We start from the raw sequence: 57,671 nt of genomic DNA, 5'->3' as shown, positions 1-57,671 counted from the left end.
TCTACCACTACTCCATCAAAAATAAGAGAGCTGTTTTCAATATTAAGAATAGAAACATCAGAGCGTGATCTTTGAGAGATATCAACGTGTTTTCCGTCATTGTCGATTTCTGTTATACTGGTTTTTAAGATCCATTGTGTATTGTTTTTCAGGTCAAAGTGCACATTTCTCTCTTGTGCAATTTTTGCTCTGCCCTCTAAAGTGGAATGATCTGCATTTAATGTAAAGCTACCGGTGGCTATCTCCTTAAGTTTTTTATCATCAACCTCATTTTTATCTTTCCAAGAAGTTTTTTTCCAAATAATACCGTCATCTAATAGCATATCGGCATGGATCTCTGAATCTTTAAGATTAAGCGTACCAATTGGTAAAATAGGACTATTTTCAATGCTTTTTTCAACGAGCGCTCCAACGAGAATTCCACGGCCATTGTCGATATGAAGCTTTGTATTGGTTAAATTGATTTCACTGCTACGATATTTTTGTGGATCACTTGGGTGATCTGGATCATTATCAGTTTTATTTGCGAACTGAAATCCCGCGACTTTTGCTGTTGCAGAAATATTTGCGAGATCAATATGACCACCATTTACTACAGCTAATGCAATTTTTTTTGCTTCTATTTCATTTTCATTTTTGGCGCCATTACCTACTTTAATTGCACCATCCTCACTTGCAGCAAGACCAATATCAACATCTTGAATAATTGTATTACCATTTAATTCAATTATACTATCTTCGTAAGATTCTACACCAATAGTTATGTTTTCGGATTCACCACCGGTTATTGTGAGATTACCGCTGACAATTTTACCTTTGCTGCCTGCATAAAGACCTTCATCAAAATGGCTAATGGTTGTTGTGCCAGTTAAATTAATTTTACCAGATTCTGCTACCCATACACCTGACTGCATTTCGGAGGTGTTGAGATTGATCGCTTTTCCACCGATGATATTTAAATTTTCGCTGGTGATTTGTCCGCCAACGCTTGCTCCAAGACCATTAAAAGTATTGTTAATCGTTGTATTGCCATGCAATGTAATTTTGCTCTTCTCTCCATATGCAAATGCACCAGTTCCTGTACCATCTGTTGTGAGAGTAACATCTGTGGCTTCGATTTCTCCTTTGTTTTTTGCATACAATGCATAAGAATTTTTATTTTTCGTTGTTGCAAGCCCTCCTGTTATTATAATTTTTGAACCTGAACCGTCTGCATAGACACCGTTTTTCTGATGTGATGTGATTGTAGCATTGTTTAAAGTAATGGAACTTCCCTGTTTTGCTTGTATGCTATCGCTGGTGCTCTCAAATGATCCTCCAGAGACTGCTATTTGAGAGTTATCATCTGCAAATATGGCATTTGTTGCTTGCGTCACTTTTATATTCTCTAAAATAACTGTACTTTTATTTGCTTTTATTCCATAGTCTAATAACGCATCATTTTTATTACTGGATATTGTCACATTTTCTAGTTTATTTTTTTGGCTCTTACTATTCTCAAAGGTAGCACCAGCTACAGAAGCTTTAATGATTCCGCCAGTCATGCTAATTGCACCACTGTCTTTTGCACTTAATCCGATCGCGGTTTCCACGTTCATTTCTTTTCCATGCAACTCAATTAGGCTGTTGTTACCAAGGGAGAGTGCACCAGCTCCTTCATTACTCTTTGTTTTTAGAGTACTATCTGTGATAATAATATGTCCACCACTCATTGCACCAAGACCAAGACTAGCTTCAATTGTTGTGTTGTTTCCCAATTCAATAATGCTGCTGTTACCAAAGGAAAGTGCACCAGTTCCTTCATTACTTTTTGTTTTTAGGGTACTATCTGTGACAATAATATGCCCACCACTCATTGCAGATAATGCTGTGTTTTTTGCGGTTATTGTTCCTCCTTCCATCTTGATTTTGCTACTATTTGTTGCGTTAAGACCAATATTAGCACTTTCAATCTTTGTATTGTTTTTCAATTCAATGAGACTTTTATCACCAAAGGCAGCGGCACCGGCTCGTTCAGCACCTTCTGCTTTTAGGGTAACGCCTTCTACCTCGATGTGTCCTTTGTTTTTGACTAATAATGCTGTTTGTCCTGTTACATTTCCATTCGTTATTTTGATTATGGAGTTTTCACCTTCAGCATAGAGCCCATGTCCATATGTTGATGTAATTGTAACATTATTTTTTTTATCTTTATTTAAAATAATGCTACCACCATCTAAAGCATATATTGTGTCATTTTTTGCCTCAAATGATCCTCCATTGACCGTTATTGTAGAGTTATTACTTGCAAATACGGCATTCTTTACTTGCGTCACTTTTACATTTTCTAAATCAACTTTACTTTTATCTGCTGTTATTCCCAATTTTAGTAGCGTATTGTCTTTACCACTTGATATGGTCACATTTTCTAGTTTGTTTTCGGTGCTGTTACTGTTTCCAAAGTGAACGCCAATGCCGGAAACCGTAATCATTCCCCCTGTCATTTGAAGTATGGCGTCATCTTTTGCTTCAAGACCCAAAGGGATGTCTGAATCCGTTCCTTTTATGGTCGTTTTATTTCCCGTTAATTTAATTGCACTGCCTTTACCCTCAGCGCTTATAACGTAGTTTTTTTCGTTTGAGCTTGAGTTTGTGTCTTTATTTCCGGTTACCTTCAAATCAGTTCCGGTGATTTGCCCCTCTTCTAGGGCATGAAGAGTTTCATAAGTGGCATTTTTGACCTCTCTTTTTTCTCCAGAAACTTTAAGAGATTCAGCATGGACATTGAACTGGATATTAAACAGCATAATAGCTGCTGTTGCCATAGATGACAGAAGGGATTTTTTATACACAAGTACTCTCCTTTTGAAGCCCCCAATATTCATTTCCCCGCATTCTTCAAAAGAAGAATAGAAATAGATATTGCTTTTCGTTTAATAACGCATCATATTGATAATTTCCTTTTCCTTTTTTGTCAAAATGAATCTTGAATCTTATTAAAATTGTATTTTATTTATATTGAATATATTATGTATTTATAAATGAATAATTATTATCCATTATAAATTATTTGCAGTAATATTTATATTCTCTTCAGGAATTATTAGAGAGTATGCAACGGTATATATTCTCTGCATTGTGCATTGCTTCTGAACTATTTGCAGAAGCTTCTCAATGGGTTTTATTCTTATGCATAAAAGAATCCGTTGTTTAGATATGATGCCCACGTGATTGTTGCTTCATATTTTTCTGTCATGGGCATAAAATATATTAGCATTTCTTGAATTTTTAAGAAGGAGCCGGCTTCTTACCATGTTGGATTGATGTCTTCTTGGTTGATATATCTTATGCTAAAAAACGCAATTAATGCAATGTGTTAAGAAAGAAGTTTACAATAAATCATGCTTTGATATCAGAACACATTTTCATTAAAGCATCCTTATATTCATTATTTTGAGCTTATGTCACATTCTTGACATAAAAAACAAAAAAAACTGTTTCAGAAGCTTTATGGGCAAGAATAAAATACGTTATGTTAATGGTGATGTGTGTATGAGATATAAAATTGGATATCGGGTAATTACTGTGATTGCTTTTGCTCTCTCTGGTTGTTTTGATGTTGGGTTTGAGACAAAAAGAGGGGGAAGGCTTGATAATAGGTTAATGGATTGGTCCATAAAGGATAAGTCGCTTGTGAGAAATTATACTGCTGTCATCATGGCTGATCCACAACCATGGCGTTTAAATTCTGGTGATGCCAATGGACTATCCCACAGAGAGCCATGGTTAAAGATAAATGAGCAGGTTGCCAAAGTTATCAAAGCGCATAAGGTTGCTTTCCATATTGTGAATGGTGATTTGACGGAATTTGGTCAACAAAAAAACTATGATGATTATAAAAATGTTTATAAAAATCTTGGTTCTCCTGTTTATGAGGGGTTGGGGAATCACGATTATGCGAATAATGTTGGTCTTTGTGCCATGCCTGAGGTGTTCAATTTTTATAAGGATGCCTGTGCTATCAGTGCAGTTTCAAGAATGGTGGCGGAAATCAAAAAATATCGTAGTAAGCTATCTCATTTTAGTGTGGATGTTACTGAAAGTTTGCTTCCTGTTTCGGGTGGAAATATTCACAGCATTAAGGGGAGTTTAAGTTATTCTTGGGATCACGGCGATATTCATTATGTGCAACTGCACAATTATCCAAGTTATACGGTACATCTGAAGGGACCATCCGTGGAGGTGCAAATCAGTAAATCTTTGGATTGGCTGAAAAAAGATTTAGAGGCTGCTGATGCGAGAGGGAAAGTGACAATTATTAATTTTCACGATGCTCGTGCCGCTTCTATTGATGGTGAATCCTTTTTTATTCGTAAAAAGAATGCTCAAGATTTGTCGGTGTTTAAGTCCATCATCACTTCTCATAATGTCAAGGCGATATTCGTTGGACACACGCATTATCAGTCCTATTGCCGTGCGAAGGATGATAAGGTTTTTGGTAATATTCCTGTCTATACAGCTGGTGCACTCTTTAATGGAGATTATTACCTTATAGATGTGAAGGGGAAGAATATTCACGTTAAAGCTTATAATGGAGTGATAGGAAAACCTCTTTTGATCAAAGATCTCGGTATTATTGGACAAGATAAAGAATTTTCCGCAAGTTGCAGTCGATTATAATAAAGTTTTTCTCTTATTGCATAGAGGCAAGAGTATGTTCTCTGCATAAAGCTTGAGAAGTAAGTGTCCTTAATATCGTGCGATGGTACAGAAAAAAATGGCATCTTATTGTTTGTTTTTATTTTAAGGTGCCGTTTCTGTTATGCGTAAATTAATATACAATAATGTTCCTGTACTGTCTTATTTATCTTTCTTGTTGTTTGACAGTAGGTTTTGTCTGAAGTGGGAAGGTTATTAGACGGTGTTTGTGCTCTTTTGGTGATTACAGAAAAGGTTTTCTCATCTCAATGATGTGCTAAAAGTCTGCAAAACCTTTAGCTAATTTACACTAAAAGAAGTGAGAGCAATATATTCTTGTATTCTGTAAATAACGCGATTTTGGCATGGGAATTGATCATCACAAATTGCGATTTTAGAAGAGAATAAAAAAGACTCATGAAAGGGATTTGAAGCCTCTTTGAAGCTCATTTGGTTATTGTATAAAGCGAAGATTTTTTCTCTTAATTGACGAATAGAGCAATCATCTCATAATTATGACGAAATTGTCATTTTAAATATTTTCTTTCTTACTTTTCAATCTTTGTAACAGACAGTCATTGTGAGTCATAGCAAAGAAAAACTTTACCTTGTCCAAATTGGATCTGTAAGAGATATTTTTTTAAGACAATTATGCTGAAAATCATAAAAGTGAAGAAAATTTTGGTGTGTCACTTGGAATCATGATATTTATCATAACTGATTTTAGCTTTTCATTCTTCGTATGAAGGGGGATTGGTTCAACTTTCTTGATTGTACAGATGAGTGGAGCATCTTTGAGTTTTGCTCAATAGAATAAATTCATCTTGTAGATGAGTGAAAAAAGAGTTCATCGCTCCATTATCATGTGTTTATTGGAATAAACTTTAAATTCACCGAAGTTTATAAAGCCTAATTTTTTATAAATGCCCATGCCCTCGTGAGAGGCTTGCATACCAATAATATGACATTTCTTTTTTTTTAAATACTCAATAGCAATTTTTGTCATTATTGTCCCAATACCTCATTGTCCCAATACCTCTTTTTTGAAAATCTGGATTGGTAACAATATCATATACTCCGCCAACTCCATGGGCTTTTATGCAAAAACATATTGCTATAGGATTGTTATTGATATAGCCAACGAACATCTCCACATCAGGGTCTTTTTTATAACAACGACCTATGGTTTCATAAAATCTTACCGCTTTTTCATCAAAAGTCTCGAAGACTGATGCCATAACATTTCCGTAATCTCTAAACTCTTGACGTGATTCAACTTCCTTGATTTTGAAGTTATCCGGCAGAGAAGTAACATGTGAGTTTATATCTTGCGCTAAAGCTGCCATTCCTACCTCTGTTTCAACATGCTCTAACCCCATAGATAAGAGAACTTCATTGATGTTATAATGAGATGAATGAGGTCCAACCCACCAAGCTACAGGGAGTTTTTGTGCATTAAAGCAATCGATTATGGATTTTGCTTGATCTACAGGTATAGTTTCTTGTAAATTTTTAGCAGAGATAATGTTGAATGTGTCTGAGGAAAATGCTGAATTAACACAAGATACTCCATTTGAAAAATCAACAATTTTCATTTTGGGGGACAGTTTTGGTAAAAAACGTACCTTTGAGCAAAAATTATTCTTTAATGATAAGTAAATTTTTGATTTTTTTAGCATTTGTTTTCCTGATCATTTATTATTAATCTGTAATATGGGGGCTGTAAAAAGTCCGTTGGCTCAAAGGCAATCCCAAAGTCTTTCAAATAAGCTTCTATAATATACAAATCCACAAAAGATCTGCTGCCAATACTAAAAAAATGATCCTCTGGATAGCAAGAAATCATAAAAAATGCCTTGTGAAAAAGCGTGTCTGGAAAAACCGAAGTTATTGTTGCCAGACAATGTTATGGACCAACGGGAAATGTCTATTATCTCACTCTTTAAGCTTATTTTACATGTTTTAGTGACCGAACAAATAACGATAACTTTCCAGAAATATCCGCTTGAGCTCAAAATAATGATCCGATGATTGAGAAGCAAAATCCCATAGATTCTCACAAAAAATGACGAATCTTAAAACAACCTTTGAAAGGTCTTTGAAGATCCTTTGAGAACCCCTTAAAAATCATGTGAAACAAAATAAATTGGTACAAAACCTAGTGTCAAAATATACAAAACCTGTGTAGTTTGACAGTAGGTTTTATACTAAGTGGGAAAAGGTGGGATTAGGTAGGAATACGTGGTAATTTGTTGTTTTTATAGTTATTTTTTACCATTAAAGGCGCGTTTTGTAAAATTGTATTTTGACACCTAAAATTGCGAAAATTACCGAAAATCAGAAAAAAGTGCGTTTTCATGGTAAAAATGAGAGAAGGCTTTGAAAGGTCTTTGAAAACCCTGTGAAAAATTTTGAAAAGTCTGTGAAAGCCCAGAAAACCGCCTTTGAAGACCCTTTGAAAAAAATCAATCCAAAAGTTCAATTGATTCCAAAATCAGCCAAAAATGACCAAAAAAGCAAAAAAGATTTTCACCTATTGATGATTATCTCCTTTTAGAGGTAATATATACTTATTAATCAAATGGTTATATTATTTTTTTAATGTAAAAAGATTTTCATATCGATTTTTCATTTTAGAGAGGCATTAAGCCGTATTTTGTGTAGTTTCTAGATGTGCTCTTTCAGCTTCTATTTGACGCTTTAAATGCAATTTTAGGAGAGGCAAAGTAAGCTCTATTTCTTCCGTGTCGTTGATGTCTTGAACAAGCTCTTGCAGTTTTTTATAAAGTTCCGCCGCGAGTTCCGCTATATCTTCGGGGGGGAGTTTAATTTTTGCATCGCGATAGGTTGTATAAGCTATGCGACCAAGTTTTTTCATGAGACCAGCAGGAATGGTGGGTGTCTTAAAATCCGCTGTTTTCGCTTTTGCTACGTCTGTAAACATCTCACCTTCACCTGTAGCTAGCCATTCCACAGATACACCGCAAATATTTTTGTAAATTACCAACATTGATACAGGTGGTTCGCGCAAACCAGTTTCGTAGTTACTCATAGTACTTTCAGGTACTGCAAGATGATCAGCGAATTGTTTGCGTTCCAAAAAACCAAGGGCAAGCCGTACTTCACGCAATCGTTTTGCCAGTTCTGTTTTAGGTTCTTTTTTAGGGCGTCCCAAAAAAAATCACTCCTAATCCACATTTAGGTTGACTAATTCACAAAAGCGAATTATATCTATTATTACCGCCCGATATAGAGGGCAGATATTTTACAATTAACCCCACAAAAAACGGATGGTTTGAGCATCCGTTTGAAGCAGGAGCGAAAGTTATGACAACCACCCAAACATGCATTCAAGTATGGGATCGCCATAGTATTTTAGCTGAGCTACGCCGCCGTAATATGACCTTGGCGGAGCTCGCGAAAGCTTATCAACTCTCCTCATCCAGTGTTCAACACATTTGGACACGGTCTAACGAGAAAGCCGAACGCGCCATTGCCGATTTTATCGGTTTGCCTGTCGAACAGGTTTTTAGCGACCGCTACCCCAAAAGTCGCCGTCGCATTTTTAAAGCAGCAAAACATGCCAATACAGATTCGCGTGCGCATTCTGCTTTGCGCGGTAATGCTGCTTAAACTTCGTTACACGGCTTTGCGTTTTTGCGCATTTGCCATGTATTTAGATACCATAAGATAAAAAGGTTTATCAATGTCTAAAGATCAATACAAAATAGACAAGAAAAATTGCACAGAGTTGCCTTATCAAGCAGCCGATTGGATGGGTTGTTTTTTAAGGTTAGGTGGTCAAGTTTTCTTTATCGGGGGTGGTTATGGTTGCTGCTTGTAATTTATGGACTCTCGATGCCAAAAAAGAAATTTTTAATCCGTATTCGGAAGCTGAACGGTTGCACATTATGGTGACTTGTTCTTTTAAGGCGGTGAGTGGTGGATTTAGGCATTTGCCAATCCGGTATATTATTGACCCCCCGCATGGCTTATTTGATGCGGCGTTAGCACGACAGATTGTTATCCATATCTTGCATTATCAGTTTGAGGTGCCGCGGCGGCGTCTTGTTGCCATGCAAGAGCGTGAACGCACTGCTGTTGCTCGCTCTTTGCGTACAATTAATCTGCGTTTGGAAGAGCCTGTCTTTGCTAGAGCCTATCGAAGATGGGCAGGGCGTGCGATGGATTTGTTCTTACGAGAAATGGAAAAGGCGGGGGCGTGATGGCACAGTTTCAAAAGCTTGCTCTTGATGTGATTGTTGTACCGGAGCGTATACGCCCTGTAGATGATGAGCATGCCAAGGCACTTGCGCAATCGATGGCGCGGGAGGGGTTAATGAACCCGATTACAGTGCGCCATACCCCCAATGCTAAAGAGGGTAATTACACACTTATTGCTGGTGCGCATCGGCTGCGTGCTGCGGAGCTTTTGGGCTATAGTGACATTGATGCCGTTGTGGTGCAGGCTGATAAGGACAATGCTGCGCTTTTAGAAGTGGCAGAGAATTTGTTTCGCAATGAATTGTCTGTTATTGACCGTGCGCTTTTTGTCCAGACTTACCGTGAATTGTGGGAAAAGAAGTATGGGGAGATTAAGGTTGGTGGGGACAGAAAATCAAAGGGTAAAGTTTACCCTTTGATCGGTGGTAATCAATATACAAAGGACAAAGTGGCAAAGGTGCAAGTTGCACCTTTGCCAAAAGATGGTTCTTCAGAGCACCATGAAACTGGGTGTGAAGGAGAGAAAGTGGCAAAGGGTCAAGTTGACCCTTTGCCAAATGATGGTTCTGTAGAGCACCATGAAACTGGGGGTGAAGGGGAAAAAGTGGCAAAGGGTAAACATTACCCTTTGCCAAATGATGGTGACTTAAATGGCAAAATGCAAAGTTTGCACTTTGCCACACATGTTGCCGATAGGATTGGTTTATCGAAGGAATCGGTGAAACTCCTCAACCGTATTGCCCAGCATTTACAGCCGGAGTTGCGGTCTGTTTTGCGGGGGACAGCTTTGGCGGATAACCAAGCGCAGTTGTTGAAGTTGGCGAAGATGGAGCCGGTTGCGCAGCGGCGGGTGGCGATTGCTTTGCAACAGGTTGAGGGGGATTTACGGCGGGCTGTTGATTTGGTCAATGGGATTAATATAAGCCCTAAAGTTAATGAGCAAGAGCGGGTTTTTGCTCAATTGTTGAGTGTGTGGCAGAGAGCGGATGCACAGACACGGGCGCGGTTTTATGATTATTTGAACAAGCAATCGGGGGAGGGGCAGGCATGAAGACGCGTGGTTCTCATCAACTTGATTTTTTTCAACGTCCGGTTTTTCCTTGTCGTGAACCCGTTGCGCAGATTGATTTAGGGCGGTTTCGCTCACGCATTAAGCGTGCGATGGCGCGTGCTTTGAGAGAATGCCGGCATGAGCGCAGTGTGATTGCGGAGCGTATGGCGCATTATTTAGGGATTGGGTGTTTAAGTAAGGCCTGTTTGGATGCGTATGTTGCGGAAAGTAAGCAGGTTGATATTTCCCTGCCGCGGTTTAAGGCATTTGTGCGGGCGACAGAGGCATTTTGGCTCTGGGATGAGGTGGTGAGTGAAGATGGATTGTTATTGTTGCAAGGGGATGAGGCGCGGTTAGCAGAAATTGCAAGGTTGCAGCAGGAACAGCGTGAGATTGCGGCGCGGTTGAAAGCGATGCGTGCGGTTCCGGTTCGTATTAGACGGGGGCAGCCATGAAAGAGTGGTTTAGTATTGCTGAGTTGGCTGAAGCGGCTTTGCCGGGATTGCCAAAAACAAAGATCGGTCTCAACAATCTTGCGCTTAAGAAATGGCGATTGAATACACAATTGTTTCGCCAAACATTAGGCAAGACCAAGCCGGTTTGGGAGTATCACATCTCTTTATTGCCGGAGGGGGCGCGGGCAGCATTGTTGTTGCGGGCGGGTGGTGTTGATGTTTTGCAAAGGGTGGAGCTGACGAGACAAAAAGAAGCACTTTGGGTGCGTTATGAGGGGCTTTCAAAGGCGCATAAAAGGCGCTGTGAAGAGCGTTTGAAGGCACTTTGCTTTATGGAAGATTTGCTTCATGCCGGTATGGGTGTGCATGATGCAGCAAGTTTGTGTGCGGTGCAGTTTGGGGTGAGCCGGATGTCGCTTTTTAATTGGCGGCAGATGGTTGAAGGGTATGAGCGCCCTGATTGGTTGGCAGCGCTTGCGCCTTGTTATGGTGAGGAGAATGTTTCGCAATTTGCGCCGTGTCATGAGGGGGCGTGGGAGGTTTTATGTTCGGATTATTTGCGCGCTTCTCGCCCTGCTTTTTCGGCATGTTATCGGCGGATGGTTTCGGTTGCACGGGAGAAAGGTTGGGAGCCCATTCCTTCTGAGCGGGCTTTGCGGCGTCGTTTTAAGGCGCAAGTTTCCAAAGCGGTTGTGGTTTTAGCGCGTGAGGGAGAGGAGACGGCAAAAAAGCTTTATCCCGCCCAACGGCGTGATCGCTCGAGCCTGCATGCACTGCAAGCGGTGAATATGGACGGGCATAAGCTGGATGTTTTTGTGAATGTTCCTTGGACAGAAAAGCCTGTGCGGCTTTATCTGATTGCCATTCAAGATCTTTATTCGGGCAAGATTTTATCGTGGCGCTTATCGGATGCTGAGACTTGGGAAATCGTGCGTTTGGTGATTGGGGATATGGTGGAGGCTTATGGAATACCAGAGCGTATGACCTTGGATAATGGGCGTGCTTTTACCAGCAAGTGGATTTCTGGAGGTGTGCAAAACCGCTTTCGTTTTAAGATTAAGGCGGATGAACCGCAGGGGCTTTTGACGAGTTTGGGCATTCAATTGCAATGGACGACCCCTTATAGCGGACAATCAAAACCGATTGAGCGGGCATGGCGTGATTTGGCAGAAGCGATTTCCAAACATCCCTTTTGTGCGGGGGCTTATACGGGCAATAAACCGGATGCTAAGCCGGAAGATTATGGCAAGCGCGCGATAGGATTTGAAGCGTTTAAAGCCCATGTTGGGGCGCAGATTGTGGCACATAATGCGCAAGCGGGGCGCAAAGCGGTTAATTGTGCGGGGCGCAGTTTTGATGAGACCTTTACTGAGAGTTTGCAAGCAGAGGGAACGATAGTTCGGCAAGCAAGTGCAGCCCAGAGGGCTTTATGGCTTTTGACCTCAGAGGCATTGCGTACACAAAAGGGGACGGGCGAGATTCATTTTTATGGCAATCGTTATTGGGCGCGGGCGTTGAATAGCTATGCGGGAGAAAAGGTGATTGTGCGCTTTGACCCGGATAATTTGCACCAAGATTTGCGGGTTTATGATTTGAATAATCAGTTGCTTTGTATGGCACCTTGCCTTGCGGATGTGGGTTTTTACGACCAGCAGGCAGCGCGTTTGAATGGGCGTTTGCGTAAAGAATATGTGAAGGCAGTTAAAGCAGAAAAGCAGTTGGCAGCAAAGCTTGCGCCGGATCAATTGGCGGATGTTTATGCAAAAGTTGCAAGGAGGGGTGATGATGCAAAATCCAAGCGTTCTGTTTCCCCAAAGGTAAGCCGCTTGATGCCAAAGAATGCGGGGAATCTCGCTTTAAAGGCTCATGATGCGGTTTTAGGGGATGATGAGGCTTTAGATGCGCAAGAGTTTAGTCAACATTTGCACCAAGCTTTAAGACGCCTTAGCGCTTCAAGTGAGGTGCATGAAGTGATCAAGTTTCCTAGAAGATAGGAAAAGAGAGGGGGGAGGAGAAGTCTTAATCCATTTCAATATTTTAAATCAATACATGAAGTTTCTAGGTGTCTTTGCCTTGATTTGAGCGCGGAGCCTTGAAGTTAGCAAGTTCTCCGATGTGTGAGAAAGAGAGGGGGATTTGTCAGGTTAGCCGTTTTAGTATCGCGTACGGCTTTAAATGTTCATTGAAGACAAAAGACAAGGGGCAAGATTTTAGCCCTTCCCCTTGTCGATGTCTAAATCAATACGAAAGGGGAATATATATGAAGTACGCGATAAATGCAACCGTTGATAAAAATCCTTGGGAGCGACCAAAAAAACAGCCCGATGGGACAGCACAAAACCGCAATAGTGATGATATTGCTTTATGGGATGCGCTTGTGGATTCAGTGCGTGCTTTGGGACGGACGAATGGCTGGACTAAAGCAGAAGTAGCGCGGCGTATTGGTATGCCGGATGGCACCTTTTCGCAGTGGTATGCGGGCAGTTATGCGGGGCAATTGGGCAAGCAAAATGCGAAGGTTCAACAATGGGTTGAAACATTAAAAGAAACGGCAGGGCTTTTGGAGATAATCCCAGAAAAGCCTGCGTTTCAAAAGAACCGTATAGCGAGTGAAATCATTGACACGCTAACACTGGCACAAAGTACGGGGGATATGGTGATGATTACGCTTGATGCGGGTAGTGGCAAGACGGAAACCTGCCGCTATTACCGCTCTACCCGCCCGCATGTTTATCTGGTGACAGCAAGTCCGCATACGCGCAGTGTTCATGGTATTTTGAATGATATGGCAGCAGAATTGGACGTGGTGGAATATAATCCCACCCGCTTAACCCGTGCCATTGGCAAGAGATTAGAGCGTGTGGGGGGTGGAACATTGTTGATCGTTGATGAGGCGCAAAATTTAACGGATGAGGCGATTAATCAGTTGCGTCACTTTGTTGATATCAATGGTACGGGGCTTGCTTTGGTTGGCAATGATGAGATTTCGGGACGTCTCGTGCATCGTCAAAATGGACCTTCTTATGCACAAATTAAAAGCCGATTGGCGATGCATTTGAAACGTCGCAAACCCTATAGTGAAGATATTGCGGCGCGCATTCACGATTGGGGGATTGAAGATGCTGGTGCGATAAAGTTTTTGACCGGTATTGGTTTGAAAGCTGGGGCTTTACGGCAGATTGATAAAACTATGATGTTAGCGCGCATGGCAGCGCTTGGGGATGAGAGTGAGGTGACGCTTAAACATGTCAAAGCCGCATGGAAAAACCGCAACGTGGAGGAATTGGCATGATGACTCTAAGCCCTAAGGAATTATCCAATACGCTTGTTGGTCTTTATGATGATTATCAAAGTGGTTTGGATATTGCAGCAGAACTTAAATTGTGTGTGGATTTGGCATTATTGCTTGAATTGGAGTTGAGTGTTCACCGTTTGGGGGAGGCCGATGCGGTTTTGGAACAAGAAGTTTCAGAAGTTTTGTCTGAGTGTGACAGCACTGATGCGGATGAGAGCAATAGCGTGATTTATATGGATTTTGGAGGAGATAAATAATGGAACGGAACCCTTATATGGTGAGAGATTGCTTGATTGCTTTGCGCTCTGGCTTTTTGAAGTATGAGATGAGTGGACTTTTTTTGCATGGACAAGATGTTCGAGAATTGAATGATTATTTACGCCGCTTAGCGGGCTATAACCACATTTTAGGTCATGAGCTTATGCGGTGTCGTTGGCAATTGAAAGCGGGATGTGCGCCTTCTTCAGGGGATGTTGTGCCGTTTCGCCGGTTTCAAAAAACACAGGAGGAGGTTGATGATGAATCCACAAATTGAACTTGAAGGCACGCGTTATATGAAGGATGCAAAAGGGGCTTTGGTGCCAGTAAGCCTGATCCGCCCTGCGGATTTGTTAGAGGATGAAACGGTGCGCAAAATTATGGGTTTTGCGAAGGAGTTATCGGCAAGGATTGCGCGTTTTAATAGCCATACGATTGCGGATTTGAATGCTTTTGATAGCTTGCTTGCACAAGAATATGGTGTGGCGCGGCGTGGCAAAAAGGGTAATTGTACGTACACAAGCTTTGATGGTTTGCAACGCATTAAGGTGCAAGTGCAGGAGAGCTTTGATTTTGGACCACAATTGCAAATTGCCAAAAGCCTTCTTGATGAGTGCTTGAATGAGTGGTCTGCGGATGCGCGCCCTGAAATCCGTGCGATTATTACGCGTGCTTTTAATACGGATAAGGAAGGCAAGGTGAATCGGGGTGAAATCTTTATGCTGTTGCGCTTGGATATTGATGATCCACGCTGGAGGGAAGCTATGCGGGCGATCCGTGAAGCCATTCGTGTGACGACCTCTAAGGAATATGTGCGTTTTTATGAGCGCGATACATTAGAAAGCCCTTGGCGTGCGGTGACCCTTGATATGGCGAAGACGTGAGGGAAACCATGTCTTTAGCGGCTATTCATATGGGAAGACGCGCGTTAGGTCTTGATGATGAAACCTATCGGGCGATGCTTTATCGCCTGACAGGAAAATATTCGGCAAAAGATTTGAGTGTTTTAGAGAAACGTTTAGTCGTCGATGAGATGCGCGCGTGTGGTTTTGAGCCGAATGTGAAGTGTTTAGAGGGTAAATATGCTAAGAAGTTACAGGCGCTTTGGATTGCAGGGTGGAATCTTGGCATTATTCGTGATCGTTCAGATAAGGCGTTGCTAGCCTTTGTGAAGAGACAGACAGGGATTGATCATATTCGATTTTTACGCGATAGCGATGATGCGTGTAGAGCGATTGAGGCGTTGAAAAGCTGGTTGCAGCGTGAGGGTGGGGTTGACTGGAAAGGGAAAAAGATTCAAGATTCATGGCAAAAAATGCCAGGATATTTGATTTTGTATGCCCAATGGAAGCGTTTGCATTCTAGTGCTTTGTTTGATGGGGAAGCGTTTCACCAAAGTGTTATGGCGTTAAGTGGTAAAGCTTTGGGGGAGATGAGTGGGGGCGATTTTATGCACGTTATGAATGTTTGGGGGCGGAAAATCCGTAAAGGTGTTAAAAGCGAGGGGTAAGCATGCATGCATGAGGAAGTCTATAGCGATTTTCCTGCCTTATTGCGTGAAATAGCCGATGTTGCGGGCAGTGAGGCAGCATGGAATATGATGCGTGCTTTTGGCGGGCGAGAAGTTTATATCCCTGGGCGTCTTGAGAATGCGGATTGGTTGATTGAAATTGTTGGGTTTGAAGAGGCGGAGCAATTGATCAACCATTTTTGTTTTAATGGTTCGGGTGTGCGCCTTCTTATCCCCCTTGGTAGAGATGCTGAACGGCGGCAAAAAATGATGCAAGCGCTGCAAAAGGGCTGGTCGGTAGATGCAGCAGCAGCAGTTTCTGGTATGCATGTGCGTACAGCCTATCGCTTGAAGAAGAGAATTTCTTCAAAAGAGCCACAAGGTTTATTATTTCCAGAGTTTTATGAGTATTGAGAGTTTTGACTGACAGTGTCAGGCTTATATTGGGGGAGTGAGACCCGATAAACTGCGGATGAATTTTATTCATTGAGCGGTTTGTTATGATTTCAATAGATGCTTCTTTTCTTCATCGCCTTGCCCCTAAACTGGCGCATCATGCGCGCCAAGATTATATTATTGTTGAGATGGCACGCGCATTGCCTGAAGCTTTGTCTTATGGTGCGATCACGACACGTTTGCGTGTTGCGCATTTTTTAAGCCAATGTGCCCATGAGAGTGATGGCTTTTTTACCCTGCGTGAATATGCTTCAGGGCGCGCTTATGAAGGACGCCATGATTTAGGCAATGTCAACTCTGGGGATGGTGTGCGCTTTAAGGGGCGTGGTTTGATCCAATTAACGGGGCGGAATAATTATCGCCGTTTTACGAAGTTTTGGTGCTTAGTCGATGAACAAGCGGTTGATTGTGAAGCTTTTCCAGAAGTGCTGGAACAGTTTCCAGCAGCGCTTTGGTCAGCTGTTTGGTTTTGGCAAGTGAAAGGCTTGAACAGGTTTGCTGATCAAGATGATGTCGTGAAGATTACCAAAGCGATTAATGGCGGGAAAAATGGACTTGTTCAGCGTTTAACTTATTTAAACCGCGCCAAAAAGCTTTTAGGACTTTCATGCGAGGTGAAGATATGAAGCCATCGTATCGGGGGTCTCGGCGTTATTTATGGTGGTCTTTTTGGTTTGCTTGGGGCGTTATTTTTTTGCTCATTTTGGGAGGTTTGTTTGGAGCACCCCGTATTGTTGATATGGCAGCGATTTCTATTCCTTCGATGGTTGCGATTATTGTTGGCAATTTGGGGGTGCATCGCGGTTTTGGTTCCTTGGATTTTTCCAATAGAAAGCGTTTTAATAAGCGGCACACCAGCTCCTATGATGGCGGGGAGATAGTGGGGTGGGGGAATAAACGCAATGTTTAGCCCACTTTCAAAACTGTCTTTTGGGGTGCTTTTTTTGGTCAGCGTGATGTTAGCGGCTTTTGGCTTTATGAAAGCGCAAGTTTTAAAGGCGGAAAGAGCGCGTGATGTGTATTGGCGCTTAGAAATTGCCAAGGTTTCCCTACAAGCAGAGCTTGAGCAGCAACAGCAAAGAGAGGCCGCACAAAGAGCAGAGCTGCAAGCACAAAGGGTGATTTCTACTTTAAGACAAAGGCTTACAAAAATGGAGGAGGTCAATGCAGTATTGCCAACTACTGGCTGTGGTATTGAGCTTGAGCGTGTGCGCTTGCTCAACACCCAAGCCAAAGAGTAGTTTTGCGTATCATTTTTTATCGGTTGAATTGCCGCCTGTTGTTCGCATGGCGTGTAGCCGCCCAGCTTTATTGCCAGAGCGTGCTTTGAATGCGCGCGAAGTGGTGCATTATTGGGGGCGTGATCGCGCTTCTTTATTGATCTGTGAACAGCGCAGAGGAGCTGCGGTTAAAGCAATTCTAGGTAAGAGGGAAGGGGGATAAGGTGAATTTAGATATCAGTGTGGCAAATGGTTGGTTATCGTTGCTGTTATCGATTATTGCGATTTGTGGGGTTTTGAAAGCCTATTTTTCTTCTGGTGCACGGGAAATGTTAAAAGAGGTCGTTGTGCTCAAAGAACGTGTGCAAAGATTAGAAACAGAGATGGACTTTCTGCCTGATCGCGATGCCATGCAAAGATTGGAAGTGAATATAGAACGCTTAAATGGTCGTCTCAACACGCTTTCGGCGCAATTACAACCGGTGGCAGCGATTGGTGAGCGCTTGCAAGAATTTTTACTGGAGAATGCCAAGAAATGAAAGCAGATATGGATAAAATTATCCGTGAAGAAGCGCGGTTGATTATTTTAAAAGGGCTCTTTTGTGAGCGTAGCGAAACGTTATCCAGTGCGATGATTGAGCGGTTGTTATACAGTTATGGCATCCGGCGTGATCGCGATTTTGTGCATAATGAACTGGCTTTTATGGAAGACCAAGGTGCTGTTACATTAAAATGTGTGGGATCTGTTTTGCTTGCGGCTTTAACAGAACGGGGGGCACGTCATTTAGATCGTAGCTTTTCCATTGAGGGGATTAAACGCCCCAAACGTTCATCGATAAAAGACGAGGTGAGGGATGCGCAAGGTCGGGCGTGGACGCTTAACGGCGATTGATTTATTGCCGCAAGCTTGTGATCAAATTATTGCAGAGGCGGCTGAAGCTTTAAATGGGCGTGAAAAGACGCAAAAAGCCATTTATGATGAATTTAAAGCGGCTTTGAAGGCTTTAAAAAAAGAAACGGGTCTCAACTTTTTCATTCCCTCCTTTTCCAGTTTTAATCGTTATTCTTTGCGGCTCGCGGTGATGTCACGGCGCTTAGAACAAACGCGTGAAATAGCAGCAAGCCTTTCACAGCGCTTTGATGCCAAAGCTTCTGACAATATTACTCTGTTAACAGCCGCAGCGATTAAAGAGCTTATTTTTTCCACGTTAAGCAGTGGGAAAAGCCTTTCGCCAAAGGCTGCTCAAGAGTTGGCGAATGCGCTTAAAGGGGTTTTGGCTGCTGAACATTTATCCACGACCAGACGGCAAAGATTAGAGAAGGATTTTACGAGCAAGGCAAGCAAAGCGGTTGAGGTGGCAGCGGCAGCAGCGGGGCTTTCAGAAGAGACGGCGCGGGCTATTCGCGCGCAGGTGTTGGGGATAAAACATGGCTGAAGGGCGTGAGGCTTTTGAACAGACTCCTTTAAAAAGTGAGGCGAATGGTGATCAATTGGGTTTTGAACTTTGGCAGACAAGTGCTTGTCTCAAAGAGAAAGATCCCTTAGCTGAAGGGGTTTTGATGGCGCATCAACGGGCATGGATTGAAGATAAATCTCCCTTAAAGTTGGTTGAAAAAGGGCGGCGGACGGGGATTACTTTTGCAGAGGCTCTAGATGATACCCTTATTGCGGCGGCAACGCTTGAGGCTGGTGGTGATAATGTTTTTTACATTGGCGACACCAAAGAAAAGGGGCGTGAATTTATTGGTTATGTGAGCAATTTTGCTTCAGCTCTTACCAGTCATAGTGGGGATGTGGAAGAATTTTTATTTCCAGATCAAAAAGAGGATGGGTCGACAAAATATATCTCTGCTTATCGGGTACGGTTTGCTTCGGGGTTTCGGATTGAGGCGCTTTCTAGCCGCCCTGAAAATATTCGTGGTCTCCAGGGCATTGTGGTGATTGATGAGGCAGCGTTTCATAAAGATGTGCGCTCTGTTTTGGATGCGGTGAATGCCTTGTTGATTTGGGGAGGCAAGATCCGTGTGATCTCAACACACAATGGTGTGCTTAATCCTTTCAATGAACTGATCCGTGAGGCACGCGCGGGCAAAGTTCCTTTTTCTCTGCATTGTTATCCCTTTGGTGAGGCGGTTAAAAATGGCTTGTTTAAACGAGTTTGCGCGATGAAGGGAGAGGGTTGGAGTTTAGCAGCTGAGCAAAAATGGGAGAAACAAATCCGCGCCTCTTATGGGGTGCGTTTGAGTGCTATGCGCCAAGAATTAGATGCCATACCGGCAGATCAAGAAGGGGCGGCTTTAACACGCTTGCAGATTGAAAATTGTTGTGCACCAGATATTGCGGTGTTGCGTTTTGCTTGTGTGGATGGTTTTAAAAACCAATCGGATGATCAACGAAGTCAAGCGGCGTTTGCTTGGTGTGAGAAGCATGTAAAACCTCTGCATGTTAGGCTTGACCGGCGGCGTCAACATGTTTTTGGGGTTGATTTTGCGCGCAGCGGCGATGCGACATCCATTGTGGTGATGGAAGTGGGACAAGATTTGGTGCGCCGTGTCCGGTTTATGGTGGAATTGCGCAATACGCCGTTTGATCAACAAAGAGAGATTTTATTTTATGTGGTGGGTGGTTTGCCACGTTTGTTGGGGGGCGCGTTAGATGCGCGGGGCAATGGGGCTTATTTAGCCGAAAAAGCAGCGCAGCGTTATGGGGCATGCGTGAGGGAAGTACAATTGTCGCAAAGTTGGTATGGCAAAGAAATGCCGGCTTATTTAGAAGCCTTTGGGGATGGGTCCATTGTTTTGCCGCGCGATAGTGACATTGTTGCGGATCATCAGGCGCTTGCTTATGTCAATGGCATTGTGAAAATTCCAGACAATCATCGTTTTAAAGGCAGTGATGGTTTTATGCGCCATGGAGATAGTGCTATTGCTTGCGCTTTGGCTTATTTTGCCAGCCGCCAGACGCCGGAAATTTACGAATATACGCCTGTGAGAGAGGTTTATGGTTTTGATGAAAGTCCACTCTTTTCACCCGCTTTTGTTTCAACGATGCGATCAAAGATTTATTAAGGGAATTGTAAGATGGTAAAACTGGTTGATCAATGGGGTAGGGCGCTTCATATCAAAGGGTTGGAGCGGGAGGTGGCAATCCCAAGCATTGGTGGTATTCGTGATGTGTGGTCACAAACCATTGTCAGTGGTCTCACCCCTGCGCAACTTGCTGATATTTTGCAACAGGCAGCACGGGGGCAGCCAGAGCAGTTTTTCCAACTTGCTGATGATATGGAAGAGCGTGATTTGCATTATCGTGCGGTGCTTGGCATGCGTAAAAATGCCCTCACAGGGGTGGAGCCTGGAGTGATTGCAGCAAGCAACAGTGCATTGGATAAAAAAATTGCCGATGCGGTGCGCGAGGTGATTAGCGCGCCGACTTTTGTTGATGATTATGTGGCGGATTTGTTAGATGCTTTGGGCAAAGGCTATGCGGTTGTTGAAACCTTGTGGGACAAGAGTGCCAAAGAATGGTGGCCGGTTGCATGGAAATGGCGTGACCAGCGGTTTTTTCAATTGGACCGGCGAGATGGCTTTCATTTGCGTTTAAAAGAAGAGGGGTCTTTGTACGGAACAGAGTTGCCTGCTTATAAATTTTCCATTCACAGACCCAAGTTGAAAAGTGGCTTACCAATCCGCTCTGGGCTTGCCAGACTTGCGGCTTGGGCATTTTTGTTTAAGTCTTATACCTTAAAAGATTGGATGGCTTTCTTAGAAGTTTATGGCATGCCGTTGCGTGTGGGAAAATATGGGGCAAGCTCTTCTCAAGAGGAGCGGCGGGTTCTTATTCAAGCGGTGCGTGATTTATCCAGTGATGCGGCAGCAATTATTCCCAAAGAGATGGAGATTGAGTTTATTGAGGCAGCTGGGGGCAGTGGCAATGCGGTTTTTGGTGTCAAGGCTGAATATTTAGATCGGCAGATTTCTAAAGGAGTATTGGGGCAAACGATGACGACGGATGATGGGTCGTCCTTTTCGCAAGCGCGCATTCATGAAAATGTGCGCCATGATATTGCCAGAGCTGATGCACGGCAATTGGCTTTGACAGCTAATCGTGATTTGATTGTGCCTTTTGTTGAGATTAATTTTGGGCGCCAAGAGCGCTACCCCCTTGTCTATTGGCCGATTTCGGAAAATGAAGATATTAAAGCCATTAGCGATGCTTTAGAAAAACTTGTGCCTCTAGGATTGCGTGTTGGGGCGCAAGAAGTGCGTAATAAGATTGGCTTTTCGCAACCAACAAAAGAAGAGGATGTTTTAAGGGCTGCTTCTCTTACGCCTAATGATGAGAGAGAACAAGAGGATAATGCGGGGCAACAAAAGGCTCATGTTTGTGCTGATTGTGGGGGTGCTATTGATGTTTCTGTGACAAGAGAGGGTAAGAGTGGAAAAGAGCAGGGTGGGAAACATCACGACGAATTGGACCGACTTTCGAGTGAGGCTTTAAGTGACTGGGAAGAGGATTTAGAGCCCCTTTTAGAGCCTTTTAAAAAGCTTGTGAGAGAGGCTAAAAGTTATGAGGATATCCTTAAAGGCTTGGATGAATTGTTAGACGAGATGGATCATCATGCCTTGGCAGCACGCTTGGCAAAGGTGCAAATGATTGCGCGGGGACTGGGGTATCATGGATGAGGAACTTTTTAAAACAGCACCCAAAGAGGTCACCCGTTATTTTGCAGCCAAAAATATTGTTCCAAGCTTTGATTGGCGGGATATAGCACCAGAAGAGCATGCCTTTTCCTTTACGGTAGCAAAATCGGTAGGCTATGACATTTTGGATGATTTTAAGCGAGCCGTTGGAGATGCCATAAAGCATCAAGTTCCTTTTCAAGATTTTCAAAAAAATTTAATGCCGATTTTACAGGAAAAGGGTTGGTGGGGGAAAAAGACCAGCATTGATCCGAAAACGGGTGAAAAGAGTGTGGTGCAATTGGGAAGTCCGCGGCGTTTAGAAACGGTCTATTGGGCGAATACCATGAGTGCCCATGCGGCAGGTGAATGGGAACGTACGCAAAATAATAAAGAGTTTTTACCTTATCTCACCTATGCGTTGTCGAGTTCAGAACATAAGCGTTTGGAACATGAAAGTTGGGTGGGGTTTACCGCACCTGTTGATGATCCCATTTGGGATTGGCTTTATCCGCCCAATGGCTGGCGGTGTAAATGCAGTGTACGGCAGGTAAGTCGTTATGAGGCGGACAATTTAGGCTATGAAGAGGGGGCAGAGCCACTTCATGTGGAGACGCGGGTTTGGCGCAATAAGCGAACGGGAAAAGTTGAGAAGATACCCGTAGGCATTGATCCTGGTTGGCATTCTAATCCTGGTAAACATCGCGCGCAAAATTTAAGCCGATTTTTAAGTGATAAAGTTTCTGTCATGGGGGACAATCGCAAACGCATTGCCATTGAAGATATTGTGGGCTCGCCACTTTTGGAAGCGATGTTTGAAGGTCGTATGCCGCGCGGGTTTATACCCATAGCTCCAATGATACAAAAGGTGCGTGACGCTTTTACAACAGAAAGTTCTCTTATTCGCTTATCTTCAGACAGTGTGAAACATATTTTGTTAGAGCATCAAGCACGAGCTCTTCATTTGGAGGATTTTCGAGGCGCCATTCAAACACTCATCCGCCCTCATGGCGTTATCAGACGCAAAGATACGCAGGGTGTTATGTTTTTTGGTGAAAGTGGTGGGGCGTGGTGGCGCTTTGCAGTCAAATGGGTAGCAAGCAAACAAGAATGGTGGCTTATCTCGATGCATAAAAAGAGCTTTCGCGAAATTCAACGTTTGTTACATGCTGCTGAAAAGAAGGACGAACGGTTGTTGTAAAGAGAATACCGTAAATCTCTGTTGGTTTGGATGAGAAGGAACCGGTGTGTGAGGAAAAATGAGAAGGCGTGGAGGGCGGTCAACTCCTCGCAGATCCGGTAAAACCGTCCTGGCAAAACTGGCTCACGCCTCGCGGGTAATCTAACAGTTTAAACGTTTAAAAGCAATCTTTTAAAAAAATGGCTTGAGAGAGGCTTTTTTGTGTGGAGTGATAATTTGTACCTCCAAACTTATAATGGCGCTCTATCGCCTTTGAAGTGCCTTTGAAAACGATTTTATGGGATGGTTTGGCACGGGGGTTTTTCTCACAAGGAGAATAATAGAGAAAAAAAGTGCTTTTTTAAAGAAATGCTCTTTTGACTGACAGTGTCAGACTTATAGCGTGGAGTGGTTTCATGCATTGTATTGCCAATGATAATTGTAAAGCAATAGGCAATGTATGGAGCAAGAATTTTACGAAGATCAAGAAGATGAGCTGGCTGAGATATGTCATGACGAGACGTTTCATGCCGCGTTCATAGATCTTTGCCCAGACGTTTTATGCCAAGACGGCACCGTTAGCCAAGCACCGGAATGGGTGCAGTTGTTGCCCAAAGCGCCAAATGTGAAGGCACGTGATGGGCGGGAATGGCATTATAACCCACAAAGGATTTTAAAGGCTTTTGCAGCCAATAAAGGACCGCTTGTGATTGATTATGAGCATGGGCAACATCACCGAGCGAGGAACGGCTTGGAAGCGCCGGCAAGCGGCTGGATTGAAGAATTAGCAGAACGGGATGGTGCGATTTGGGGTCGGGTTAAATGGACCGATATGGCAACCAAAAAGATTATTGCCCGAGAATATCGCTATCTTTCCCCTGAGTTTCGTCATTCTAAAAATGGTGAGATTTTAAGTTTGGTGGGGGCAGGGTTGGTGAACCGTCCTGCCCTTGTGATGACGGCTTTAAGCCGTGAAACCCCTTCAACACCCCTTTCGACATCCCTTGTGGTGTCCCCAACAACCTTGACGGAGAAAATGATGGATTTAACAGCCATTGCCAGTGCTTTGGAGCTGGCAGAAGATGCAAAACCTGCAGAAATTTTAGCAAGCATTATAGCACGCGAAAAAGAACGGGTGGAATTAAATGCCCAATTAACAAAAGCGCGAGAAGATTTAGCACTTTTGCGGGAAGAGCAAAAAAAGGCGACTATTGAGAGTCTTTTAGACAAAGCGATTGAAGAGGGCAAGATTTTGCCTGCTGCACGTGAAGAATATCGTGCACTTTGTCGCCTTGAAGGGGGCATGGAACATTTTCAAACTTTGCTAGAAAAGTTGCCAGTTCTCGCATCGACAAGCTCTTTAGAATCATGTGCCTTGATGCAAGAAGCAAAGCTTGCGCCAGAAGATATTGCGCTTGCGGCACGCCATTATCAACAAGAGCAGAAGCAAAAAGGCTTCGACATCACCATTAGCCAAGCGGTTGATTATATTTATGAGCAAAAGGAGCGCCAATCATGAGTACGACAATTTTGATTAAATCTTTTCGCACTGCTGCAGAGATTTCGCCTTATTGCATTGTTGCAGCGCGCGGTGATGGAATGGTGGCAACGGCTACTGGTAAAGGTGATAAATTATTAGGGACTGCAGGGTCTTGTGAAGTCAAGGCTGGTGAGATGATTGATGTTGGCCAATGTGGTTGGAGCGAAGTGGTTTGTGGAGGCAATGTTTCCTTTGGTGACTTTTTAACCTCTGACCCCAAGGGGCAGGCTATTAAGGCAGAAGCAGCAGATCGCACTATTGGCATTGCCATGAGTGATGGTTCTGCTGGTGATGTTATTTCTTTTAAAATTAATTAATCGAGGCTTATGATGAACAGACCTTTTCCCATTGATCCAACACTTACCGCTATTGCTATTGGTTATCGCAATCCAGCAGGTTCTCTTATTGGCGATAAAGTTTTGCCCCGTGTTGGTGTTTTAAGTGAAGTGTTTAAATATAGTGAATTTCCTCTAGCGGAAAATTTTACCGTTCCTGAACTTGAGGTTGGGCGAAAAGGGCGCCCGAATGTGGTGGAATTTTCTGCCTTTGAACGGGAAGCTAGTGTGAGAGATTACGGGCTTGATGACCTTATTCCCAATTCAGATATTGAAGCAGCAGCCCGCGCACGGGCAGAAAAGCGCTCTCGTTATAATCCCGAAAAGACCGCTGTAGAGGGACTTGCCAATTTGCTGGAATTGGGGCGTGAAGTGCGTGTAGCAGCTCTTGTGCAAAGAAGTGAAAATTACGCACCAGAGCGGGTGATGACCCTTAAGGGTGAAAATAAATTCAGTGATTATGAGAAATCAGACCCTTATGCCACCTTAGATGAGGCGAAGGATAAAGCTCTCGTCTATACGCCCAACACCATTGTGATGGGCAAAGTTGTTTGGTCAAAACTCAAACGTCATCCCAAAATCATCAAAGCCGTTAAGGGTGGTGGCACTGCTGATGGTTTTGTCACCAAAGCGCAATTTGCTGATCTGATGGAAATACATCCCGATCGTTTACTCATTGGTGAATCGCAAGTGAATTTAGCTCGCAAAGGGCGTACGGCGCAATTGGCGCGCGTTTGGGGCAATAAGATTGCTCTGCTTTACATTGATCCCACCAAGCAACAGGCGGATGGTTCGGTCATCAGTTGGGGCTTTAGTGCTCAGTTGGGCGAGCGCATCTCTGGGGTGATCTCTGATCCAGATATTGGTTTATCGGGTGGTAAACGGGTGCGTGTGGGTGAACGGGTGTGCGAATTGGTTGCCGCAAAAGATGCCGGTGTGTTGCTGCAAGATGTTGTTTAAGGAAAAGACTTAATGGCCTATGCAAGCAAAACATTGATTGAAGAGCTCTGGGGTGATGATTTCTTAAAAGACTTATGTGCTTTTGATGATGAGAATTCTGATCCAGTGCTTTTAGATCAAGCCATTGCCCTTGCTCTAAACCAAGCAAGTGGTGAGATTGATGTGCATCTCTCTCATCGTTATTCTGTCCCGATTGCTGGACAGCCGGCGGCTCTCAGCATGATTTGTGTCAATATTGCTGTTTATAATTTAGCCATACGCCATACGGCACTGACCACAACCATTGAAGATCGCTACAAACAGGCGGTTGATTTATTGAAACGCATTGCAGAAGGCAAAGCGGGTTTGGGGGTCGATGAACCTAAAATTATGAGTGAAGATGGACCGCTTCGTGATGGGGCTTTTTTTACTGCCAAACCGCGTTTGATGGGAAGATAACATGTCTGTTTCAACCCATATTGAGATTAAAGAGAGCGGGCTTGAAGCGGCTTTATCCTTTTTACAAAAGGGTACCCATCCGCCGATGGAAACTCTAGCACAAGGGGTTGGGCGCCTCATTCAAGAAAGCACAAGGCGGCGGATTCAAAGCGAAAAAACCTCCCCAAAAGGAGAGAAGTGGAAAAACAATTATGCCCGCACCTCCATTCTTTATGCCAGTGGGGCGCTCTCACGCTCCATTGATATGAAAGCCTCACCAGAACAGGTGATTGTGGGCTCTGGGTTGGTTTATGCGCGGATTCATCAATTGGGTGGGGCTATTTTCCCGAAAAATGGCAAAGCCCTTCGCTTCTTTCTTAAAAGCGGTAATGCACAGCGCTTTGTGTGTGTTCCCCAAGTGACCATGCCGGCACGCCCTTATTTAGGGCTTTCAGAGCACAATAAAGTGGAAATTGTCAAAGCCGCAGAGGATTGGCTGGAAAGGGTCTTTTCATGAGTCAAACGATCACACAAGCAGGGCGTATTAATGCGTTTCGTGAGGCGGTGATAAGGAGCCTTAAAAGGGCTTTGCCAGATGTGCGCGATTATGCCTGTCAATTTGGGCGTTTTAATTTAGAAGAACTTGAAACACAGATGCTTGTTGCGCCAGCAATACGTGTTGCAGTGTTAGAAAGTCGTTTAAATCCTATGCCTTCTGGACAGATGAGTGCTGATCTTCATTTAGGGGCTTTTATTATCACCACGGGCAAAGAGCGGGATGTTTCCAGTTGGCTTTTGGCAGAAGCGATAGGGGTTTTATGTCATAGCGGACAATTGTGGGGGTTAACGCATGTAAGCGCCCCGCGGGATGTGTCAATTGACCCCATTATTTCTGCGGCGATTAAGCAGCGCGGTGTATCGATCAGTGTGGTGGAATGGCATCAAGATTTGCATCATTTAGGAAAAGATATTTTTGCTGATGAAGACAAACGACAACTTAAAGCTGGATTGATCTCATGTGATGATGAGGTGTGTTCATGAATGATGCGCATTTATTGGGCGAGACCTTTCGGCAAATCATGAAGCGCCTTGATGCGCTTGAACGCTGTCTTGCCAACCAGCACATGATGGGGCGGGTGGCGCAAATTGATGGGCATAGGGTGCGGGTGAAGCTTTCTTGTGAAGGTGCTAATGGTCAAGCGGTTTTATCGCCTTGGCTACAGGCACAAGAAGCTGCTGGTGCTGTTTCAAGCAATATGCCTTTAAACATTGGTGATCCAGTGCGCTTGTTAAACCCCTATGGCGAAATTGGCTCTGCGTCTCTGGTTGTACGCGATAGCTATAGTGAGGATGCACAAAATCCAGCACGCTCACCGCAAGAACTTGCGCTTTGTTATGCGGGGGGCGCACTGCGAATGACTAAAGATGAGCTTATTCTCTCCCATGGGGAAAACCAAATCCGTTTGAGTGCACAAGGGCTCATGCTTTGTCATCAATCAACCCGTGTTGAATTAACGGACTGGGTGCAGATTCAAGCAGAAGATTTAAAGCACAATCAAAAATCGGTTGGTGCAAGCCACAAACATGGTGGGGTCAAAATGGGTCCCTCCACAACCTCTAGCCCTCTTTAAAGGAGTTTTATGATGCGTGAGAAAACTTATGTTATTTTAACCAATGCCGATTTTGTTGCAGGTCAGCGTTCACCGGGGAAGGGTGAGGAAATTCGTTTAAGTGAAGAGGCAGCGAAATATCCGCTTCTTCTTGGTCAGATTGCTGAAAAACCAGCCCCAACGGTTTCTCCCGCCCCAACAACTTCTCTTATAAAGACAACGAAGGGGGCTTAAAGTATGCGTTGTGGGATGAGCGAAAAGGATGGCTCTCTCTTATATGGCTTTGAGCATTGCCAACAGTCCATTCATAAATGTTTAATGACACGGGTGGGAACACGGGTTTTGCGTCGCCATTATGGATGTGATGTTAAGGAGTTCCAAGATGCCAATGCTGATCCTGCAACGATTTTACGTCTTTATCAAGAAATTGTGCAAGCGCTCGATGATCCAGAATGCGGAGAGCCTGGGTTTTCACTGCAGAGGATTGATTTGACCAAAGCAACGCGTGAGGGAACATTCCACTTTGTTTTAAGGGGCATTTTTTACCCCGATGGGCATTTGGGGGATTGGTCCCATGGGCAAGAGAGACAATTTCCGCTAGAGGTCTCCTATGGCAGAGCTTGAACATTTACCCCTTCTACAGCTTCCGCTACCACAAGTGATTGAAGAGCTTTCTGTTGAAAGGCTTTTAGCGCAAAAGATTAAGCGTTTGACTGAGCTTTTTGCGGCGCATCATATCCCTTACAATGTGGAAAAAACCGCTTATGATCCCGTGGTCATTCAATTACAAGCGGCTGCTTATGAAGAATTGCTGTTGCGCCAGCGGATCAATGAAGTGGCACGGGATAATTTGCTCACATTTGCGCATGGCACAAGTTTAGACCATTTGGGGGATTTTCATGGGGTCACGCGCCTTTTAGATGAGGATGATGAGCGTTTTCGCCGCCGCATTCGTTTGAGCCGGCAAGGGCATTCCACAGGGGGTACAGCACCTCGCTATCAATATTTTGCTCTCTCCAGTGATATCCGTGTCAAAGATGCTTTTGTTTACCGTGTGGGAAAAAGCCCGCTTATTTATGTGGCTCTTTTTAGTGATAGCGCTTCAGGGGTGGCTGATGAAGCTTTGATTGCTAAGGTGCAACGAGCCCTTGATGATCCTCATGTTAAAATGACCAATGACCACATCTTTGTGAAAAGCGCAGTACAGCGGATGATCAATGTTTCTGCTGATTTTTGGTTGTTACCGGATGAAGGCGCCTTTGTTTTGGAAAGAGCGGAGCAGAATTTAAGAGCAGAATGGGCGCGTGCGCAAAGGCTTGGGCGTGATTTGTCTTTAAGTTGGATACTAAGCCGCTTGATGGTTGAAGGCGTTCACCATGTAAACATAACGCAACCTTGTGAAGATATTTTGGTCGCACCTGATGAAGCTGTAGCTTTGGGGGATATTGTCTTGTCTGAACGGGGGCGTGCTTATTGATGCTTTCTTCACTTTTGCCCCCAAATTCGAGCTTGTTTGAACGCTGTTTTGCCGAAGCAATGGCTCTTGACCCTCACGTTAAAACAGCACTCGAAGAAATACCCCGCGCGAAATTTATCACACGTCCGCCTTCTTGGTTGCCCTTTTTAATAGACGAATATGGCTTACAAGAATTAAGCCCTTATTTCTCTAACCTTTATGATTTAATTGATCAGGGTCTTGCATGGCAAAATATTCGTGGCTCTATAGCTGCAATAGAGATGGGGCTTGAATGGTTAGAGATTTCTGCACGCTTTCAACTCGCATGGACGGGGCGTGCATGGTGGAATTCCTTTCAACTCTACTTTGACCGGTTGCCTGAACGAAAAAGCCTTGAAGCTATTGAAGCAATTACCGACCTTTCCAAAAGTTTGCGCTCTGATTTTCGCCGTGGTGTTTACGGCTATGATGTGCAAGCTGTTGAAGGCAATATGTCACGCCTTGATGAGTGCATGTTGGAGTATGAGAGCGGTGTTCGCTTAACAGCTGGGGGCACTTTGTTTTCCTTTGGGCGCACAACAGAGATAGAGTGCGTTCTCACAAGAGAAGAAGGCACATTGATTGGTAATTGGATTGATGATGGGGATGAAGAGTTAAGCTGGAACCAAATCGATTATCCATGGGACATGGCAAACTTTCCGTGGTGTTCGGTCAAAAAACATGAACGCGATATATTGATGGCAGAGTGGTTTAGCAACCGCACGCTTTATCTCGTGTTAAGAGACACTCAAGATGGCGTGATTGGGTTTCGCCGCTGCTATGCTGTAGCGCCTGTCGAACCAGCTTTGAATGGTGTGTACAGCCATTCAGGCAATCACTATCAGCCCTCCCCGAGGGGCACTCTGTTGTTTCTTGCTGTCCGCACAGATTTTGAAGATGTTGAGGACAAACAAGCCGCTTCTGTTTCCCTTCTCGTTCATGGCACTGTGGCAGAACAGACACCTCCTGGCAAGCTTTGGTGTGAGCCTGATGAACTCAATGGCGGTGTGGAGATACTCAAAACGCCCATTAATATTCCTTTGCGTGCCAATGTTCGCGAACAATTCAAGATTTTATTGAGGTTTTAATATGAAGCATGAAAGTGGTCTACCCTTTGCAATTGATAGATCTGTTGGCAAAGATGAACAACAAAGCGTTGTGTTTTATGGACAGCGTCCTTTTCTTCAAGGCGCTGAACTCAACGAGGTTCAAACCATCATAAGGGGACGACATAACCGCCTTGGTCGCCTTGTTGCCAAAGAAGGAGATCGTGTTGAACGAGCAGATGCCTTTGTCAATAAAGATAAGCAAACCGTCACGTTGACAGAGGGTAAAATTTTTGTCGCTGGCGATATCTTTCCTGTCTCAAATGCCGTCTTAGAGAATGTTTCTATGGTTGGACGTATAGAAATCGGTGTAAAGCTACAAAAGAAATGGATAACTCATGAAGAGGATCCAGAGCTTTTGGGACAAGTTCCGGGCACTTTAGCAGAAGGAGAAGGAGGTGCGGCACGCGAGATCGCAAAACTTGTCTGGGCTCTCAAAGATGATGACCAGCAAGGGGCTTTCTTTCCGGTCTATATCTTGCAAGATGGTGTTCTCATTGATCAAAAATCCCCCTCACTACTTGAACCCGCCATGCAAGCTATTGCGACGTACGACCGCGCCCATGGGCATTATATCGTGAGTGGTTGCCGTGTAAGCGCATTGGGACCAAACAACGGTTGCCAAGTCTTTAGTATTCAAGAAGGAGAAGCCAATATCAATGGCTTTAAACGCAAACGCTTAGCCGCCTTGCGCCATGAAGAGATGGAGGATTTTTCGACAAGCGTTGTTCCAAGCGAAACGCATATTTTTGCCCCCCCAAAAGGGAAAACAAGTTTTACCTTTAAACCCTATTATTTTCCTATTGCCGATATTCAGTCTCTTTTGTTGACAAAAGAAAAAACCGTTAACGTCACCCGTGGTGCGGTTGCCTCTGGGCGTGATGGTGTTCCTGATAAAAGCATCACCGCGTTTATCAAAGTCGTTCAAGGAACTAAGGAATTTAAAGAAGGCACAGATTTTAAAAAAACCGGTGACACCATTGATTGGGCACCTGTGGGGGATGAACCTTTAGCGGGGAGCAGTTATAGGGTGACGTATCGTTATCGTGCACGGGTGCAGGCTGATAAAGTCACAGCACAGGAAATCACCGTCTCAGGGGGTGCTGAGAATGGTGATATCATTATCAGTTACACTTACAAATTGCCCCGCATTGACCGTATTGGTCTTAACACAGGGGGCAATGTGGTTTACATCAAAGGGGTTTCATCAGACCAACCCATGGCACCAAGTGTCCCTGATGATGTGCTCTCTCTTGCCACCATCACCAACAATTGGCTTGAAACGCCCCTTGTGGTCAATGATGGCACACGTGTTGCGCCTTATGATGAGATGTGGCGTTATTTTCAACGGGTGCTCTCGCTTGACAGGCTGATGCAGTTAGAGCGTATTAAAAGCAATGTGGACTCTAAAGAGCCTGTTGCCAAAAAAGGCATGTTTGCTGACCCTTTTCTTGATGACAGTTACAGAGATGAAGGTTTTGAACAAACGGGGGCTGTGGGAAACGGTATTTTGCAGCTTGCCATTGATCCAACATTTTACACTGCTCATCTGAACGCACCTGTCACGCTTGACTGGACCAATGAAGTGATTATTGCGCAAGAGTTGACAACGGCTTGCGAAAAAATCAACCCCTATCAAAATTTTGCACCCCTGCCTGGTACAGTAACCCTTGAACCCGCAACAGACTTTTGGCATGAACAGCGCACCGATTGGCTCTCTGGTGTCACCAATCAACTCAATATGGGAACACACCGTGGCAGTAGCGTACGTAGGACAGAAATCCGTGATGACTTGGTGCGTGCGACACAAGAACAAATCGATTTCTTAAGGCAAATTAAGGTGAACTTTAAGATTGAAGGTTTTGGCAGTAGCGAAATCTTGGAAAGCCTTAGCTTTGATGGTGTGAATGTTTTACCAAAAACAAAGCTTGTTGCTAACACCAAAGGCATCCTTGAAGGCACTTTCACGATTCCACAAAATATTACGGCTGGGACAAAAAATGTTGTGGCACGGGGAAAAGGAGGAACCATTGCAACAGGGCTTTTTACCGGTCAAGGTGTGATTGATGTGAAAGTGATGCGGCGCACCACCACGGTGAAAATCTGGACGCAAGTCGACCCGCAAGCCCAAGTCTTTACCCCCGATGAAACACGGCAAATCACAGGTATTGACTTTCATCTTTGTAAAATTGGCAATCAAGCCCATGGTCTGGTGATTGATTTGGTCACCACTGAAAATGGCTATCCAACTGCCGATATCCAAGCACAAACCTCCTATTCCATGAAGGGCGCAAAGGAAGGGTGGGCAGAGGCACGCTATGATGTACCACTCCTTGTGATGGATGACCGCTTAACGGCTTTTGTTATCAAGACAGATGATGCTGATCATTCCCTCTCACTGGCAAAGCTTGGAGATTTTGATACAGAACACCAGAGATACGTCTCGAGTCACCCTTACGTGACCGGTCCACGCTTTTCCTCTGTCAATGCGAGGAGCTGGACAGCCCATCAAGATGAAGCTTTAGCCTTTCGAGTGCTGGCAGCCCGCTACAGGCAAACAGAAAAAACCGTAGATTTAGGCAGTTTTGATCTTGTGGATTGCTCTGATTTACAAATCCGTGCAGCCGTTGAGTTACCTTCAAGCGAGTGTTCTGTTGTGTTTGAAATTGAACGAAACAATGGCACGGTTTATCAACTGCTACCCTTTCAATTGCTAAGCCTTAGTGAATATATCAGTGAAAAGGTAAAGCTTCGCGCCATTCTCAAAGGGACAGAGAAGCTTTCACCCGTCTTATTTGCCCCTGTGCAATTGATTGCGGGGAAGATCCATAAAACAGCCACTTATGTCACCCGTGCTTTTGCCTTTGGAGAAAAGGCAAGGCTGACCAGCTATATCAAAACATTTTTACCGGGCGGTGCAACCTTTACACTCGAGATGCAGCTGGATGATGGTGCTTTTAGCCCCTTAAAACTCGACGAAACAGAGCAGTTATCTGAACCGCTTTGGACAGAACGAAAATTTGTGAGTGGTGACAAAACAGGAAAACAAGCACGTCTCAAACTCACCCTTACTGGTGGACCTTCTGCACGGTCCATGGTGCGTGATTTTGGCGCCGGCATATTATGAGGGGAAAACAGAGATGACCAAAACAAAAAAACTCGACATGGAATTGCCTAAAGAAGGACGCTTTATCAGTTCTGAATTCCCCATCTTGCGGGAAAACTTGACCAAAATTGATCAGACAATAGCCGATGTTGAGGAAAAGATAGACGAAAAAGCACCTTTAAAACACACGCACACAATCAGTGATGTGACGGGTTTAGAAAGCGCCCTTAATGGCAAGATGGCAGCCGATAAAACCTTCACTTTTGCTGATTTAAGCGATATCGAGGGCGCTAAGGACGCAGCCAACAATTATGTTCTTTACAAATCAAGCAATAATAATTTTACCTTTGGCAGTGCCATTTCGTTGTTAGGCGCCCATCAACATAAAACAGAAGATATCGTGGGGCTTGATGATTTTAGAGCCAAGATTAATGAAGATCTTACAGCCTATGGACGCCTAGCAAGCCCAAATGAATGGCAAAGTTATAATAAGTTTACCGGCAAAGTTACCATGAGTGGCGGCTTAGAACTGTTGGGAAACACATCATTGAATATTACCCATAACAACAAAGTGGTCACTAACTTAAGCACAACCGGAAGTTCGCTTAAAGGACCTTTGAGAGTTGATGGAGATCTTGTTTATACGAAATCAGAAATAGATATTCTCAAGCAGGAAATTAAAAACATCAAAAAAGATTTGATTAATAAACTCATTATTGCCGATGCTGAATTGCTCTATACGCAAGATGGGAAAATTGAATGGCCCAACTGGGTCACGGATCAAACTAGAGTTGAAATTACAGCCTGGGGGGGCGGCGGTAGTGGTGGTGGAGCGGATACGCCACGATTAGGAGGAGGTGGCGGCGGTGGCGGTTGTTCAGTATGGTATGGCTATAAAGTAAGTTTAAACGGTCATGAGAATATCATCATTGGTAAAGGAGGAGCTTCTGTTGCAAAGCGAGGTCTGACAGGAAATTCTGGAGGAACAACAGTTGTTGGAAGGAATTTTATGACTGCTACAGGGGGAAAAGGTGGAGGTGGAGCTTATTATTACAATTCATCTAATTACTCTTCAGGTTCTGGTGGTACTGGAGGAGTTGGCGGGAACTTTGGTTTAGCAACAGATAACTATCCAGGACTTGCTAAAGGGGGAAATGGTTATGCTGGAACGAGTGGAGTTACGGGTCAAACAAGTGGTAATGGCGGTAATGCTGGAGGCGATACATCAAGAGGAGGTGGTGGAGGAACAGGACAAGGTCACTATACTTCAGGAAAAGCAGGGCGTGGCTTTGGCGGCGGCGGTGCCGGTGCTCACTCTGATTCTTCTCCAAGCGGTGCTGGAGCTGATGGTGCTGTCCTTATAAGATTATGGAAAGAATGAATAATTTATGCACTTATAACTTATAAAAAAATGATACGCTTAAACGGACAATTGTTGTCTGATAGCTTATAAACTGTATAATTTCTTTTTTATAAAAGTTTTTTGAAAATTCTTTTAAAGCCCTTTTAAAGGGCTTTTTTTGACTGACACTGTCAGGCTTATGGAGCATGGTGATGCTTGTTATAGTCTCTTCATTGATTTGGAGAGCAAGATGGCAACAGAATTTAATCATGGGATTCGCATTGTAGAGGCTGGTGAGGATTCCCGTCCTTTAGCAACATTTGATCAAACCGCCCTTGGAGCGGTTGTTACAGCCCCTGATGCGGATGCACAGACCTATCCCCTTAACGAGCCCGTGTTGGTCTTTACCCATGAGACAGAGAAAATCCAAAAGCTTGGGACAAGAGGAACAGCCCTTGATGTTATCAATGCCGTTCGTGCGCAAGGGATTGAGGCACAAGTGATTTTCGTGCGGGTGGAGGAAAAGTCTACCATTGCTGAGACCCAAACCGAAATGGTGGGGTCAAGTGTTTCTTTAACCGGTGTTCATGCCCTAGCGCATGCTAGAGGGCATTTAGGGGTAGAGCCTGGAATTCTCTTAGCGCCAGCTTATAGTGCAGGGCGCCTTGATAATGGCAAAAACCCGCTAGCAGATGCTCTAGAACAGGTGGCAGAAAAGCTACAAGCCATTGCCGTGTTCGATACAGGGGGCAAAAATACGGAAGAAAGCCTTGCCTTTCGCGCGGATTTTTCCTCACGCTTTTGTTATCTGATTGACCCCTTTGTGCGGGTAGCAAATAGTGAGGGTGGTGTGAGTATTAAACCAGCAAGCCCCTTTGTGGCGGCGATGTTTATCAAACGTGACAAACAAAAGGGGGGTGTTTTTTGGTCCCCCTCTAACCAAGATGTGCATGGTATTTTAGGCACAGCACGCCCCATTAGCTATTTTGATGGGGAAATTGATCATGAGGCTAATCGCCTCAATCAAGCCGATATTGCCACCTTTATACCGGCACGCCTTAGCCAAAATGCGCATGGGCAAATGGCTGCTAATGGGCGCATTTTATGGGGCAATCACACCACCTCGAGTGATCCACTCTGGCGCTTTGTCAATGTGGTGCGCACCCGTGCAGCCTTGGAAAAAACCATCATTAACAATTTCCGCCCTTGGGCAAATGACGAAAACCTGACCGGTCAACATGTCATTGCCATTACCCGCAGCCTTACACAGTTTCTGGATGATCTGATTGCGCGTGGTGCACTGCTTGGAGGACGTGTTTGGTTTGACCGTGATTTAAATTCCAACAGCACTTTACAATTGGGAAAATTGCGGGTGGAATTTGATGCAGAAGAAGTGCCCCCTCTCGAAGACTTAAGCTTCGGCAGCCGGCGCAATGGCGCTTACTTTAATCGGCTCTCTGAAGATATCCAAAATAAAATGACATATGCCTTTGGTGATACGCTAGAGAGGTATCGCAAAGCAGCAAGGAGTGATGTATGACGTTAAGAATTGTTCGTGGTTTTACCCTGATTGTTGATGATGATGTCAATCTTCATCTTGATCTTGAAACGCTCAAACTTCCCACGTTGGAAGAAATCACCGAAACCTATCAACCAGGGGGCTCTGACATGCAAATTGATGTGAGTGGTCTTGGTGTGAAAGCTTTGAGCTTGCAAATGAAAATCCACAGCCACACGCCAGAAATCATCGGTATCTTTGGCGGTCCTCCTGGTCTTCGTCATAAATTTACCGGCAAAAAACATGTGGTGTCTGAAGAAGATGGGCGCGAGCATGAACATTCCATTGATGTTACAGGGCGTTTGGTCAAAGTCGATAGCGAAAGCTTAACAGCTGGAAAAGCCACAGGCTATGATTGCGAGATCAAAAATATTTGGGACTATACGGAATTTTGGGATGGCTCTGTTTTACATCGTTTCTCGTTTAAACGGGGTGGTTGGCTCGTGCGCAATGGGCAAGATATTGGTGGGCGTCGCCGTTCTATACTTAATTTATAGGAATTGATCATGACAAGTTTACAAACCAGTATTGAGGTGGAATTAGCTGTTCCCATTCTGTACCAAGACAGTGAGGGTAGGCAAGCGACACGGCATAAATTGACCTTTTATCGCCCCACGTTCAAACATGCCAAGCAATTGTCTGTGCTGATTGGACCACAGTTGACAGAGCTGCTTGTACCTGAATTTGCAGAGCAAAAAAAACCTAGCAATGATGTTCTCATTCTTAAGCTTTCACAAGTTTTGTTTACCCATGAGGCGACAGAAGGTATTACAGCGCTTTTGGCAGAGATGTCTCATGAATCTGTTGAACTTATTGATCGTCTTGATGTTGTTGATCTTGTGGCAGTGTTTAAGGCTTTTTTTGCTTTTTTTACGCAACGCCAATCCCCTATGCTGGACAATTTGGAGCAGAGCTAGCTCTTTATTATCACTGGTCGGCTCTAGAGATTAACCAGATGGATTGGCTTGATGTTGTCTCCTATCGCTATGAATTAGCCCGCCTGAAAGCCCAAGAATATGAAAGCCAAATGTTAGGATGAGATGCGATCATGGATGTTTCCCTTGTTGTGCGTTTTGTGAATCATCTGCAAGAGGGGATTGCCTCTGCCAAGCGAGACCTTGCAGCTTTCAGTAGCGATGTTGCGCATTTCCAAAACAAGACAAGGCAACACTTTAAAAATTGGTTTGACCCTAAGCACTTGAAGGAAGCCACAGCCAATACGGAAAATGCTTTCAACCAAGCGCGGGGGCGCATGGTAGGAGCCATTGCCCAAACCGCAACCTTAATCGCCCCTCTCTATAAAGCCATGCAATTCGACCAATCGATGAAAGGCTTGGAAAAAGTTCTGGATGCCCCCCTTGATCGTTTAAAGGAATTGCGCCGTTTTGCTTTGGAAACCTCCACCAAAATTCCTCTCGCCGCCCGTGAAGTTTTAGAACTGATGACCAGTGCTAGCCAAGCAGGGATTGGTGAACAAGATTTAGAAGCTTTTAGTGTTTATGCTGCCAAGGCAGCGGTCGCCTTTGATATGAGCGGAGATCAAATTGGTGAGCGCTTTGCCAAATTGCGCAATGTCTTTAAGCTTAATCAGGCAGGCATCGAAGATTTAGGCGATGCCATCAACCATCTTTCCAACCACATGGCGGCCAAGGCAAGTGAAGTCTCTGATTTTACCAATCGGGCTACCGGAGCGGCAACCATGTTTAAACTGACAGCCCGCGAAACAGCGGCTTTTGGTACGGCGATGATTTCTGCTGGGATTGTCCCAGAGAGTGCCGCGCGTGGTTTTAACTCTATCAGTGCGCGCATACAGGCAGGGGGGAAACATATTGAAGATGCTTTTGCCAATATTGGGCTTTCCCGCGAAAAATTCATGGAAGATCTGGACAAAGATGCCACTGGTACTTTGGTGCGCTTTTTTGATGTGTTGGGCAAATCAGAACAGGGTATGCGTTCGCTGATTGCCATTGCTGGGCGAGACTTTACCGGTGATTTTGCCAAATTGGTGGGTAACCCAGAGCTGTTAGGGCAAGCATTAGAGTATGTGAAAGATCCAAAAGTCTTTAAAGGCTCGGTAGAGCAAGAGGCGGACAAACAAGCAACCGGTGCTATGCGGCAATTTGAACTGTTGCAAAACCGTATCGTGGCTTTGGGGATTACCATTGGTGAAGTGCTTCTGCCCCCCCTCAACAGTTTGATGGAAAGTGTTGGTGGTTTTATCAATGTTCTTATGGCGTGGGCGAATGCTCATCCCACTTTAACAAGCGCCATTATCAAAACCATTGCCGCTCTGATGGCTTTTAATATTGCTTTGCGTGTGTTGCGCTTTACTTTTGCTGGCACACGTCTTGGGCTTCTTCAATTGATCACGTCTTTTATCAAGATGGGTGCTGTGAGTCGTGGTCTTGCTGCAAGTTGGCGCGGGCTCTTGGCTTCAGGGCGCTCACTGGGCTTGCTAACCGCGGGTCTTGGGGCAAGTTCACTTCGACTCTTGCGTCCCATGACTTTACTCGTGGCAGCGTTTCGGGGGATTATGATCTCAGGAAGTGCATTTGCTGCCGCTTTTGGTTGGATAGGGACAGCGATAGAAGTGATTGCTGCTGGCATAGCCTCTGTGGTTGGGGCTGTTTTTAGCCCAATCGGTGCTCTGATTGCTGCTGTTGTAGCTGTGATCGTGGCTGCTTGTTTTGTTTTGTGGAAATATTGGGATCGTTTTTCTTCCTTTGTCAAAGGTTTTGCACGGGGGCTAATACGCGCTTTTGGTCGTGCCTTTGAAGCCGTCATGCGTTTTTTTGGCGCCGACACGGCAACCATTACACGTTGGAAAAACATTATTGCTGCTGCCTTTGATTTCTCTGCCCATTGGCAAAAGTTCAAACAGGGACTTAGCGCTGTTGGCAAGTGGTTTGGCAATGTGTGGGAGGGCTTTAAACAAAGCCTTTCCAACTTTTGGAGCTGGTTGGGAAGCTTTTTTGCCCGCGAAAAGCTCTCTGAGGATGCCAAAGCAGGTATGGAACAAGCAGGGGAAGACTTAGCGAGTTGGATTGTCGATGGCTTTATGGGGACCATCACAGGCTTGATGGATTTTTTTAAATCTTTGCCCAGTCGCATAAAGGGCTGGATTGGATCGATTGATTTATCCGACCTGTTTCATTTGCCAAGTTGGCTTGGGGGCAAAACAACCATTCAACCCATAGCACAATTTGCAGGTCATTCTCATGCCAATCACTTGGGCTTAGAGCAAAGAGAGAAAGACCGCTCTACCATCACCCACAATCAAAATGTCACGGTGCATGTCAATGGCGCACGTGATCCCATTGCCACTGGTCGTGCGGTTAGTCACGCCATTCAACGCGCACGCGCCAATGCCCTCCATGGAGGGACCGAATAATGGCAGGAAGGCAATGAGGGGAGGGACACACAAACTTATGTATCGCACTCAAAATGTTACGGTGCATGTCAATGGCGCACGTGATCCCATTACCACTGGTCGTGCGGTTACTCACGCCATTCAACGGGCACGCGCTAATGCATTGCATGAGGGAATAGAATAATGGGAGGGAGCATGCAAGATCCTTTGATGATGTTAGGTCCACATCAATTTTATGTGGACTGGCTTAATTTCCAATCTTTTGAAGAGGAATTCTCTGCCTCATGGGTTTCTATGGAGCGTTTTGGCAGGTCGCCTAGTTTGCAATTTACTGGCTATGGCAATGATCCCAAAACCATTCATGGCGTTTGGTTTCCAGAAGAATTTGGTGACCGGGTTGCCATTGATGCCATCACCACAACGATCAAAAGAGCAAAGCCGGTCCAGATGCTTCGTTGGATCAATGATACCACCTATAGTGTCCTTCTCCATGGACCCGTGGTGATCACCAGTATCACGAAAGACCACGACTTTATCAGTCGCTCCGGTCAATCCCAGCGTATCCGCTATTCCATCAGTCTCTTACCCTTTTTTAATGGCGGAAAACCGCAAGGACAAATCCAAGTGGGGCAAACTCTATGAAGATACCAGAAAAGCGTGTTGTTGTAGAGCTGGAGGATATGAGTCTCGATCTCCTCTGCTTTCAACATGCCATGGCTGTGTTAGGGGACCGTTCTCAAGTTGGGTTATTAAACGGCTATTGTGAAGCCACATTGGAAGCCAATCCAGAGATTGCCAAATATGGTCCAATTTTACCACGAGGCTTAACGGTCATTTTGCCTGAATTCGCACTTCACAATCCCCAAAGTATGGTGAAACGGTTATGGGATTAATGCGCACACACCCTTTTATTGTGGTTAAGGTGGGAGAAAAACCTGTTCATGAGGTTTTTTACCAGCGTCTTTTAACCGCAACCATCACAGATCATGCCGGTAATGAAGCCGATACATTTGAAGCAGAGTTTGATGAGTGTGGCAATGATTTAGAGGTTCCCTCGAGCAACAGTGCACTACAGGTGATCTTTGGCTATGAGAACAGCATCCGTGCCTTTATGGGGTGTTTTGTTGTGGAGTCGGTTGTAAGTTGTGGGGGCAGTGATGGAGAAATCTTGCGCCTTTGCGGCAAAAGCGCTTCCATGCGTGCGGAGATCAAAGAACAAGACAGTGAACATTTTGACCACAAAACCATTGCTGAGATTATTGAGACCCTTGCCAAACGGCATGGTTATCAAGCAAAGGTTAGTCCTCAGTTCACCAAACAAACCTTGCCTTATGTGGTGCGCACCGATCAATCGGCCGTTGATTTTTTAACCCGCCTTGCTGACCGCATGCAGGCACGTTTTTTAATCAAGGACAATAAGTTTTTATTTTTAAGCGGCGATAACTTACCAACACTCGACATCTATAAACACGATTGTTCCAACTGGGAATTTACCCTCGAGCCACGCACCCAATATGGCACCATTGAAGCTGCTTATTTTGATCGCACAAAAGGGCAACAATTGTCTGTCAAGCATCAGACAGGTTTTAGCGGTCCCGTGCGGCGTCTGCGTGGTTGTTACATTTGTAAAGAAGAAGCACAGGCAGCTTGTGCCTCCGAATCAGACAGGCTTTGCCGTGCTATAGGCAGCGGTTCTTTGACCCTAGAGGGGCGCCCTGAAATCATGGCGGGTCAACCGCTTCTCCTGCAAGGGTTTCGAGGCGAAATCAATGGCCCATGGAAGGCTGCAACCGTGACCCATCGCTATGAAAAGCAAAGCGGATACATCACAGAAATCACCTTTGAGGCACCAGAGAAGGGAAAAGAGGTATGAGAAAATTAAATGTGTTAGAAACAGAAAACCCAAGAGACAATTTTGCCCCTTCTTTTCGGCAACTTCCCCATAATATTGAAGCAGAACAAGCGTTGCTCGGGGCCATCATGATCAATAATGATGCTCTTGAGAGCGTTTCTGATTTTCTCAAACCAGAACATTTTTTTGAAGCCTTGCATCAAAGGCTTTTTAATATCATCTTACAAATTGTTCAAAAGGGAAAAGTTGCAGATCCGATTACCATGAAGCTCTTTATTGCAAATGATGAGAAAATTGGAGATATCACAGTCTTTAATTATGTTGTTCGTTTAGCCAAAGAAGCTGTCACAATCATCAATACTCAAGATTATGGACAGGTTATTTATGATCTGTTTATTCGGCGTTCTTTAATTAACCTTGGCACTCAAATTGTGAATAGTTCTTTTGATACTCCCCTAGAACTTGCCCCTTCGCAACAAATTGAAGCGATTGAAAATCAGTTGTTTGAATTGGCAGAGAAAGGCAAATATGGAGCTGGTTTTGAAAACTTTGATACAGCCATTGCAAAAGCACTCAACATGGCAAGCGCTGCAAAAAAGCGTTCCTCACAGCTTTCTGGAATGGCAACCCATATTAAAACCCTTGATGAGAAAATGGGCGGGTTGCAACCATCTGATTTGATTATTCTAGCAGGGCGCCCTGGGATGGGGAAAACCTCTCTGGCGACCAATATTGCTTTTAATATTGCCAATGCTTGTAAGCGTGATAACAAAACACAAGAAAATGAAGGGGGGATTGTCGGTTTCTTCTCTCTTGAAATGTCAACAGAACAGCTTGCAACCCGTATTATCTCAGAACAAACAAAGGTTTCTTCTTCTGATATGCGTCGTGGTAATATCTCAGAAGAGCAATTTACCAACATCATTTACGCAATGCGTTCCTTACAAACAATCCCTCTTTATATTGATCAAACGGGTGCTGTATCCCTTGCACAATTGTCCGCCCGTGCAAGGCGTCTTAAACGACAACATGGTCTAGATGTTTTGATCATTGATTATATCCAACTGATGACAAGCGGTTCAAAGCGTTCTTCTGAAAACCGCGTTCAAGAAATTACAGCCATTACTATGGGTCTTAAAGCACTTGCAAAGGAACTCAATATTCCCATCATTGCGCTTTCGCAATTATCGCGACAAGTTGAAAACCGAACAGATAAACGTCCACAACTTTCCGATTTACGTGAATCAGGTTCAATCGAGCAAGATGCCGATATTGTGTTGTTTGTTTATCGTGAAGAATATTATCTCAAAAATGAAGAACAAAAAGAAGGCGCTCCTGAGTATCACAAATGGAAAGAGGCAATGGAGCAAGCTAAGGGCAAAGCCGAGGTTATCATAGCCAAACAACGCCATGGACCAACAGGAATCGTCCCTTTGGCTTTCCAATCTGACTTTACATGCTTTAGTGACCTAACGGATAACGACAACTTTCCAGAAATATCCGCTTGAGCTCAAAATAATGATCCGATGATTGAGAAGCAAAATCCCATAGATTCTCACAAAAAATGACGAATCTTAAAACAACCTTTGAAAGGTCTTTGAAGACCCTTTGAGAACCACTTAAAAATCATGTGAAACAAAATAAATTGGTACAAAACCTAGTGTCAAAATATACAAAACCTGCTGGCAAGCTACACTGGCAAGCTACAACCTGCTGGCAAGCTACACTGCTGGCAAGCTACAGCTGGGGAACTTGGATTCGAACCAAGATTGACGGAGTCAGAGTCCGCTGTTCTACCATTAAACTATTCCCCAATAAGCTAATGCCGCCACTTTTAGCAGATTTTAGTGTGCAGGCAAGGAGAAAAAACAATCTTTCTAACTATGAATAAGTAAGAGGGATTTATCGATAATAAAAGGCGATAGGAATGTCATTGATTGTTTCAATCTGAATATCCATATCATAAATTTCTTTAAGGATTTCTGGCTGCATAATTTCTTGTGGTGTTCCGCAATAGGCTGCTTTGCCCTTTTTAAGGGCAACAATCATATCTGAATACGACGATGCAAAATTAATGTCATGCATAACAATGAGAATGGTTTTTTTGAGTTCATCGGCTGTACGGCGTAACTGTTTCATCATAGCAACGGCATGTTTCATATCCAGATTGTTCAAGGGTTCATCTAATAGGAGATAATCGGTGTCTTGACAGATGACCATTGCAATAAAAGCACGTTGACGCTGTCCGCCAGAAAGTTCATCTAAAAAACAGTCTTTTAGGTCTTGTAAACCAAGATAGCGAAGTGCACTGTCAATAAATTGTTTATCTTCCTTATTATACCAGCCTTTTGAGTATGGATAGCGTCCAAAACTGACTAAATCATACACGGTAAGACGAAAGGATAAAGGATTCTCTTGACGCAGGATTGAGAGTTTTTGAGCTAAAATATCGTGAGGCATTTTATCAATATCACAGCCGTCAATATGAATTGTACCATTCTGGCATGGTAAAAGACGCCTTATCAGCATCAAAAGCGTGGACTTTCCAGAACCATTGGGACCAATGAGAGAAATAATCCCCCCTTTGGAAAGACGAAGGCACAAATCATCGATAATCAACCTTGCTCCATAAGATTTGGAAAGATGATTGATTTCAATCATTTTAGTTTTCCCTTCATCAGTAAGGTTAAGAAGACAACACCACCACAAAATTCAATAATAAAACTTAAACGTCCTGCCATATGAAAAATTTGTTCTAAAATAAATTGTCCACCAACCAGACAAATAATCGCCAATAATATTGCAGTAGGCATCACAACACCGTGTTTCACCTGAGGGGAAATTTCATAAGCAAGGTTGGCAACTAACAAGCCAAAAAAAGTTACGGGTCCTACCAGTGTTGTGGAAATGGATACGAGAATAGAAACAAAAATCAGAATAGCTGTAGCGCTTTTGCGATAATCCACGCCAAGATTGAGCACATTTTCGCGTCCCAAAGCAAGTACATCAAGCAGGTGCCGTGAACGCCAACCAATCAGACTCACAATGAAGACAATGACAGTAGCAAAGCCGATTAATGACGTATTGAATTTATTAAAATTTGCAAACATAATATCCGTTAAATTCATCATTTGGTCCGGATTGAGTTGCAATTGCATGAACATACGTAAACTGAAAAAAAAGCCACCTAAAATAACACCAATCAAGAGTGTTAGATGAAGTCCTTTTAGACTCCCTGAAAATAACCAGCGGAAAAGGCTTATGGAAAAGAGAATGAGAATGAAAGTTTCAAAAATCAACTGTCCTTCTTCGTTTAAAAAGGGTAAAGAAAGAGAGCCTACAAAATAAATCGTGGTGGTTTTAATTAAAATATAAAGCTGATCAAACCCCATAATTGAAGGCGTAAGCAGACGGTTATTGACCACTGTTTGAAATAAAATAGTAGAAACGGTAATCGTATAGGCAATAAGAAGAAGAGAGATAAGTTTTGTGAGTCGGAATGACCAAGTGTGGATGTTGACATTCCATGTCATGTAAAGACACGTTACGGTGCATGCCATCAAGATAAGCGTTGACAATACAAACGTTGTTTTTTTCTTTTTATCCAAGACGCTTTCTCCAGCGTAACAGCAGTATAATAAAAATAAAACTCCCGATAACGCCCATCATAGTACTGATGGGTATCTCTAAGGAAGGGTGAATTATTCGCCCTAAAAGATCACAAATTAAAACCAATCCTGCACCGCTAATTGCTACCCAAGGAGCAGTATGGCGCATATTATCGCCCATGAAACTTGAAACAAGATTTGGAATAATCAATCCAACGAAAGGAATTCGACCAACTGTACAGACAATAACCGCAGTAATTGATGCAACAATAAAGAGACCCAAAAACATAACAGCACGATAATTGAGTCCAAGATTATTGGTTAAGTCCTCTCCCAAACCAGCAACGGTAAAGCGATCAGCCGTGAAATAGGCAAAAATGCAGAGGGGAAAAGAGAACCATAAAAGTTCATATTTTCCCTCCAAAATCATTGCAAAACTGCCAAATAAATAGCCTTGAAGAGAGGGAAGCAACATTTCATAATCAGCAATGGCGTTGGTGAGGGAGCCAATAACATAACCTAGCATAATTCCGACCAATGGTACCATGAGAGCAGATTTGAAAGGAATTTGACGCAATAAAAACATAAAAAGCAGTGTACCGGTCATGGCAAAAATTGTCGCGATCATCATTTTCCCTAAAACAGGAATATCGGGCAGAAAAATCATGACAAAAAGAATGCCAAGGGACGCGGATTCAACGGTTCCAGCGGTAGATGGTTCAACAAAGCGATTTCGTGCAAGCAGTTGCATAATCATGCCAGAGAGTGCAAGTGCTGCACCTGTTAGCAGCACTGCAATTGTACGAGGAAGACGGGTTTGCCAGAAAATAAGCCAGGCATGTGGATTGCTTGATAAGAGGTCAGAAGGTGTCACATCGGAATAACCAACAAAAATGCTGAGAATAGACAGAAGAATAAGAATCGTTATGATGATCCAATAATTTTTCACGTTAAATCATTTTCTAACAAAAAAAGGCTGTTATTAAACAGCCTTTGCTCTTAAATTTTATTGCGACAGCACGCAAGTTATTTTACGCTTATTTGTTTTTTGTAAAAGCTTCATTGATTTGTTGTGCTGCCTCATTAAGCCCAGTTAGACCACCAGCTGCGCGATACCAGCTCCAAGAGTCTAAATAAATAATCTGTTTTTGTTTGCCAGCTGTTGTACGATGAACAAGTTCATTGTCAAGCAATTGTGCTGCAGATTGACCTTCCCGTCCAATTGCTGCATCCCGATCAATAACCAACAACCAGTCAGGATTGGTTTCAAGAATAAACTCAGGGGAAATGAGCTGTCCATGTTTTTGTACTGTGAGTTTATCGGTTGCAGGAGCAATTCCAAATGCTGAATGAATAATATCAAAACGTGACTTTGGACCCAAAGCACTGATTTTACCACCAGAGGTCATAAGGACAAGTCCTGTACCTTTTCCTTGCGTATTTTTACGAACTTCTGCTAAATTTGCATTGAGCTTGGCAATCTCTTCGTCTGCTTCTTTTTCTTTGCCAAAAATTTTTCCAAGGATAGACACATTCCGTTCAATATCTCCAAGAGAATTTTCATTTCCTACGGTTAGATCAATGGTTGGAGCGATTTTAGATAAATCTTTATATTTGGCTTGAGTTCTCGAGGAAATAATAATTAAATCAGGTTGAAGGGCAGCAATTTTTTCATAATCAGGTTCAAAAAGGGAGCCAATTTTTTCATATTTTGCATCATTAAACTGCTGTAAATAGGAAGGTTTCTTTCCTTCAGGAATACCGATCACAGCTTTGATACCAAGGCGATTCATATTATCAAGCGAGGCAATATCAAATACAATAACCTTTTGTGGAGAGGTGGGAACAGAAGTTGTGCCTGAAACATGATCAACTGTTATATTTGCATCAATACTCACCCCCGCCCATGCAAATGTTGCAAAGCTCATTGCAACAACAAAAATGGAAGCTACCCATTTCAGATATTTTATCATAGTTATTTATCCTTTATTTCACAAAATATTTAAGGGTTTACACACTTAAAAACTTAACTTAGACATTTTTATGTACAAAATTATGCACAAAATAGTACTATAATAAGATGCGATATGTTGTAAAATAGACTAATGTATGTTACAAAACGTGCACTTATCTTATTTTCACTTAATTCTAGTGCTTTTGCAAGTTATATTTAGAAAGTTTGACATATGATCAATGTAGTTAAAAATCGCGCACGTTTGTGCGCACTGACAACGAGTGCTCTCTTCTTTTTACAAAGTGTGGATATTTCTGTGGGAAACGGAGTTCTGCAAGGAAACGATTTATCATACGATTTCCAATCAAATAGTTTGTCCCCAGGCTATTTGTACGGGAGGCAAGGAATACAATATTCTTCTTATCCAAGTCCTGTACGTAGTTCAGTCATGAAGAGCGCTTCTTCTCCGCAAGCTTTGCCGGGTGCGAGGATTGTGCAGCCTCAGAATAAGAGCTCGCAGGGCAACGAAAGATTATATAACGGAAGATCATATACTTGTAATGCTCAGAATTATAAGGACGATAATTCACCTATTATCTGTCAGGATGGAAGAAAGCATCAGGTAAAATTTGGTGGTATTCAAGTGAAGAGCTATGGTGATAATGCTGTGCAAGTGATAGGGAATATAACGAGTTTCCAGAATTTGAATGATCTTCAGGACTTGTCTATAGCCATACAGAATGGAAAGACAGAAGTTGATTTGTACAATATGTCTATTGAAGGTAAGTATTCATCTGCGCAGCGTGCTCATCGTGCTTCAATGGAGAGGGGATTTGGAAGCGCTATATTTACTGGAACGGCTGGAAAGGCTGTATTAAATAACTCAAGGATTAAAAATTTTGTTGCTGGGCTTGAAGCTCAAGATGGTGGTAAAATTGTCATGAAGGGAGGGAAAATAGAAGGAGCTCATATAGGTGCTTTGGCTGTTTCTGAATCTTCTATTTTTTTGGAGAGGACAGTTATCGATGTGAGTAAAGACAGTGGATATAGTAACGGTCTTCATAGTCTTGCTTTATCTGGAATCAAGATGAAATCTGGGACTATTACTTTTGCACAAGGGGGAATAGGAGCCATATCGGAGGATTATAGCTCTGTTGTACTCGAGGGGGTTGGTATTAAGGTTAAGTCGTATGAAAGGGAGGATGGTGAAGAGAAAGAAGGACCAGACGCTATAGGTTTTTTGTCGAAGGGAGGCTTTGTTTCATTCAATCAAGGAAAGTTTAGTGGTTCTAATGTTGCTGTCTTATGGTTGACTGATGAATCTTTTTCAGCATTCCGCAGGGATCTTGATAATGTTAAGGGTAGTTTTTCTAAGAATGGGGATTATGCTTTTGTTCCTCAGATCGATGATAAGGCTCAGGGCTCTTTACCAGATATTGATTCTCTTGGTGATGCTGCCAGTGTGGTGCAAAAACATAACGAGAACGAGATTGGTTCAGTATCCTTGAAATTGTTTGCTAGTATGAAAGAGTCAAATATTATAGTAAATGGTAAGGACTCTTACGGTATATATTTTGATAAGAAAATGTTGGAAAAATCAAGTGATATCTTATCTCCTTCCAATCATTTGTCGCCACTATCTAGTTTATCTCCAGCACGTCCTCCAGCACGTCCTCCAGCACGTCCTCCAGCACGTAAGGATTCTACACGTAGCGTTTTTTTGAAAGCAACTACTCTTAATGTTCCAGAGGGTATAGCTATTTATGGTAAGGATTCTAAGGGGAAAGTTATTTTAGGGGAGCAATCGAAACTTTCTGGGAGTTTGTTATTGAAAGCAGCTTCTGGTTTTGATTTGACGGTTTTAGCTCATAAAGCTACACTAAGAGGTGCTGCTCATGTTGATAAGGATGCACGTGCTGAGCTTAAATTATCGGAATCAGAATGGCATTTAGAAAAAAGTAAAGGTTGGAAATCTTCGGGGATGAATTGTGTAGATTCGTGTGTTTCCGCTCTTACTCTTGTGACTGATTCTGCATCTAATTCTAAAGGTAGTTCTATTGGATTTATACCTCCGGAGAATGGGAAAAAAGATTATCAAACACTTCGAATCGGAGATGGGAAGGGTAATGTTTATGTATCCTCTGGGAATTCAAACAAGATTTATTTGAATGTAAGTCTAGAACCGTTGTCTAAAGATTCTCGTAATGAGCAAATATCTGATAGAATTTTGATTCATGGTAATGTTTTGGGAATAACTACGGTGTATATAAACAACCAGCATATGTATAGTGCTGTAAATAGACAGAAACCTCAAAACGCAGTTGCAAATGGAGAACACAAAGATCAATATCGTAGTATTCCAATTATCCAAGTTTATGGAAATACACAGAAAGGGGCATTTAAGCTAGAAAGCGAGTATATTACGTTGGATGGTTCTCCTTATCAGTATATTCTTCGTGCTTATGGTCCAGAGGTTGCTCCGGGAATGCAGAATTTTGGTGTAGGTCTTTCAGGAGATGTTTGGGATTTCCGTTTAGAAGGAAAAAAACAAAATGCTCAAGGACAATATGTCCCCCCTGCCCATCCTACTGCCTCACACATAGCGTTAGACAAATATATGGGTTACGATTTTTCTCCGCATGGTGTACCAGATTCTGCATTTGCGGATAAGCTTTTGAGTTTGAAACTGCTTCCAAATGATGTATATCCTAGTCCTTCTGTGCTTTTTAATGCACAGGGAGACGTGATAGGTTATGATTATAGCTATCTTGAAGGTGTTGAGGATTATGAGGGCTTGGAATTTGATTTAGAGGAAGAGGAGGATGATTTACAAGTTCTTCAGTCTTCGGGAATGGGACGTTCTTTGCTTTCGATCGATTCTGAGACGGGTAGCCTAACCGATAGAGATGAGGATGATACTCTAAGTGAAGACTTGGTTCGCCAGTATCTCCAGCGTTATCAAGTAGAGGATTCTCTGTCGTTGGTGTCTGAAATAGATGGTCATGATGCGGATTTAGGGTATCCAACGTCTACTTCTGAAGTGCCTGTTCTACCTACTCCGTTATCAGAAACAACGGGAAGGAATGGTACGACTTTAAGTATGTCTTCTTTTCCTACCTCAAGTGAAAACGTTAATCAGCTGCAAACAACAGATAATAGCGGTGAAAGTTTAAGTATTTCTCTTCTTTCTAGCTCAACTGGGGACGCTAATCAGAATGAAGCAGAGTATAATATAGATGATACAGGATATTATATAGTAGATGGTGATCTTACTACAGGCACTGGAGTCTATACATATGGTGTAGGTACAGGTGAATCTATTCTGAACGCAGGCGATGATGTAGGTGTTTCTCTTCTTTCTAGCTCAACTGGGGGAGCTAATCAGAATGAAGTAGAATATGATATAAACTATGGAGAATATGATGATGGATATGATGGATATGATGATGATGAATATGATGATAATATAGTGGGTGGTGATCTTACTACAAATGCTTTAGTTTATACATATGATTTAGGTACAGGTGGATTGACTTCGAACACAGGAGATGAGAGCGATGGAACTTTGAGTATTCCTCCTCTTACTGGCTCAGCAGGAGATGTTAATCAGAATGAAGAAGAGCGTAATGCACTTCCTTCCTCTACAGGGGCTCCTGTATCTGCTTCTATTCCTTCAGAGGAAACTAAAAATGTACCTAGGCAGATTGTTCCATCTTCTGCGCGTGCGAGGTCTGACGTAGGTGGTTTGCGTGTGAATTTAGGTTCTGGGTCTGCTGCATCTATTATAAATGTTTCTGGTAGTTCGGGTCCTGGAAGACGTGGTTCTACTATTTCTGTTTCGTCTAAGAAAACTGAACAGACGTCTACTCAGGCTGTTACACCTTCTGCACCTCAATCTACGGGATCAAAGAGTTCTGAGGGGGTAACATCTACTGCTAGTAAGAGTGCTGGCGTGCCTAAGGATGCTACTACGTCTGTTGGTTCTACTGATCTTAAGAAAAAAGTGGCTGTACCTAAGAAGGAGGATAAACCTGTAGGACGTACTCTACTTTCGACTGGAGATGCTAAAACATCTGATGTTAGTTCGTCTACTGTTTCTTCTCATTCAGTATCTACCATCCCACAGTCATCTGGTGCTGTATCTACTGATGTACCTGTCAATGGTGTTGGGCAAAACAAAGTGTCTTCTCAGTGTGATAACTTACAAGGCAATGGAGCGGAAAAACAGCAAGTTGCTTATTCGTGCAGTGATGGCAAATCGTATACAATGACAAGTGTTACATTGAAAGCAAGTGGTGCGACTCAGCGTTCTATGCATGCAAAACAACAGAATACCGTTATTACATTAGAAGCTGCTACCATTATTGGTTCTGAGGCTGGTAGCGGTAATCCTGTGAGTGCTGTGCTTGCGGAAGAAAAAGCAGAAATTGTTTTGGATAAGAAATCAACAATTCAATCTTCTTCGATTGGGCTTGAAGCACAAAAGGGTGGAAAAGTTAAAGTCATTGAAGGAACAGTCAATGCTAATTATGTAGGCGCTTTGGTTGATTCTGGATCATCTATTAATTTAAAGGATACAAAAATTAATGTGATGGCGGATTCGGCTGTTGCTGGTCTGGCTAGTCAAGGCGGTGAAATAACAATGGATTCTGGTTCTATTAGTGTTACAGGTGGAACGGCAGTGAGATCAGAATCAGGAGGTAATGTTAATTTAGACAAGGTTAATATTACTGTGAAGAAACAAGCAGGAACGTCAGATTCTGCAAAGAAGGTTGAGCGTGCTGCTATTCTGTTGAATAATAATGGCTCTGTTGATTTGAAGAATGGGACTGTTTCTACTGATGCCACTGCTTTGTGGGTTAAAGAAAATGGTGATGCTTTTGAAGTGGGAACTTCTAGGAGAAGAAGATCTTCTGACGTTCGTCCTTCTTTAAATCGTGCGAATATCGAGTTTTCTACCGTTAAAGTAGAAGGCAATGGTAGCCATGGCATATATTTTGATGGAACAAAACAAAAAGAAGATCAGCAGCAGAATCAAAATAAGGCTTCAGAGAAAGCTGGTGCTATTGAGAAAGTAAGTGTTGTTAAACCCAATGCTGTATTCCAACAGGAAGAAACACCTATACATGTAACAGGGGCAATTTCATTGAAAAAAACGAACTTTGAAGTTGCAAATGGTATAGCTGTTTATGCTAATAACTCTAATGGACAGATTTCATTAGAAAAGGAGACAATTCTTGCTGGTGATGTGCTGTTGAGCGCTGAGAATAATTCTAGTATACAAGCTTCGCTTGACAACTCTGTTGTTGTAGGTAGTGCGCGCGTTGGTAAAGGTTCTTATGCAAAATTAGATTTGACCAATAAATCAGCGTGGATTCTTACAAGAAGTGCACATAAGATTGATGAACAAAATTCAGAATGTGTGGATTCATGTATCTCATCTTTAAGTCTTGTAAATAGTCGTATGAAGTTTTTAGCTCCGAAATCTGAAGAGAAATATCAAACACTTCACATTGGAGAGGGTAAAGGTATTGTCTACAGAGCAGGAGGTGATGCTTCAATTCATCTCAACGCACATTTAAGCCCTAACGATCCAAGTGGTGCACAAGTGACAGATAGGCTTGTCATTCGTGGTGATGTTGCTGGAAAAACGATAGTACATGTGCAGGGACTTTCGGAAAATATAGCCAATAAGGAGCATGCTAAGATTCCTCATAGTGTTTCAGTCATTCAGGTTTATGGAACAGCAGCAAAGGACTCTTTCCAACTGGGTGGTAATTATGTTGCACTGCAGAATTCACCTTACAAGTATACTCTTCGTTCTTACAGCCCAAAAGCGACTGCAAAACAGGAGCATGTTGAGCAGAAATTTATTAAGGATGGTGGGGAATTCTGGAACTTCCGTTTAGAAAATCAGTATGTTAAGTCTACTCTTCCTACACTTGCATCTGGTTTTCCTGAACAATTTGTCAGGTCTGTTGTTCCACAAGTTCCAACTTATTTGCTCTTGCCAAATAGTGTATTCCATGCCGGCTTGATGGATGTAAATAACCAAAGTAAGCAGTTGGAAGCATTACGAGCTACTTACAATGGAATGGTAGAGGTTCGTGAAAATCCTGCTTTATATTTGCGTGGATATGGTGGAAGTTACCGTTACACTTCAGATCTGTCTGCACTTGAGTATGGTTACAAAGGTGATCTTAACTATAAGGGTGTAGAGGCGGGTGTTTTGTTGCAAACAATTGAGAATACTGACAGTGCTCTATCCTTTGGAGTTCTGGGATCTTATGGAAAACTTTCCCTACAACCTGTAGATGTTGAACAAAGCCAAGAAAGTGCATTTGATAAATGGACAGCTACAGCATATGGTAGTATGCAGCATGATGCGGGCTTCTATGTAGATGGTCTCTTGTCCTATGGTCTGCTCAAAGGTGATGTTCTTACTCTTGCACGGGGCAAGACAGCAACATTGAAGGGGCATCCTTTAAGTGTTTCCTTGACAGGTGGTCAGACAATTGCAACGGGATATGAAGGATTTGTCGTTGATCCGCAAGTTCAGGTTGTTTATCAGCATCTCCAGTTTGAGAAAGCCCGTGATATTGACAGTTTTGACATTGAAATGGGAAAGCTTGATCAGTGGGTAGCACGTGTTGGTGGACGTGTAACAAAGACTCCTAAGGGATCTGAAGGAGTGGATGCTGTAGCCTTTTATAGTAAGCTTTATCTTGTACATGGTTTTGAAGGAAAGAAATCTGTGCAGTTTAAAGATGCTTTCCAGTTAGGTGCTTTTGGTTCTTCCTTAGAAGCTGGGTTAGGCTTTAATGCTAAATTGTCTTCAGCGTTTTCTCTTCATGGTGACGTTGCTTATCAACATAAGCTCAATAAAGCTGGTTTTTCTGGAACAAGTTTTTCCGGAGGAGTACGTTATCAATTTTAACATAAGGTACGGTACGTACTTTTTAGAAAAGGCAGCACTCTGTGCTGCCTTTTTTCTTTGTAACAATATTTGGCGATCAAAAAATTTCTTTTGGGAATATGAGTGCACAATATATTTCGTTTTTTGCATGAAAGCATTTTTATTATGCTTACATGAATTTTTATAAATTTTTCTGATAATCATAATCCTGCTACGTATTCTTTAGTCACTTCTTTAATGGTGAATGCTTCCATCACTAGCACAACAATAGATACGGGTGCTTAGTGTTTATAATACGATATCTTAATTTCGTTTTATGCTGATCTGTTTAGCCACTATCATGTTTGATGTTTGCTAAAACGTGTTTTTTAGAATTCGTTTTTTACGAATTGGATCAATATTTTTACGCATATATCTTTAATCATTTTTAAATAAACATTTTTTGGTTGTAATTGTCATTAATTTGCACGCACTGATTTTATTTTTCTTTACACGAAATACAGAATGCATTATACACGTATAAATTGTACTGAATAATCATTCTCTTATTGGTAGTTTTGTGTTACCTATAGAGCTTCCGCCAAGTTTGTTTTGGTCATTCATTACACGGTTCAAATGAGCGGTCGATGCGTTCCTTTGGTTACACCTTTTTGTATTTTAAGGGGTGCAGAGGGATGTTTTTACGAATGCTTTTGTTTTCAATGAGAGGGGAAAGAAGGTTTCGAGGGAACTATGATTAAAATATTTAGACATCGTGTGTGTTTATATACTGTCACAACGGCTATTATTTCTTTGTTACAAAATGGAGTAGTGGCTAGGGCCAATGCAGAGGAATCTGGGAGTGGATATATAATTACTGTTACTCCTAAAAATCCATCTTATAAGATCAGTGTTAGTTCTGTTCCCCCTAATTCACCTCTTTCTAGTTTATCTAGTATATACACTACTTTTCCTACAAGAGAGATTTCAAGCGGATCTAGTAATGTTGAGCCTCATAGCAATTTGAGTACAATGATTGGAGGTAATAGTAATCTTAATGGGAGCCGTGGAACTTCTCTCTCTGGAGAAGAAGGTGACCGTGAATCACCTCATGTTGGTTCTATTTTACTTAATGGAAGCAATAGCTCTAAGCCCCTTAAAGGAATAGGTGGGGATAGGGATAAGGGTAGGTATATTTATACATATGACAGATCGGGGAAGGAAAGTAAGCTTACTCTATATGATGGATTTTATTATATATGCAATAGTTGCGGAACGGATACAATTAAGGATAAATCTTACCAGTTTACGGATGAGAAAATTGATGGGGTTGCATCTAATCGTATTGCTATAACAGTAAAAAAAGCATCTGCAAAAGTAAAAGGGGAAAATATAACTGTCGGTGGTCAAGTTGCAGAAAAATCTTTTGAACGTGGTGTGTCTGTATCAGAGGGGGGAGAAATTACTTTAGCCAATTTCAAACTAAATAATGCAAAGGTAGCTCTCCACGCTAGTAATGGGAGCATTGATATAAATGGTGGGACTATTGGTGAGAGTGCAACAGCTATTCAAGCGATAGGTAAACCTACATATGTTACATTAAAAGATATGAACATTAAAACGGATGATAAAGGTGAAAAAGCAAGTGTGTATAGTTATGGTGGTTCAGAAGTTCATGTGAGTGGTGGATCGCTTGAGTTTATGAATGGTCATGGGATTTCTGCCACATTAGAGGCAGCAGTAAGTCTCGATGGTGTTAAGATTATTGGGAAGGGGAAGGAAACAAATCTAAATAATCATGCGGTGTTACATACGGATTTCGGTGGTCCTCTTAATTTAAAAGCTGTTACTGTTAATGCTATGAATATCCATGGCATATTATTAGAGAATACTGTCAAGACTCCTAATTCGATTCCTTTACCTAAAGATTCTGAGTCTGATTTTACTGTGTCTGAGATTAATGTTGAATCTTCTTCTATTGCAGTAGAAGGTGATGGAGCTCATGGTATATATTTTAAGGGAGGTAAGCCGTGGGAAAACATCAATGATCAAGAAAGTTTATTGAAGGAAGAAGTTATCTCCAGAATGGATGTTGTTACTTTAAGTAGAACAATGTTTTCAGTTTTAGGAGGTACAGCTCTTTATGGTACTGGTGAAACGAATGGTGCTGTCAGTTTATTACAGAGTACTCTTCATTCAGAGGGCTTATTGTTAAAGGTTGAAAAAGGTGCTTCTATCATGGTTTTAGCAGATGCTTCTGATCTTGAAGGCCGTAGTGAAGTTGATGAGAGCTCTAATGCTGAACTTTATTTAAGCAACGAGTCTGCGTGGATTTTACAATCCAAAAAACAGAGAAATCAGCAGGAGTCTGAGATTATAAGAGATTCATCTGTTTCACTTGTAAGCCTTATGAATGATAGTACTATTAAGTTTACAAACTCAAAGCCTGATAGTGATTATATTTATCATACACTCCGCATTGGAAATGGCATTGATGATGTTTATAAGGTACAGGATGGTGGGCATATTTATTTTAATACTTTCTTGGATGCAGGAGGTGATATTAATAAGCAACAGACTGACCGTCTTTTAATTCATGGTGATGTTTCTGGTACAACGACAGTTCATGTGAGCGCTGTTTCAGGAAGTCTAGGAGGATCTACGGGCAGTGGGGGAAATGATCAAGGGATTTCCATCATTCAGGTTTCTGGAGAAGCAAATCAAAACTCTTTTAAGTTAGATGGTGATTATGTTACATTGAGCGGTTTACCTTATCAGTATAAGCTTTATAGTTATGGTCCAACATCTGATTTGGGAAAAGCGAACCCTGCTCAGAGATTAGTGAAAGGTTCAGGGGACTTTTGGGATTATCGCCTTGAAACTGGATATATGAAACCTGAACCTTCTCCTCCAGCTCCTCCAAGACCAGAGCCTGAACCTGAACCAGGACCTTCTCCAACGCCTCCGGTCCCTCCCAAACCAGAGCCAGAGCCAAAGCCTCGTCCTAAGGTTGTTGTTCCGCAAGTTTCAACTTATCTGCTCTTGCCAAATACCTTATTCCATACAGGTTTGATGAATGTTACGCATACAAACAAGTGGTTAGAGTCTTTGCGCATTGTTTCTGGTGGAATGTTAGAAAGGCGTGACAATCCTGCGTTCTTTGTGCGTGGTTATGGTGGTAATCACCGTTATAGGTCAAACCTGTCTCGGCTTGAATATGGTTATGGAGGTGAGATCGATTATAATGCCGTTGATGCAGGTGTTTTGCTCCAAACATTTGAAAATGCCTATGGTGCGACTTCTTTTGGAGTTATTGGATCTTACCAAAGACTTTCTCTACAGCCTCTTGATGTTGAACAAAGCCGAAAAAGTACATTTGATAGATGGGGAGTTACGGCATATGGTGGTATGCAGGGAGATACAGGATTTTATGCGGATGGCCTTTTGTCCTATGGTCTGTTTAAAGGAGATGTTCACACCCTTGCACGGGGTAAGACGGCAACATTAAAGGGTAAAT

The 57,671-nt window shown here is 43.0% G+C and carries 53 protein-coding genes and 1 tRNA gene (1 of these 54 running past the window's edge); 46 read left to right on the top strand and 8 right to left on the bottom strand.

From position 1 onward, the window contains the following. Positions 1-2,831, bottom strand: part of the annotated coding region (locus tag PVV64_RS07545; protein ID WP_273760452.1) for a right-handed parallel beta-helix repeat-containing protein (this coding region is incomplete at its 3' end). Its footprint begins 811 nt before the window's first position; 2,831 of its 3,642 annotated nt are in view. 700 nt (positions 2,832-3,531) lie between these two features. Between PVV64_RS07545 and PVV64_RS07540 the strand changes: the two genes are divergently transcribed. After that, complete coding sequence (locus PVV64_RS07540) at positions 3,532-4,659, top strand: metallophosphoesterase (RefSeq protein ID WP_273760451.1); 1,128 nt, start codon at positions 3,532-3,534, stop codon at positions 4,657-4,659. 1,004 nt (positions 4,660-5,663) lie between these two features. Here the strand turns inward: PVV64_RS07540 and PVV64_RS07535 are convergent. Together PVV64_RS07535 and PVV64_RS07530 are read right to left on the bottom strand one after the other, a co-directional pair. Then, positions 5,664-6,356 (bottom strand): GNAT family N-acetyltransferase, encoded by a 693-nt coding sequence (locus tag PVV64_RS07535; RefSeq protein ID WP_273760450.1) that lies wholly within the window; start codon positions 6,354-6,356, stop codon positions 5,664-5,666. Between the two features lie 965 nt (positions 6,357-7,321). Further along, positions 7,322-7,852 carry a helix-turn-helix domain-containing protein gene (locus tag PVV64_RS07530; RefSeq protein ID WP_273721833.1) on the bottom strand — a complete coding sequence of 177 codons (531 nt, stop codon included), beginning with the start codon at positions 7,850-7,852 and terminating at the stop codon, positions 7,322-7,324. 152 nt (positions 7,853-8,004) lie between these two features. Between PVV64_RS07530 and PVV64_RS07525 the strand changes: the two genes are divergently transcribed. The 43 genes from PVV64_RS07525 (at position 8,005) to PVV64_RS07315 (ending at position 43,205) form a co-directional block, all read left to right on the top strand. Continuing rightward, complete coding sequence (locus tag PVV64_RS07525) at positions 8,005-8,310, top strand: helix-turn-helix transcriptional regulator (protein ID WP_005864619.1); 306 nt, start codon at positions 8,005-8,007, stop codon at positions 8,308-8,310. Positions 8,311-8,504: 194 nt separating this feature from the next. Next, complete coding sequence (locus tag PVV64_RS07520; RefSeq protein ID WP_273760449.1) at positions 8,505-8,903, top strand: hypothetical protein; 399 nt, start codon at positions 8,505-8,507, stop codon at positions 8,901-8,903. Further along, positions 8,903-9,952 (top strand): ParB/RepB/Spo0J family partition protein, encoded by a 1,050-nt coding sequence (locus PVV64_RS07515; RefSeq protein WP_273760448.1) that lies wholly within the window; start codon positions 8,903-8,905, stop codon positions 9,950-9,952. The genes PVV64_RS07520 and PVV64_RS07515 overlap by 1 nt, the downstream gene beginning before the upstream one ends. Beyond that, positions 9,949-10,407: a hypothetical protein gene (locus PVV64_RS07510; protein WP_273760447.1), complete on the top strand. Its 459-nt coding sequence runs from the start codon at positions 9,949-9,951 to the stop codon at positions 10,405-10,407. The genes PVV64_RS07515 and PVV64_RS07510 overlap by 4 nt, the downstream gene beginning before the upstream one ends. Continuing rightward, entirely contained in the window at positions 10,404-12,401 is a 1,998-nt protein-coding gene (locus PVV64_RS07505) for a transposase domain-containing protein (RefSeq protein WP_273760446.1), read from the top strand. The genes PVV64_RS07510 and PVV64_RS07505 overlap by 4 nt, the downstream gene beginning before the upstream one ends. 266 nt (positions 12,402-12,667) lie before the next feature. Further along, the gene (locus tag PVV64_RS07500; RefSeq protein ID WP_273760444.1) at positions 12,668-13,699 is read left to right on the top strand and encodes an AAA family ATPase; all 1,032 of its coding nucleotides are present in this window, start codon (positions 12,668-12,670) and stop codon (positions 13,697-13,699) included. Continuing rightward, on the top strand, positions 13,696-13,959 hold the full coding sequence (locus PVV64_RS07495) for a hypothetical protein (protein ID WP_273760177.1): 264 nt from the start codon (positions 13,696-13,698) through the stop codon (positions 13,957-13,959). The genes PVV64_RS07500 and PVV64_RS07495 overlap by 4 nt, the downstream gene beginning before the upstream one ends. Further along, positions 13,959-14,237: a hypothetical protein gene (locus tag PVV64_RS07490; RefSeq protein WP_273760178.1), complete on the top strand. Its 279-nt coding sequence runs from the start codon at positions 13,959-13,961 to the stop codon at positions 14,235-14,237. Before PVV64_RS07495 ends, PVV64_RS07490 begins: the two co-directional genes overlap by 1 nt. Further along, entirely contained in the window at positions 14,221-14,844 is a 624-nt protein-coding gene (locus tag PVV64_RS07485) for a DUF3164 family protein (protein WP_273760242.1), read from the top strand. Before PVV64_RS07490 ends, PVV64_RS07485 begins: the two co-directional genes overlap by 17 nt. Positions 14,845-14,852: 8 nt before the next feature. Beyond that, positions 14,853-15,470 carry a gp16 family protein gene (locus tag PVV64_RS07480; protein ID WP_275064794.1) on the top strand — a complete coding sequence of 206 codons (618 nt, stop codon included), beginning with the start codon at positions 14,853-14,855 and terminating at the stop codon, positions 15,468-15,470. Between the two features lie 6 nt (positions 15,471-15,476). Next, positions 15,477-15,884 (top strand): helix-turn-helix domain-containing protein, encoded by a 408-nt coding sequence (locus PVV64_RS07475; RefSeq protein ID WP_273760180.1) that lies wholly within the window; start codon positions 15,477-15,479, stop codon positions 15,882-15,884. An 86-nt stretch (positions 15,885-15,970) separates the two neighbouring features. Next, the gene (locus PVV64_RS07470; protein ID WP_273760181.1) at positions 15,971-16,552 is read left to right on the top strand and encodes a peptidoglycan-binding protein; all 582 of its coding nucleotides are present in this window, start codon (positions 15,971-15,973) and stop codon (positions 16,550-16,552) included. Beyond that, positions 16,549-16,836 (top strand): hypothetical protein, encoded by a 288-nt coding sequence (locus PVV64_RS07465; RefSeq protein ID WP_273760182.1) that lies wholly within the window; start codon positions 16,549-16,551, stop codon positions 16,834-16,836. The genes PVV64_RS07470 and PVV64_RS07465 overlap by 4 nt, the downstream gene beginning before the upstream one ends. Continuing rightward, positions 16,829-17,167, top strand: a complete 339-nt coding sequence (locus PVV64_RS07460; RefSeq protein ID WP_273760183.1) for a hypothetical protein — start codon at positions 16,829-16,831, stop codon at positions 17,165-17,167. Before PVV64_RS07465 ends, PVV64_RS07460 begins: the two co-directional genes overlap by 8 nt. Beyond that, a complete protein-coding gene (locus PVV64_RS07455; protein ID WP_273760184.1) occupies positions 17,133-17,369 on the top strand; it encodes a hypothetical protein in 237 nt (78 codons plus the stop codon). Before PVV64_RS07460 ends, PVV64_RS07455 begins: the two co-directional genes overlap by 35 nt. A gap of 1 nt (position 17,370) precedes the next feature. Then, positions 17,371-17,685, top strand: a complete 315-nt coding sequence (locus PVV64_RS07450; RefSeq protein ID WP_273760185.1) for a DUF2730 family protein — start codon at positions 17,371-17,373, stop codon at positions 17,683-17,685. Further along, a complete protein-coding gene (locus tag PVV64_RS07445; protein ID WP_273760186.1) occupies positions 17,682-18,038 on the top strand; it encodes a hypothetical protein in 357 nt (118 codons plus the stop codon). Before PVV64_RS07450 ends, PVV64_RS07445 begins: the two co-directional genes overlap by 4 nt. After that, positions 18,001-18,582: a phage protein Gp27 family protein gene (locus PVV64_RS07440; RefSeq protein WP_273760187.1), complete on the top strand. Its 582-nt coding sequence runs from the start codon at positions 18,001-18,003 to the stop codon at positions 18,580-18,582. Before PVV64_RS07445 ends, PVV64_RS07440 begins: the two co-directional genes overlap by 38 nt. Continuing rightward, the gene (locus PVV64_RS07435; RefSeq protein WP_273760188.1) at positions 18,575-20,215 is read left to right on the top strand and encodes a hypothetical protein; all 1,641 of its coding nucleotides are present in this window, start codon (positions 18,575-18,577) and stop codon (positions 20,213-20,215) included. The genes PVV64_RS07440 and PVV64_RS07435 overlap by 8 nt, the downstream gene beginning before the upstream one ends. Before the next feature lie 12 nt (positions 20,216-20,227). Next, the gene (locus PVV64_RS07430; protein WP_273760189.1) at positions 20,228-21,829 is read left to right on the top strand and encodes a DUF935 domain-containing protein; all 1,602 of its coding nucleotides are present in this window, start codon (positions 20,228-20,230) and stop codon (positions 21,827-21,829) included. After that, entirely contained in the window at positions 21,822-23,027 is a 1,206-nt protein-coding gene (locus PVV64_RS07425; protein WP_273760190.1) for a phage minor head protein, read from the top strand. The genes PVV64_RS07430 and PVV64_RS07425 overlap by 8 nt, the downstream gene beginning before the upstream one ends. Positions 23,028-23,466: 439 nt before the next feature. Further along, positions 23,467-24,525: a phage protease gene (locus PVV64_RS07420; RefSeq protein ID WP_273760191.1), complete on the top strand. Its 1,059-nt coding sequence runs from the start codon at positions 23,467-23,469 to the stop codon at positions 24,523-24,525. Next, positions 24,522-24,863 carry a hypothetical protein gene (locus PVV64_RS07415; RefSeq protein WP_273760192.1) on the top strand — a complete coding sequence of 114 codons (342 nt, stop codon included), beginning with the start codon at positions 24,522-24,524 and terminating at the stop codon, positions 24,861-24,863. The genes PVV64_RS07420 and PVV64_RS07415 overlap by 4 nt, the downstream gene beginning before the upstream one ends. A 12-nt stretch (positions 24,864-24,875) precedes the next feature. After that, on the top strand, positions 24,876-25,841 hold the full coding sequence (locus tag PVV64_RS07410) for a capsid protein (RefSeq protein WP_342753414.1): 966 nt from the start codon (positions 24,876-24,878) through the stop codon (positions 25,839-25,841). A gap of 12 nt (positions 25,842-25,853) precedes the next feature. Next, a complete protein-coding gene (locus PVV64_RS07405) occupies positions 25,854-26,279 on the top strand; it encodes a gp436 family protein (protein ID WP_273760194.1) in 426 nt (141 codons plus the stop codon). Between the two features lies 1 nt (position 26,280). Then, positions 26,281-26,775, top strand: coding sequence for a phage virion morphogenesis protein (locus PVV64_RS07400; protein WP_273760195.1), 495 nt, complete (start codon positions 26,281-26,283; stop codon positions 26,773-26,775). Beyond that, the gene (locus PVV64_RS07395; RefSeq protein ID WP_273760196.1) at positions 26,772-27,299 is read left to right on the top strand and encodes a hypothetical protein; all 528 of its coding nucleotides are present in this window, start codon (positions 26,772-26,774) and stop codon (positions 27,297-27,299) included. The genes PVV64_RS07400 and PVV64_RS07395 overlap by 4 nt, the downstream gene beginning before the upstream one ends. Continuing rightward, a complete protein-coding gene (locus PVV64_RS07390) occupies positions 27,296-27,889 on the top strand; it encodes a baseplate assembly protein (protein WP_273760197.1) in 594 nt (197 codons plus the stop codon). The genes PVV64_RS07395 and PVV64_RS07390 overlap by 4 nt, the downstream gene beginning before the upstream one ends. Before the next feature lie 12 nt (positions 27,890-27,901). Then, positions 27,902-28,102 carry a hypothetical protein gene (locus PVV64_RS07385; RefSeq protein ID WP_273760198.1) on the top strand — a complete coding sequence of 67 codons (201 nt, stop codon included), beginning with the start codon at positions 27,902-27,904 and terminating at the stop codon, positions 28,100-28,102. A 3-nt stretch (positions 28,103-28,105) separates the two neighbouring features. Further along, entirely contained in the window at positions 28,106-28,492 is a 387-nt protein-coding gene (locus tag PVV64_RS07380) for a GPW/gp25 family protein (RefSeq protein ID WP_273760199.1), read from the top strand. Then, positions 28,479-29,345 (top strand): baseplate J/gp47 family protein, encoded by an 867-nt coding sequence (locus PVV64_RS07375; RefSeq protein ID WP_273760200.1) that lies wholly within the window; start codon positions 28,479-28,481, stop codon positions 29,343-29,345. Before PVV64_RS07380 ends, PVV64_RS07375 begins: the two co-directional genes overlap by 14 nt. Then, positions 29,345-30,451, top strand: coding sequence for a phage tail protein (locus PVV64_RS07370; RefSeq protein ID WP_273760201.1), 1,107 nt, complete (start codon positions 29,345-29,347; stop codon positions 30,449-30,451). The genes PVV64_RS07375 and PVV64_RS07370 overlap by 1 nt, the downstream gene beginning before the upstream one ends. A gap of 1 nt (position 30,452) precedes the next feature. Next, complete coding sequence (locus PVV64_RS07365; protein ID WP_273760202.1) at positions 30,453-33,596, top strand: DUF4815 domain-containing protein; 3,144 nt, start codon at positions 30,453-30,455, stop codon at positions 33,594-33,596. Positions 33,597-33,609: 13 nt separating this feature from the next. Continuing rightward, on the top strand, positions 33,610-34,956 hold the full coding sequence (locus tag PVV64_RS07360; protein WP_273760203.1) for a Bgr_08870 family protein: 1,347 nt from the start codon (positions 33,610-33,612) through the stop codon (positions 34,954-34,956). A 211-nt stretch (positions 34,957-35,167) separates the two neighbouring features. Next, a complete protein-coding gene (locus PVV64_RS07355) occupies positions 35,168-36,457 on the top strand; it encodes a phage tail sheath C-terminal domain-containing protein (RefSeq protein WP_273760243.1) in 1,290 nt (429 codons plus the stop codon). Continuing rightward, positions 36,454-36,972: a phage major tail tube protein gene (locus tag PVV64_RS07350; protein ID WP_273760204.1), complete on the top strand. Its 519-nt coding sequence runs from the start codon at positions 36,454-36,456 to the stop codon at positions 36,970-36,972. Before PVV64_RS07355 ends, PVV64_RS07350 begins: the two co-directional genes overlap by 4 nt. A gap of 9 nt (positions 36,973-36,981) precedes the next feature. Further along, positions 36,982-37,392, top strand: coding sequence for a hypothetical protein (locus PVV64_RS07345; protein WP_273760205.1), 411 nt, complete (start codon positions 36,982-36,984; stop codon positions 37,390-37,392). 131 nt (positions 37,393-37,523) lie between these two features. Then, entirely contained in the window at positions 37,524-39,866 is a 2,343-nt protein-coding gene (locus tag PVV64_RS07340; RefSeq protein ID WP_273760206.1) for a phage tail tape measure protein, read from the top strand. 37 nt (positions 39,867-39,903) lie between these two features. Continuing rightward, the gene (locus PVV64_RS07335) at positions 39,904-40,029 is read left to right on the top strand and encodes a hypothetical protein (RefSeq protein ID WP_273760443.1); all 126 of its coding nucleotides are present in this window, start codon (positions 39,904-39,906) and stop codon (positions 40,027-40,029) included. A gap of 11 nt (positions 40,030-40,040) precedes the next feature. Further along, on the top strand, positions 40,041-40,487 hold the full coding sequence (locus tag PVV64_RS07330) for a phage tail protein (protein WP_208442478.1): 447 nt from the start codon (positions 40,041-40,043) through the stop codon (positions 40,485-40,487). Further along, positions 40,484-40,738 carry a tail protein X gene (locus PVV64_RS07325; RefSeq protein WP_273760208.1) on the top strand — a complete coding sequence of 85 codons (255 nt, stop codon included), beginning with the start codon at positions 40,484-40,486 and terminating at the stop codon, positions 40,736-40,738. Before PVV64_RS07330 ends, PVV64_RS07325 begins: the two co-directional genes overlap by 4 nt. Further along, positions 40,738-41,718, top strand: coding sequence for a phage late control D family protein (locus tag PVV64_RS07320; RefSeq protein WP_273760244.1), 981 nt, complete (start codon positions 40,738-40,740; stop codon positions 41,716-41,718). Before PVV64_RS07325 ends, PVV64_RS07320 begins: the two co-directional genes overlap by 1 nt. Continuing rightward, a complete protein-coding gene (locus tag PVV64_RS07315) occupies positions 41,715-43,205 on the top strand; it encodes a replicative DNA helicase (protein ID WP_273760209.1) in 1,491 nt (496 codons plus the stop codon). The genes PVV64_RS07320 and PVV64_RS07315 overlap by 4 nt, the downstream gene beginning before the upstream one ends. 235 nt (positions 43,206-43,440) lie before the next feature. On the opposite strand, the gene PVV64_RS07310 is transcribed toward PVV64_RS07315, so the two are convergent. From PVV64_RS07310 to PVV64_RS07290, 5 genes are all read right to left on the bottom strand, one after another. Next, positions 43,441-43,511: transfer RNA gene (locus tag PVV64_RS07310), tRNA-Gln, on the bottom strand. An 88-nt stretch (positions 43,512-43,599) separates the two neighbouring features. Next, positions 43,600-44,358, bottom strand: coding sequence for an ABC transporter ATP-binding protein (locus PVV64_RS07305; protein WP_273760210.1), 759 nt, complete (start codon positions 44,356-44,358; stop codon positions 43,600-43,602). After that, a complete protein-coding gene (locus PVV64_RS07300; protein ID WP_273760211.1) occupies positions 44,355-45,305 on the bottom strand; it encodes an iron chelate uptake ABC transporter family permease subunit in 951 nt (316 codons plus the stop codon). The genes PVV64_RS07305 and PVV64_RS07300 overlap by 4 nt, the downstream gene beginning before the upstream one ends. Next, complete coding sequence (locus PVV64_RS07295) at positions 45,298-46,254, bottom strand: iron chelate uptake ABC transporter family permease subunit (RefSeq protein WP_273760212.1); 957 nt, start codon at positions 46,252-46,254, stop codon at positions 45,298-45,300. The genes PVV64_RS07300 and PVV64_RS07295 overlap by 8 nt, the downstream gene beginning before the upstream one ends. 88 nt (positions 46,255-46,342) lie before the next feature. Then, the gene (locus tag PVV64_RS07290) at positions 46,343-47,278 is read right to left on the bottom strand and encodes a siderophore ABC transporter substrate-binding protein (RefSeq protein ID WP_273760213.1); all 936 of its coding nucleotides are present in this window, start codon (positions 47,276-47,278) and stop codon (positions 46,343-46,345) included. A 213-nt stretch (positions 47,279-47,491) separates the two neighbouring features. Here PVV64_RS07290 and PVV64_RS07285 point away from each other — a divergent pair, with 213 nt between their 5' ends. Further along, positions 47,492-54,196: an autotransporter outer membrane beta-barrel domain-containing protein gene (locus PVV64_RS07285; RefSeq protein ID WP_273760214.1), complete on the top strand. Its 6,705-nt coding sequence runs from the start codon at positions 47,492-47,494 to the stop codon at positions 54,194-54,196. Positions 54,197-54,907: 711 nt separating this feature from the next. Further along, positions 54,908-57,671, top strand: a 2,764-nt coding sequence (locus PVV64_RS07280) for an autotransporter outer membrane beta-barrel domain-containing protein (RefSeq protein WP_273760442.1), incomplete at its 3' end; no start/stop codon positions are given.

This window comes from Bartonella sp. ML70XJBT.G (genome assembly GCF_028618575.1).
Classification (GTDB): Bacteria; Pseudomonadota; Alphaproteobacteria; order Rhizobiales; family Rhizobiaceae; genus Bartonella.
The sequence above is the reverse complement of the archived record's forward strand: the minus strand, read 5'-3'. Positions and strand labels throughout refer to the sequence as shown.

What these genes read in the sequence shown, in the direction of transcription:
- PVV64_RS07505 (WP_273760446.1), top strand. Translation starts at nt 10,404, where the DNA reads ATGAAAGAGTGGTTTAGTATTGCTGAGTTGGCTGAAGCGGCTTTGCCG.
- PVV64_RS07420 (WP_273760191.1), top strand. Translation starts at nt 23,467, where the DNA reads ATGGAGCAAGAATTTTACGAAGATCAAGAAGATGAGCTGGCTGAGATA.
- PVV64_RS07515 (WP_273760448.1), top strand. Translation starts at nt 8,903, where the DNA reads ATGGCACAGTTTCAAAAGCTTGCTCTTGATGTGATTGTTGTACCGGAG.
- PVV64_RS07370 (WP_273760201.1), top strand. Translation starts at nt 29,345, where the DNA reads ATGCTTTCTTCACTTTTGCCCCCAAATTCGAGCTTGTTTGAACGCTGT.
- PVV64_RS07320 (WP_273760244.1), top strand. Translation starts at nt 40,738, where the DNA reads ATGCGCACACACCCTTTTATTGTGGTTAAGGTGGGAGAAAAACCTGTT.
- PVV64_RS07465 (WP_273760182.1), top strand. Translation starts at nt 16,549, where the DNA reads ATGAAGCCATCGTATCGGGGGTCTCGGCGTTATTTATGGTGGTCTTTT.
- PVV64_RS07500 (WP_273760444.1), top strand. Translation starts at nt 12,668, where the DNA reads ATGAAGTACGCGATAAATGCAACCGTTGATAAAAATCCTTGGGAGCGA.
- PVV64_RS07395 (WP_273760196.1), top strand. Translation starts at nt 26,772, where the DNA reads ATGAGTCAAACGATCACACAAGCAGGGCGTATTAATGCGTTTCGTGAG.
- PVV64_RS07400 (WP_273760195.1), top strand. Translation starts at nt 26,281, where the DNA reads ATGTCTGTTTCAACCCATATTGAGATTAAAGAGAGCGGGCTTGAAGCG.
- PVV64_RS07305 (WP_273760210.1), bottom strand. Translation starts at nt 44,358, where the DNA reads ATGATTGAAATCAATCATCTTTCCAAATCTTATGGAGCAAGGTTGATT.
- PVV64_RS07520 (WP_273760449.1), top strand. Translation starts at nt 8,505, where the DNA reads ATGGTTGCTGCTTGTAATTTATGGACTCTCGATGCCAAAAAAGAAATT.
- PVV64_RS07355 (WP_273760243.1), top strand. Translation starts at nt 35,168, where the DNA reads ATGGCAACAGAATTTAATCATGGGATTCGCATTGTAGAGGCTGGTGAG.
- PVV64_RS07350 (WP_273760204.1), top strand. Translation starts at nt 36,454, where the DNA reads ATGACGTTAAGAATTGTTCGTGGTTTTACCCTGATTGTTGATGATGAT.
- PVV64_RS07525 (WP_005864619.1), top strand. Translation starts at nt 8,005, where the DNA reads ATGACAACCACCCAAACATGCATTCAAGTATGGGATCGCCATAGTATT.
- PVV64_RS07480 (WP_275064794.1), top strand. Translation starts at nt 14,853, where the DNA reads ATGTCTTTAGCGGCTATTCATATGGGAAGACGCGCGTTAGGTCTTGAT.
- PVV64_RS07440 (WP_273760187.1), top strand. Translation starts at nt 18,001, where the DNA reads ATGCGCAAGGTCGGGCGTGGACGCTTAACGGCGATTGATTTATTGCCG.
- PVV64_RS07415 (WP_273760192.1), top strand. Translation starts at nt 24,522, where the DNA reads ATGAGTACGACAATTTTGATTAAATCTTTTCGCACTGCTGCAGAGATT.
- PVV64_RS07315 (WP_273760209.1), top strand. Translation starts at nt 41,715, where the DNA reads ATGAGAAAATTAAATGTGTTAGAAACAGAAAACCCAAGAGACAATTTT.
- PVV64_RS07385 (WP_273760198.1), top strand. Translation starts at nt 27,902, where the DNA reads ATGCGTGAGAAAACTTATGTTATTTTAACCAATGCCGATTTTGTTGCA.
- PVV64_RS07460 (WP_273760183.1), top strand. Translation starts at nt 16,829, where the DNA reads ATGTTTAGCCCACTTTCAAAACTGTCTTTTGGGGTGCTTTTTTTGGTC.
- PVV64_RS07410 (WP_342753414.1), top strand. Translation starts at nt 24,876, where the DNA reads ATGAACAGACCTTTTCCCATTGATCCAACACTTACCGCTATTGCTATT.
- PVV64_RS07470 (WP_273760181.1), top strand. Translation starts at nt 15,971, where the DNA reads ATGATTTCAATAGATGCTTCTTTTCTTCATCGCCTTGCCCCTAAACTG.
- PVV64_RS07490 (WP_273760178.1), top strand. Translation starts at nt 13,959, where the DNA reads ATGGAACGGAACCCTTATATGGTGAGAGATTGCTTGATTGCTTTGCGC.
- PVV64_RS07475 (WP_273760180.1), top strand. Translation starts at nt 15,477, where the DNA reads ATGCATGAGGAAGTCTATAGCGATTTTCCTGCCTTATTGCGTGAAATA.
- PVV64_RS07325 (WP_273760208.1), top strand. Translation starts at nt 40,484, where the DNA reads ATGAAGATACCAGAAAAGCGTGTTGTTGTAGAGCTGGAGGATATGAGT.
- PVV64_RS07535 (WP_273760450.1), bottom strand. Translation starts at nt 6,356, where the DNA reads ATGCTAAAAAAATCAAAAATTTACTTATCATTAAAGAATAATTTTTGC.
- PVV64_RS07390 (WP_273760197.1), top strand. Translation starts at nt 27,296, where the DNA reads ATGAATGATGCGCATTTATTGGGCGAGACCTTTCGGCAAATCATGAAG.
- PVV64_RS07425 (WP_273760190.1), top strand. Translation starts at nt 21,822, where the DNA reads ATGGATGAGGAACTTTTTAAAACAGCACCCAAAGAGGTCACCCGTTAT.
- PVV64_RS07540 (WP_273760451.1), top strand. Translation starts at nt 3,532, where the DNA reads ATGAGATATAAAATTGGATATCGGGTAATTACTGTGATTGCTTTTGCT.
- PVV64_RS07510 (WP_273760447.1), top strand. Translation starts at nt 9,949, where the DNA reads ATGAAGACGCGTGGTTCTCATCAACTTGATTTTTTTCAACGTCCGGTT.
- PVV64_RS07485 (WP_273760242.1), top strand. Translation starts at nt 14,221, where the DNA reads ATGAATCCACAAATTGAACTTGAAGGCACGCGTTATATGAAGGATGCA.
- PVV64_RS07495 (WP_273760177.1), top strand. Translation starts at nt 13,696, where the DNA reads ATGATGACTCTAAGCCCTAAGGAATTATCCAATACGCTTGTTGGTCTT.
- PVV64_RS07380 (WP_273760199.1), top strand. Translation starts at nt 28,106, where the DNA reads ATGCGTTGTGGGATGAGCGAAAAGGATGGCTCTCTCTTATATGGCTTT.
- PVV64_RS07285 (WP_273760214.1), top strand. Translation starts at nt 47,492, where the DNA reads ATGATCAATGTAGTTAAAAATCGCGCACGTTTGTGCGCACTGACAACG.
- PVV64_RS07360 (WP_273760203.1), top strand. Translation starts at nt 33,610, where the DNA reads ATGACCAAAACAAAAAAACTCGACATGGAATTGCCTAAAGAAGGACGC.
- PVV64_RS07365 (WP_273760202.1), top strand. Translation starts at nt 30,453, where the DNA reads ATGAAGCATGAAAGTGGTCTACCCTTTGCAATTGATAGATCTGTTGGC.
- PVV64_RS07375 (WP_273760200.1), top strand. Translation starts at nt 28,479, where the DNA reads ATGGCAGAGCTTGAACATTTACCCCTTCTACAGCTTCCGCTACCACAA.
- PVV64_RS07430 (WP_273760189.1), top strand. Translation starts at nt 20,228, where the DNA reads ATGGTAAAACTGGTTGATCAATGGGGTAGGGCGCTTCATATCAAAGGG.
- PVV64_RS07435 (WP_273760188.1), top strand. Translation starts at nt 18,575, where the DNA reads ATGGCTGAAGGGCGTGAGGCTTTTGAACAGACTCCTTTAAAAAGTGAG.
- PVV64_RS07405 (WP_273760194.1), top strand. Translation starts at nt 25,854, where the DNA reads ATGGCCTATGCAAGCAAAACATTGATTGAAGAGCTCTGGGGTGATGAT.
- PVV64_RS07290 (WP_273760213.1), bottom strand. Translation starts at nt 47,278, where the DNA reads ATGATAAAATATCTGAAATGGGTAGCTTCCATTTTTGTTGTTGCAATG.
- PVV64_RS07340 (WP_273760206.1), top strand. Translation starts at nt 37,524, where the DNA reads ATGGATGTTTCCCTTGTTGTGCGTTTTGTGAATCATCTGCAAGAGGGG.
- PVV64_RS07345 (WP_273760205.1), top strand. Translation starts at nt 36,982, where the DNA reads ATGACAAGTTTACAAACCAGTATTGAGGTGGAATTAGCTGTTCCCATT.
- PVV64_RS07445 (WP_273760186.1), top strand. Translation starts at nt 17,682, where the DNA reads ATGAAAGCAGATATGGATAAAATTATCCGTGAAGAAGCGCGGTTGATT.
- PVV64_RS07335 (WP_273760443.1), top strand. Translation starts at nt 39,904, where the DNA reads ATGTATCGCACTCAAAATGTTACGGTGCATGTCAATGGCGCACGTGAT.
- PVV64_RS07330 (WP_208442478.1), top strand. Translation starts at nt 40,041, where the DNA reads ATGCAAGATCCTTTGATGATGTTAGGTCCACATCAATTTTATGTGGAC.